Source organism: Fusobacterium massiliense, assembly GCF_900095705.1.
In the GTDB taxonomy this organism is placed as follows: domain Bacteria; phylum Fusobacteriota; class Fusobacteriia; order Fusobacteriales; family Fusobacteriaceae; genus Fusobacterium; species Fusobacterium massiliense.
Genome location: NZ_LT608326.1, coordinates 288,357 through 346,027, shown reverse-complemented (window position 1 = coordinate 346,027; position 57,671 = coordinate 288,357). Strand labels below are relative to the sequence as shown.

At 29.2% G+C, this 57,671-nt stretch carries 62 protein-coding genes (2 of these 62 cut by a window edge); 7 read left to right on the top strand and 55 right to left on the bottom strand.

Translation table 11 applies throughout. The features are described from left to right. The 25 genes from BQ2505_RS04200 to rpsJ form a co-directional block, all read right to left on the bottom strand. Positions 1 to 529, bottom strand: the start of a protein-coding gene (locus BQ2505_RS04200; RefSeq protein WP_074016523.1) for an ABC-F family ATP-binding cassette domain-containing protein. It extends 1,373 nt beyond the left edge of the window; 529 of the gene's 1,902 nt are visible here — the first part of the coding sequence; its start codon is at positions 527 to 529; the stop codon falls past the left edge of the window. A gap of 12 nt (positions 530 to 541) precedes the next feature. Then, a complete protein-coding gene (locus BQ2505_RS04195) occupies positions 542 to 1,456 on the bottom strand; it encodes a DMT family transporter (RefSeq protein WP_074016522.1) in 915 nt (304 codons plus the stop codon). A gap of 9 nt (positions 1,457 to 1,465) precedes the next feature. Continuing rightward, positions 1,466 to 2,956, bottom strand: coding sequence for a S8 family peptidase (locus BQ2505_RS04190; RefSeq protein ID WP_074016521.1), 1,491 nt, complete (start codon positions 2,954 to 2,956; stop codon positions 1,466 to 1,468). Positions 2,957 to 3,194: 238 nt separating this feature from the next. Further along, the gene (gene secY, locus BQ2505_RS04185) at positions 3,195 to 4,475 is read right to left on the bottom strand and encodes a preprotein translocase subunit SecY (protein ID WP_074016520.1); all 1,281 of its coding nucleotides are present in this window, start codon (positions 4,473 to 4,475) and stop codon (positions 3,195 to 3,197) included. Positions 4,476 to 4,499: 24 nt separating this feature from the next. Further along, positions 4,500 to 4,979, bottom strand: a complete 480-nt coding sequence (rplO, locus tag BQ2505_RS04180) for a 50S ribosomal protein L15 (RefSeq protein ID WP_074016519.1) — start codon at positions 4,977 to 4,979, stop codon at positions 4,500 to 4,502. Beyond that, positions 4,979 to 5,164 carry a 50S ribosomal protein L30 gene (gene rpmD / locus BQ2505_RS04175; RefSeq protein WP_005892817.1) on the bottom strand — a complete coding sequence of 62 codons (186 nt, stop codon included), beginning with the start codon at positions 5,162 to 5,164 and terminating at the stop codon, positions 4,979 to 4,981. The genes rplO and rpmD overlap by 1 nt, the downstream gene beginning before the upstream one ends. Positions 5,165 to 5,177: 13 nt before the next feature. Beyond that, the gene (rpsE, locus tag BQ2505_RS04170) at positions 5,178 to 5,672 is read right to left on the bottom strand and encodes a 30S ribosomal protein S5 (protein ID WP_074016518.1); all 495 of its coding nucleotides are present in this window, start codon (positions 5,670 to 5,672) and stop codon (positions 5,178 to 5,180) included. A 23-nt stretch (positions 5,673 to 5,695) separates the two neighbouring features. Next, entirely contained in the window at positions 5,696 to 6,064 is a 369-nt protein-coding gene (gene rplR, locus BQ2505_RS04165; protein ID WP_074016517.1) for a 50S ribosomal protein L18, read from the bottom strand. 26 nt (positions 6,065 to 6,090) lie between these two features. Next, the gene (gene rplF / locus BQ2505_RS04160; RefSeq protein WP_074016516.1) at positions 6,091 to 6,624 is read right to left on the bottom strand and encodes a 50S ribosomal protein L6; all 534 of its coding nucleotides are present in this window, start codon (positions 6,622 to 6,624) and stop codon (positions 6,091 to 6,093) included. A gap of 24 nt (positions 6,625 to 6,648) precedes the next feature. Beyond that, positions 6,649 to 7,047 carry a 30S ribosomal protein S8 gene (gene rpsH, locus BQ2505_RS04155; RefSeq protein ID WP_074016515.1) on the bottom strand — a complete coding sequence of 133 codons (399 nt, stop codon included), beginning with the start codon at positions 7,045 to 7,047 and terminating at the stop codon, positions 6,649 to 6,651. Between the two features lie 29 nt (positions 7,048 to 7,076). Then, on the bottom strand, positions 7,077 to 7,364 hold the full coding sequence (gene rpsN, locus BQ2505_RS04150; RefSeq protein WP_074016514.1) for a 30S ribosomal protein S14: 288 nt from the start codon (positions 7,362 to 7,364) through the stop codon (positions 7,077 to 7,079). A gap of 20 nt (positions 7,365 to 7,384) precedes the next feature. Next, positions 7,385 to 7,936: a 50S ribosomal protein L5 gene (rplE, locus tag BQ2505_RS04145; protein WP_074016513.1), complete on the bottom strand. Its 552-nt coding sequence runs from the start codon at positions 7,934 to 7,936 to the stop codon at positions 7,385 to 7,387. A gap of 18 nt (positions 7,937 to 7,954) precedes the next feature. Beyond that, positions 7,955 to 8,296, bottom strand: coding sequence for a 50S ribosomal protein L24 (rplX, locus tag BQ2505_RS04140; RefSeq protein WP_074016512.1), 342 nt, complete (start codon positions 8,294 to 8,296; stop codon positions 7,955 to 7,957). A gap of 24 nt (positions 8,297 to 8,320) precedes the next feature. Continuing rightward, on the bottom strand, positions 8,321 to 8,689 hold the full coding sequence (gene rplN / locus BQ2505_RS04135) for a 50S ribosomal protein L14 (protein ID WP_074016511.1): 369 nt from the start codon (positions 8,687 to 8,689) through the stop codon (positions 8,321 to 8,323). A gap of 28 nt (positions 8,690 to 8,717) precedes the next feature. After that, on the bottom strand, positions 8,718 to 8,969 hold the full coding sequence (gene rpsQ, locus BQ2505_RS04130; RefSeq protein WP_074016510.1) for a 30S ribosomal protein S17: 252 nt from the start codon (positions 8,967 to 8,969) through the stop codon (positions 8,718 to 8,720). 55 nt (positions 8,970 to 9,024) lie between these two features. Beyond that, positions 9,025 to 9,207: a 50S ribosomal protein L29 gene (rpmC, locus tag BQ2505_RS04125; protein WP_005892361.1), complete on the bottom strand. Its 183-nt coding sequence runs from the start codon at positions 9,205 to 9,207 to the stop codon at positions 9,025 to 9,027. Continuing rightward, positions 9,207 to 9,632, bottom strand: a complete 426-nt coding sequence (gene rplP, locus BQ2505_RS04120) for a 50S ribosomal protein L16 (RefSeq protein ID WP_074016509.1) — start codon at positions 9,630 to 9,632, stop codon at positions 9,207 to 9,209. The genes rpmC and rplP overlap by 1 nt, the downstream gene beginning before the upstream one ends. 2 nt (positions 9,633 to 9,634) lie before the next feature. Then, positions 9,635 to 10,294, bottom strand: a complete 660-nt coding sequence (gene rpsC, locus BQ2505_RS04115; protein WP_074016508.1) for a 30S ribosomal protein S3 — start codon at positions 10,292 to 10,294, stop codon at positions 9,635 to 9,637. 18 nt (positions 10,295 to 10,312) lie between these two features. Beyond that, positions 10,313 to 10,645 (bottom strand): 50S ribosomal protein L22, encoded by a 333-nt coding sequence (gene rplV, locus BQ2505_RS04110; RefSeq protein WP_074016507.1) that lies wholly within the window; start codon positions 10,643 to 10,645, stop codon positions 10,313 to 10,315. Between the two features lie 33 nt (positions 10,646 to 10,678). After that, positions 10,679 to 10,954 carry a 30S ribosomal protein S19 gene (rpsS, locus tag BQ2505_RS04105; protein ID WP_074016506.1) on the bottom strand — a complete coding sequence of 92 codons (276 nt, stop codon included), beginning with the start codon at positions 10,952 to 10,954 and terminating at the stop codon, positions 10,679 to 10,681. Between the two features lie 24 nt (positions 10,955 to 10,978). Next, positions 10,979 to 11,809, bottom strand: a complete 831-nt coding sequence (gene rplB, locus BQ2505_RS04100; RefSeq protein ID WP_074016505.1) for a 50S ribosomal protein L2 — start codon at positions 11,807 to 11,809, stop codon at positions 10,979 to 10,981. A 39-nt stretch (positions 11,810 to 11,848) separates the two neighbouring features. Then, on the bottom strand, positions 11,849 to 12,136 hold the full coding sequence (gene rplW, locus BQ2505_RS04095; protein ID WP_074016504.1) for a 50S ribosomal protein L23: 288 nt from the start codon (positions 12,134 to 12,136) through the stop codon (positions 11,849 to 11,851). Continuing rightward, the gene (gene rplD / locus BQ2505_RS04090) at positions 12,136 to 12,768 is read right to left on the bottom strand and encodes a 50S ribosomal protein L4 (protein WP_074016503.1); all 633 of its coding nucleotides are present in this window, start codon (positions 12,766 to 12,768) and stop codon (positions 12,136 to 12,138) included. The genes rplW and rplD overlap by 1 nt, the downstream gene beginning before the upstream one ends. A 19-nt stretch (positions 12,769 to 12,787) precedes the next feature. Next, complete coding sequence (gene rplC, locus BQ2505_RS04085; protein WP_074016502.1) at positions 12,788 to 13,423, bottom strand: 50S ribosomal protein L3; 636 nt, start codon at positions 13,421 to 13,423, stop codon at positions 12,788 to 12,790. A gap of 146 nt (positions 13,424 to 13,569) precedes the next feature. After that, complete coding sequence (gene rpsJ, locus BQ2505_RS04080; RefSeq protein WP_074016501.1) at positions 13,570 to 13,881, bottom strand: 30S ribosomal protein S10; 312 nt, start codon at positions 13,879 to 13,881, stop codon at positions 13,570 to 13,572. 218 nt (positions 13,882 to 14,099) lie between these two features. Between rpsJ and BQ2505_RS04075 the strand changes: the two genes are divergently transcribed. After that, the gene (locus BQ2505_RS04075; protein ID WP_074016500.1) at positions 14,100 to 14,549 is read left to right on the top strand and encodes a hypothetical protein; all 450 of its coding nucleotides are present in this window, start codon (positions 14,100 to 14,102) and stop codon (positions 14,547 to 14,549) included. Positions 14,550 to 14,683: 134 nt separating this feature from the next. Here the strand turns inward: BQ2505_RS04075 and BQ2505_RS04070 are convergent, their stop codons facing one another. The 9 genes from BQ2505_RS04070 to BQ2505_RS04030 all read right to left on the bottom strand — a co-directional run bounded on the left by BQ2505_RS04070 (position 14,684) and on the right by BQ2505_RS04030 (position 26,361). Then, the gene (locus tag BQ2505_RS04070; RefSeq protein ID WP_392389518.1) at positions 14,684 to 15,472 is read right to left on the bottom strand and encodes an esterase/lipase family protein; all 789 of its coding nucleotides are present in this window, start codon (positions 15,470 to 15,472) and stop codon (positions 14,684 to 14,686) included. Positions 15,473 to 15,485: 13 nt separating this feature from the next. Further along, positions 15,486 to 16,184, bottom strand: coding sequence for a 16S rRNA (guanine(527)-N(7))-methyltransferase RsmG (gene rsmG / locus BQ2505_RS04065; protein ID WP_074016498.1), 699 nt, complete (start codon positions 16,182 to 16,184; stop codon positions 15,486 to 15,488). Beyond that, complete coding sequence (gene mnmG / locus BQ2505_RS04060; RefSeq protein ID WP_074016497.1) at positions 16,181 to 18,082, bottom strand: tRNA uridine-5-carboxymethylaminomethyl(34) synthesis enzyme MnmG; 1,902 nt, start codon at positions 18,080 to 18,082, stop codon at positions 16,181 to 16,183. The genes rsmG and mnmG overlap by 4 nt, the downstream gene beginning before the upstream one ends. An 8-nt stretch (positions 18,083 to 18,090) precedes the next feature. Beyond that, positions 18,091 to 18,747 (bottom strand): potassium channel family protein, encoded by a 657-nt coding sequence (locus BQ2505_RS04055; protein ID WP_074016496.1) that lies wholly within the window; start codon positions 18,745 to 18,747, stop codon positions 18,091 to 18,093. Between the two features lie 9 nt (positions 18,748 to 18,756). Beyond that, positions 18,757 to 20,103, bottom strand: coding sequence for a TrkH family potassium uptake protein (locus BQ2505_RS04050; protein WP_074016495.1), 1,347 nt, complete (start codon positions 20,101 to 20,103; stop codon positions 18,757 to 18,759). Positions 20,104 to 20,126: 23 nt separating this feature from the next. After that, on the bottom strand, positions 20,127 to 21,701 hold the full coding sequence (locus tag BQ2505_RS04045) for a ClC family H(+)/Cl(-) exchange transporter (protein ID WP_074016494.1): 1,575 nt from the start codon (positions 21,699 to 21,701) through the stop codon (positions 20,127 to 20,129). Positions 21,702 to 22,106: 405 nt separating this feature from the next. Then, positions 22,107 to 24,161 (bottom strand): YadA C-terminal domain-containing protein, encoded by a 2,055-nt coding sequence (locus BQ2505_RS04040; protein ID WP_074016493.1) that lies wholly within the window; start codon positions 24,159 to 24,161, stop codon positions 22,107 to 22,109. Positions 24,162 to 24,710: 549 nt separating this feature from the next. Beyond that, the gene (locus BQ2505_RS04035; protein WP_074016492.1) at positions 24,711 to 25,214 is read right to left on the bottom strand and encodes a hypothetical protein; all 504 of its coding nucleotides are present in this window, start codon (positions 25,212 to 25,214) and stop codon (positions 24,711 to 24,713) included. A gap of 199 nt (positions 25,215 to 25,413) precedes the next feature. Beyond that, positions 25,414 to 26,361 (bottom strand): AEC family transporter, encoded by a 948-nt coding sequence (locus BQ2505_RS04030; protein ID WP_074016491.1) that lies wholly within the window; start codon positions 26,359 to 26,361, stop codon positions 25,414 to 25,416. A gap of 439 nt (positions 26,362 to 26,800) precedes the next feature. On the opposite strand from BQ2505_RS04030, the gene nagE reads away from it, so the two are divergent. Beyond that, a complete protein-coding gene (nagE, locus tag BQ2505_RS04025) occupies positions 26,801 to 28,264 on the top strand; it encodes an N-acetylglucosamine-specific PTS transporter subunit IIBC (protein ID WP_074016490.1) in 1,464 nt (487 codons plus the stop codon). A gap of 159 nt (positions 28,265 to 28,423) precedes the next feature. On the opposite strand, the gene BQ2505_RS04020 is transcribed toward nagE, so the two are convergent. The 4 genes from BQ2505_RS04020 to BQ2505_RS04005 form a co-directional block, all read right to left on the bottom strand. Beyond that, on the bottom strand, positions 28,424 to 29,077 hold the full coding sequence (locus BQ2505_RS04020) for an N-glycosylase/DNA lyase (RefSeq protein WP_074016489.1): 654 nt from the start codon (positions 29,075 to 29,077) through the stop codon (positions 28,424 to 28,426). A 3-nt stretch (positions 29,078 to 29,080) separates the two neighbouring features. After that, entirely contained in the window at positions 29,081 to 29,734 is a 654-nt protein-coding gene (locus BQ2505_RS04015; RefSeq protein WP_074016488.1) for a 3-oxoacid CoA-transferase subunit B, read from the bottom strand. Between the two features lie 14 nt (positions 29,735 to 29,748). After that, positions 29,749 to 30,402 carry a CoA transferase subunit A gene (locus tag BQ2505_RS04010; protein ID WP_074016487.1) on the bottom strand — a complete coding sequence of 218 codons (654 nt, stop codon included), beginning with the start codon at positions 30,400 to 30,402 and terminating at the stop codon, positions 29,749 to 29,751. A 146-nt stretch (positions 30,403 to 30,548) separates the two neighbouring features. Further along, a complete protein-coding gene (locus tag BQ2505_RS04005; protein ID WP_074016486.1) occupies positions 30,549 to 31,928 on the bottom strand; it encodes a short-chain fatty acid transporter in 1,380 nt (459 codons plus the stop codon). Between the two features lie 548 nt (positions 31,929 to 32,476). Here BQ2505_RS04005 and BQ2505_RS04000 point away from each other — a divergent pair. The 5 genes from BQ2505_RS04000 to BQ2505_RS03980 all read left to right on the top strand — a co-directional run bounded on the left by BQ2505_RS04000 (position 32,477) and on the right by BQ2505_RS03980 (position 38,470). Continuing rightward, positions 32,477 to 33,346 carry a hypothetical protein gene (locus BQ2505_RS04000; protein ID WP_074016485.1) on the top strand — a complete coding sequence of 290 codons (870 nt, stop codon included), beginning with the start codon at positions 32,477 to 32,479 and terminating at the stop codon, positions 33,344 to 33,346. A 212-nt stretch (positions 33,347 to 33,558) separates the two neighbouring features. Continuing rightward, positions 33,559 to 34,725 (top strand): galactokinase, encoded by a 1,167-nt coding sequence (locus BQ2505_RS03995; RefSeq protein WP_074016484.1) that lies wholly within the window; start codon positions 33,559 to 33,561, stop codon positions 34,723 to 34,725. 42 nt (positions 34,726 to 34,767) lie between these two features. Continuing rightward, positions 34,768 to 36,300, top strand: coding sequence for a UDP-glucose--hexose-1-phosphate uridylyltransferase (galT, locus tag BQ2505_RS03990; RefSeq protein ID WP_074016483.1), 1,533 nt, complete (start codon positions 34,768 to 34,770; stop codon positions 36,298 to 36,300). 1 nt (position 36,301) lies between these two features. Further along, complete coding sequence (gene galE, locus BQ2505_RS03985) at positions 36,302 to 37,291, top strand: UDP-glucose 4-epimerase GalE (RefSeq protein WP_074016482.1); 990 nt, start codon at positions 36,302 to 36,304, stop codon at positions 37,289 to 37,291. A gap of 12 nt (positions 37,292 to 37,303) precedes the next feature. Further along, on the top strand, positions 37,304 to 38,470 hold the full coding sequence (locus tag BQ2505_RS03980) for a YARHG domain-containing protein (RefSeq protein ID WP_074016481.1): 1,167 nt from the start codon (positions 37,304 to 37,306) through the stop codon (positions 38,468 to 38,470). A gap of 74 nt (positions 38,471 to 38,544) precedes the next feature. On the opposite strand, the gene BQ2505_RS03975 is transcribed toward BQ2505_RS03980, so the two are convergent. The 17 genes from BQ2505_RS03975 to BQ2505_RS03895 form a co-directional block, all read right to left on the bottom strand. Next, positions 38,545 to 39,054 (bottom strand): transcription repressor NadR, encoded by a 510-nt coding sequence (locus BQ2505_RS03975; protein WP_074016480.1) that lies wholly within the window; start codon positions 39,052 to 39,054, stop codon positions 38,545 to 38,547. Further along, positions 39,047 to 39,907, bottom strand: coding sequence for a carboxylating nicotinate-nucleotide diphosphorylase (gene nadC / locus BQ2505_RS03970; RefSeq protein WP_074016479.1), 861 nt, complete (start codon positions 39,905 to 39,907; stop codon positions 39,047 to 39,049). The genes BQ2505_RS03975 and nadC overlap by 8 nt, the downstream gene beginning before the upstream one ends. Continuing rightward, positions 39,885 to 41,177: an L-aspartate oxidase gene (locus BQ2505_RS03965; protein ID WP_074016478.1), complete on the bottom strand. Its 1,293-nt coding sequence runs from the start codon at positions 41,175 to 41,177 to the stop codon at positions 39,885 to 39,887. The genes nadC and BQ2505_RS03965 overlap by 23 nt, the downstream gene beginning before the upstream one ends. A 1-nt stretch (position 41,178) precedes the next feature. After that, a complete protein-coding gene (gene nadA / locus BQ2505_RS03960) occupies positions 41,179 to 42,075 on the bottom strand; it encodes a quinolinate synthase NadA (protein ID WP_074016477.1) in 897 nt (298 codons plus the stop codon). A gap of 442 nt (positions 42,076 to 42,517) precedes the next feature. Further along, positions 42,518 to 44,155 carry an FAD-dependent oxidoreductase gene (locus tag BQ2505_RS03955; protein ID WP_074016476.1) on the bottom strand — a complete coding sequence of 546 codons (1,638 nt, stop codon included), beginning with the start codon at positions 44,153 to 44,155 and terminating at the stop codon, positions 42,518 to 42,520. 233 nt (positions 44,156 to 44,388) lie between these two features. Then, positions 44,389 to 44,955: an alkyl hydroperoxide reductase subunit C gene (gene ahpC / locus BQ2505_RS03950; protein WP_074016475.1), complete on the bottom strand. Its 567-nt coding sequence runs from the start codon at positions 44,953 to 44,955 to the stop codon at positions 44,389 to 44,391. A gap of 342 nt (positions 44,956 to 45,297) precedes the next feature. Further along, positions 45,298 to 45,783: a PepSY domain-containing protein gene (locus BQ2505_RS03945; protein ID WP_074016474.1), complete on the bottom strand. Its 486-nt coding sequence runs from the start codon at positions 45,781 to 45,783 to the stop codon at positions 45,298 to 45,300. A gap of 105 nt (positions 45,784 to 45,888) precedes the next feature. Beyond that, the gene (gene pheT, locus BQ2505_RS03940; RefSeq protein ID WP_074016473.1) at positions 45,889 to 48,285 is read right to left on the bottom strand and encodes a phenylalanine--tRNA ligase subunit beta; all 2,397 of its coding nucleotides are present in this window, start codon (positions 48,283 to 48,285) and stop codon (positions 45,889 to 45,891) included. 127 nt (positions 48,286 to 48,412) lie between these two features. After that, complete coding sequence (pheS, locus tag BQ2505_RS03935) at positions 48,413 to 49,429, bottom strand: phenylalanine--tRNA ligase subunit alpha (RefSeq protein WP_074016472.1); 1,017 nt, start codon at positions 49,427 to 49,429, stop codon at positions 48,413 to 48,415. Positions 49,430 to 49,446: 17 nt separating this feature from the next. Beyond that, positions 49,447 to 49,908, bottom strand: coding sequence for a YfcE family phosphodiesterase (locus BQ2505_RS03930; RefSeq protein WP_074016471.1), 462 nt, complete (start codon positions 49,906 to 49,908; stop codon positions 49,447 to 49,449). A 13-nt stretch (positions 49,909 to 49,921) separates the two neighbouring features. After that, positions 49,922 to 52,360 (bottom strand): DNA gyrase subunit A, encoded by a 2,439-nt coding sequence (gyrA, locus tag BQ2505_RS03925; protein WP_074016470.1) that lies wholly within the window; start codon positions 52,358 to 52,360, stop codon positions 49,922 to 49,924. Positions 52,361 to 52,432: 72 nt separating this feature from the next. Continuing rightward, entirely contained in the window at positions 52,433 to 54,340 is a 1,908-nt protein-coding gene (gene gyrB, locus BQ2505_RS03920; protein WP_074016469.1) for a DNA topoisomerase (ATP-hydrolyzing) subunit B, read from the bottom strand. A gap of 26 nt (positions 54,341 to 54,366) precedes the next feature. Further along, a complete protein-coding gene (locus tag BQ2505_RS03915) occupies positions 54,367 to 54,648 on the bottom strand; it encodes a DciA family protein (RefSeq protein WP_074016468.1) in 282 nt (93 codons plus the stop codon). After that, positions 54,645 to 55,742, bottom strand: coding sequence for a DNA replication/repair protein RecF (recF, locus tag BQ2505_RS03910; protein WP_074016467.1), 1,098 nt, complete (start codon positions 55,740 to 55,742; stop codon positions 54,645 to 54,647). The genes BQ2505_RS03915 and recF overlap by 4 nt, the downstream gene beginning before the upstream one ends. Before the next feature lie 26 nt (positions 55,743 to 55,768). Then, complete coding sequence (locus tag BQ2505_RS03905) at positions 55,769 to 55,984, bottom strand: RNA-binding S4 domain-containing protein (protein ID WP_074016466.1); 216 nt, start codon at positions 55,982 to 55,984, stop codon at positions 55,769 to 55,771. Positions 55,985 to 56,327: 343 nt separating this feature from the next. Beyond that, a complete protein-coding gene (locus BQ2505_RS03900; RefSeq protein WP_074016465.1) occupies positions 56,328 to 56,705 on the bottom strand; it encodes a RidA family protein in 378 nt (125 codons plus the stop codon). Positions 56,706 to 56,811: 106 nt separating this feature from the next. Continuing rightward, positions 56,812 to 57,671 carry the 3' portion of a type I restriction endonuclease subunit R gene (locus BQ2505_RS03895; RefSeq protein ID WP_074016464.1) on the bottom strand. The gene runs 2,191 nt beyond the window's last position, so 860 of the gene's 3,051 nt are visible here — the last part of the coding sequence; its start codon lies off the right edge, out of view — the gene reads right to left on this strand; the stop codon is at positions 56,812 to 56,814.

Here is a 57,671-nt window from a genome sequence, read left to right as displayed (position 1 = left end):
CTCTTGAATTTTGTCCTCCAGATAATTTTTCAATTTTCATAGACCATAAATTTTCTGGAATATTCAAACCATTTAAAATTTGTTTTATTTTATACTCTATTGAATATCCATCATTTCTCTCATATCTTTCACTTATTTCTCCAAGCTCTTCCATAAGTTTATCAAAATTATCTTGGTCAACAGTAAGTAAAAAGTTTATTTCCTGCATTCTATTGTAATCATCTGATAAATTATTAAAAACTGTCATCAATTCTTCAAATATTGTATTCTCTTTATTTAAAACTGTGTTTTGAGCTAAGTATCCAATTTTTAAATTACTTTTTTTTGATATAGTCCCTCTTTCATTCGTTTCAGGATTAACTTCTGAATTTTCCTTACCTAATAAAAGTTTTATTAAAGTTGTTTTACCTGCTCCATTAACTCCAATTATCCCAATTTTATCTTTTTCATCAACTGAGAAATTTATTTCCTTAAATAAAGTTTCTCCAGAAAAAGCCATATAGATATCATTTGCTTGTATTATTGCCAAATCTACACCTCTTTATTTTACTTTCTTCTTTACTTCTTTTTTATCAAAAATTGCAACTATAAATATGGTAGAAATTACACATATAAAACCTATTATATCTAAAAATCCAAATGTTACTCCCATAAAAATTATTGAAAATATTGTTGCTGACACAGGTTCAACACAGGCTATTATACTTGCTTTAGTAGGTCCTATCATAGTAACCCCTGTCAAATATAATACAAAGGCTGCTATTGTCCCTGAAAATATTATAATTATAAAAAATATAAACGTTGTAAAGTCAAAAATTACATCTACTTTCCAAGGATTAAACATAAATATTGAAATTATACCACCTATAAACATTCCCCAAGCAACTACTGCTGTTGTACCATATTTTTTTAATATCTTTTCTGGCTGAATAGTATAAACAACTAAAGTCATAGCTGACAACATTCCCCAAAATAATGCTTTAAATGAGATTTGTAGTCCTGAAAAATTACCATGAGTTGCCAATAAAAATACTCCAAACATTGATAAAACTATAGAAAATATTTCATATTTTAATGGTCTTCTAGCCTCTCTCATACAGACATACACAAGTACTAAGGTTGGTCCAAAATAAGTTAGGACTGTTGCTATTGCTGCATTAGAGTATTCAATAGCTGTAAAATATGTATATTGAGTTCCCATCATTCCAAATATACCAAATATTACTATACTTAATAAATCTTTTCCATTTTTTAAAATGTCAAAAACCTTTTTCCCATTTTTATAATATAAATAGCTTAGCAATATCAACCCAGCTATTAATAATCTATACGGAACTAACCAATTTGTTGTAACAGCCTTATTTAAAAATAAATAGCTCCCCATAACACCATTTATTCCCCAAAGTGTTCCTCCAACAAAAGTATTTATTATTCCTATTCTTTCTGTTTTATTCATGAAATCACCTTATATTTTTTCAATTATCAATGTATATTTCTTTTCAACATTGCTATTAGAGTATAACTCCAATTTTTCTCCCCTTTCTATATCAGCCTCAAATTTTCTTATTAAATTTTTCCCCTTTTCTGAAAAACTTCTAATTTTTATATCTGATTTTATATATTCTTCATTTTGATAAAAATCTAGTTCTGTTTCATAGGCAAGTGTAACTTTTATTCTCATATTTCTTTTGTATCCACTAAATATTTTATCTATATCAATAACTTTTTTATCTTTCATAGTTCCACTAATAATTTTTATATTTTCATTATTAAAATATGAAAGTATTTCCTGAGAATCTGCTGGAACTCCAAAACCTATTTCTTCTACTTTTAAATTTTTATCGGTATTCTTAGATGAATGTATTATTAATGCTTTTATCAATGTAGCATCAAAATCTGAAAAATTATCAAAATCTTTACATATATTTTGATATATTATAGTTGCAAGTGAAGACATTCTTGCAGTAGCAAAACTTGTCCCAGATGAAGAAGCTATATTTCCATTCACAGAAAATGATTTAACTCCTGTCATTATCATTTCTCCATCTTCTCCCAAAGATAAATCCCCTCCATAACTTGCAATATCTGGTTTTATTGTATTTTGTGGGCCTAAACCTACTCTGCTATAATTTGAAGCATAGCCCTCATCTGTAACTGAGCCGACAACAATAGACATCAAAGAGTCTGAACCATGATACAGTTTACCTTTAGGCTTTTTCTTCATAAAGTTTCCACCATTTCCACCTGATTTAAAAATTAAAACTCCATATTTTTGTTGTATATAATCTAAGACAACTCCAAAATCTGAGAAAATATCTTCCTCTATTTCTAATTTTACACTCAAGGATAAATTCCAAATTTTAACTTTTTTATAGTTTTCTTCAATTGCTAACACAATATTCTTTAAAAGCTCATCTTCCTCTATACTGGTTGCTGATAAAACCGTTGCATCTAGCAAATAAAAACCTTCATTCTTTACTATATCTCTCCCAGCCAAAATATCCCCATAGAGAGCAAGTCCAGATACAAAAGTTCCATGAGTTGCACTTACATCTTCTTTTAAATATCTTGAATGTACTTTTTTAATCCAAGGTTTTAAATATTTTATATGACCTATACCATTGTCAACTACTCCCAATGTTATGTACTTCTTGTTTTCTTCTGGATATAGAACTTGCACTTCTCCATCTATATTATCTATTTTTATAGGTAATGAATACACTGACATAGGCTCTATGTATGCAATATAATTTGAAGCTTTTTCTTGAAGTAGCATTATAAACTTACTATTAATATTTTTTAAATTATAAATAAAAAAATCTTTGAAATATTCTGTTTTTTTATACTCTATATTGTAGTCATCTAATAATTTTACAAATTCTTTTTCTTTTTTTATATTTTTCAAACTAACTTTATAATTTGAATTTTTATCATCTCTTACTAATTTTACTCTCATTTTTTTCTCCATTATTTTATGTTTTTCTTAAATTATATCACAATTTCTTTGTTTTATTTATATAATAAATAAATTCTCTTGATAACCGTATGAGTTATACGAGCTCAATGAATATAGACTCTTCAAACTAATACGAACGTCAGAGACTAATTTTCACTATTTACTTTTATGCTTTCCTTATAAAAAATAAAAAGGAGTTCTCAATGAAAACTCCTTTTACTATTTTATTCAATAATTATTAAATAAATCCTTTGTATTCTCTCATAACTAAATGAGCATCAATTTGTTGCACAGTATCCAAAGCAACACCGACAACGATTATTATTCCTGTTCCTCCAAAATAAACTGGAAGTCCCATAGATGTAAATATAACATAAGGTAGTATTGAAATTAAAGCTAAAAATATTCCTCCACCCCAAGTTATTCTACTTACAACACCTTCAAGATATTCTACAGTTTCTTCCCCAGGTCTTATTCCAGGAATTGTTCCTCCACCTTGTTTTAAATTTTCAGCAACCTTTTCAGGATCGAAAACTAAAGCTGTGTAGAAGAAAGAGAAAAACATTATTACTAATGCATACAATATCATATATACTGGATGATTTTGTCCAAATATTATTGATAAAGTTGTTTTAATAGATAATGTAGAAGGTAATGCATTAACTACCACACCAGGAATCAACATAAATACTGAGGCAAATATTACAGGCATTACCCCTGCAGTATTTAATCTTAAAGGAATATATGAGTTTTGACCCATTCCACCTCTAGTATTAAATCCTTTTCCTACGTAATGAATAGGAATTTTTCTTTGCCCTAGTTGAAATAAAACTATTCCAGCTATTGTTACTGTTCCAAGGAAAGCAACTAATACCAATAAAGGTATTAAAAACTTATTCCCTTGCATAGTTTGAATAGTTTGAATAACACTTGATGGTGCTCTTGAAATTACATTCAAGAAAATAATAAGTGATACTCCATTTCCTATTCCTTTTATAGAAATTTGTTCTCCAACCCACATTAAAAATACTGTTCCAGCTGTTAATGTTGTTATAGTTCTCACAAAGAATCCTATTCCAGGATTATAAATAAGCCCTACAGATTGTAACCACAAACAAACTCCAGCTCCTTGAATTATTGCAAGTGCTATTGTCAAATATCTTGTCCATTGAGTGATTTTATTTCTTCCAGATTCTCCTTCTTTTTGAATTTCTTCAAGTTGAGGGACAATAGATGTAAGTAAACTTACTACTATTGATGAGTTGATATATGGAATTATTCCCAATGAAAATATAGATATTCTTGTGAAAGCTCCTCCAGAAAACATATTTATATAACTAAGTACATTATTATTTGAAGCCATTGCTGACAATCTATCCACATCAACACCAGGAGCAGGAATTAAAGTCCCTACTCTGGCTACTAAAAACATTAGTAATGTGAAAAGTATTCTCTCTCTAAGTTCAGGAATTTTTACTATACTACTTAATTTAGAATTAAACTTCTCTATTAAAGTCATGTATTCACCTACCTTAGATTAATACTATTTATTATTTTCTGCTCTTTCAAAACCTTTTTCTTCAACGATTTCTACTGATCCACCTTTTGCTTCAATAGCAGCTTTTGCTGATTTTGAAACTTTATGAGCAACAACAGTTAATTTTTTAGTTAATTCTCCATTTCCTAAAACTTTTATTCCATCATTGCATTTCTTTAATAAGAATTTGTTGCATAGAGTTTCTATACTTACAGTTTCTCCATCTTCAAAATGACTATTTAAGAAATCTAGTGATAATAGAGTGTATTCTTTTTTAAATATAGCATTTGAGAATCCTCTTTTTGGAACTCTTCTATATATTGGCATTTGTCCACCTTCAAAATAAGGTTTTACTCCTCCACCTGCTCTTGAATTTTGACCATTGCTACCTTTTCCAGCTGTTTTTCCCCAACCAGATGAGTTACCTCTACCTACTCTTTTTCTTTCCTTTCTAGGAACTGAAGGTGATAATTCATTTAATTTCACTATGCTTGCACCTCCTCAACTTTTAACAAATAAGAAACTTGAGCTAGTTTCCCTTTTAATTCAGGTGTTTCATTATGTTCTACTACATCATGCATCTTCTTAAGCCCTAGCGACTTTACAGTTGCTATGTGATTAGGCTTTCTTCCGATTATGCTTTTTACAAGCTCTATTCTAAGTCTTGCCATCTTCATCTTCCTCCTAGCTTAAGATATCCTTAACTTCTTTTCCTCTTAAAGCTGCTATTTCTTCAGCAGTTCTAAGATTTTTCAATGCTTCCACAGTAGCTCTTGCTACGTTATGTTTATTTCTTGACCCTTTAATTTTAGTTAAAATGTCATGAACTCCAACCAATTCTAAAATTTCTCTTGAAGCAGAACCAGCTATTACTCCAGTCCCTTCATATGCTGGTGCCATCCATAGAGTAGTTGCTCCCCATTTTCCAGTTATTTCATGAGGAACTGTATTATTTTTCAAAGAAACTTTTACTACATTTTTCTTTGCAGCTGCAATAGCTTTTCTTATAGCATCAGGAACACCATTTGCTTTTCCTAATCCTAATCCTATTTTACCTTCTCCATCTCCAACAGCAGCTAACACTGAGAAAGATATTGTTCTTCCTCCTTTAGTTGTTTTAGAAACTCTAGATATCTTCAATAATTTTTCTTGATATTGATTTTCTTCTCTGTTTAACAAGTGAAATCCTCCTCTCTTAAAAATTAGAAGCTTAATCCAGCTTCTCTAGCCGCTTCTGCAAGAGCCGCTACTCTTCCTGTATATTTGTATCCTGATCTATCAAATACGATAGCTCCTATTCCTTTTTCTTTAGCTCTTTCAGCTATTGCTTTTCCAACGGCTTTTGCTGCTTCTACATTTCCACCGTTAGCAATACTTCCTCTTAATGCTTTATCAATTGTTGATGCTGATACAAGAGTTACTCCATTTACATCATCTATTAATTGAGCAAAAATGTTAGTATTTGATCTAAAAACTGAAAGTCTTGGTCTTTCTGGAGTTCCAGAAATTTTATTTCTTATTGACATTTGCTTTTTTTGTCTTGATGCTTTTCTATCAACTTTTTTAAACAACTGTCTTACCTCCTTTTTAAGCTATTTTAAGACTTTTTACCTTCTTTTCTTCTGATATGTTCTTCAGCATATTTAACCCCTTTACCTTTATATGGTTCAGGTGGTCTCTTAGCTCTTATATTTGCTGCAACTTGACCAACTAATTCTTTTTCAATTCCATCTACATATATTGTTGTATTTTTTTCAACTGTAAAAGTAATTCCAGGAATTTCGTCGATTATAACTGGATGAGAATATCCTAAAGATATTTCTAATCCTTTTCCTTTAGCTGCTGCTCTATATCCAACCCCAACTAGAGTAAGAGTTTTTCTGTATCCTTCAGAAACTCCTTTAACCATATTATTGATTAAAGCTCTAGTAGTTCCATGTATTGCTCTAACAAATGGTTCATCATTTGGTCTTTCAACAACTACATGACCATCTTCTAATTTTATAGTTAAATCTTTGTTAAATTCTTTTGTTAATGTACCTTTAGGTCCTTTTACAGTAACTACATTTTCTTTTACTGTAAATTCAACTCCAGAAGGCACAACGATAGGTTTTTTACCTACTCTTGACATTAATGGACACCTCCTAAGTTTTTATTACCATACAAATGCAAGGATTTCTCCACCTACTTTTTCTGCTCTAGCAACTTTATCAGTTACAATTCCTTTAGAAGTTGAAACTATTGCTATTCCTAGACCAGATAAAACTCTAGGCATATCTTCTACAGAAGAATAAACTCTTCTTCCAGGTTTAGATATTCTTTTTAATCCTTTTATAACTCTTTCTTTACCAGCATATTTTAAATATACTCTTATATTCTTTTTATTTCCTTCTTCAGTAACAATTTTATAATTAGAAATGTAACCTTGTTCCTTTAAGATTTCAGCTATTCTTTCTTTCATCTTTGAGTGAGGTACATCTACTTTTTCATGCATAACTGCATTAGCATTTCTAACTCTTGTTAACATATCAGCAATTGGATCTGTTAAATACATCTATTTAAGTCCTCCTTCCTTTGATTTAATTACCAAGATGATTTTTTTACACCAGGGATTTCTCCAGCACCTGCAAGTTGTCTAAACTTAACTCTTGATATTCCGAATTCTCTCATATATCCTCTTGGTCTTCCATCTAATTGACATCTATTTCTTTTTCTAACAGCAGAAGAATCTTTTGGAAGTTTATTTAATTCATACATAGCTTCCATATCTCCAGCAGCTACTCTTTTCTTTAATTCAGCTCTTTTTTCAGCATATTTGTCAACAAGTTCTGCTCTTTTAACATCTCTTGCGATCATTGACTTTTTCGCCATCTACTCTAACCTCCCTACAATTACTTTTTGAAAGGCATTCCAAAAGCCTTAAGTAATGCTCTTCCTTCTTCATCTGTTTTTGCAGAAGAAACCATAGTGATAGACATTCCTAAAAGTTTTTCTACTTTATCGAAATCTATTTCAGGAAATACTAATTGGTCTCTTAATCCTAGTGAATAGTTTCCTCTTCCATCGAATGAGTTGCTAGGAACTCCTTCAAAGTCTCTTACTCTTGGAAGTACAACATTTACTAGTCTGTCTAAGAAATCATACATTCTTTCTTTTCTTAATGTTACTTTTGCTCCAATAGGCATTCCTTCTCTTAATTTGAAACCAGCTTCAGACTTTTTAGCTTTTCTTAATAATGGTTTTTGTCCAGTTATTATAGTTAAATCAGCCATAGCTGCATCCATTAACTTAGAGTTTTGAGTTGCTTCTCCAACTCCCATATTAACGATTATCTTCTCTAATTTAGGACAATCCATAATATTTTTTATTTCTAATTCTTTCATTAATTTAGGAACCACTACTTCATCATAAAATTTGTGGTATCTAGAAACATATTTAGTCACTTATGTTTTCCTCCTTTCTTATAATATTTCTCCAGATTTAACTGAAACTCTTACTTTTTTTCCATCTCTAACTTCGTGTCTAACTCTTGTTGGTTTTCCAGCTTTTGCATCAAACAACATCACTTTTGATGAGAAGATTGCAGCTTCTCTTTGCACAACTCCACCTTGTGGGTTTACTTGAGATGGCTTTAAATGTTTAGTTACTATATTTATTCCTTCTACTACTACTTTTCCTTTTTTAGGGAAAACTTTTATAACTTTACCTGTTTTACCTTTATCTTTTCCTGATATTACATAAACTGTATCTCCAGATTTTACATGTAATGAATCAGGTACAAACTTAATTTTAGGTTTAGCCATTGTTCTTATAAGCCTCCTCTCTCATTATATAACTTCTATTGCTAGAGATAAGATTTTCATGAAGTTTCTTGCTCTTAATTCTCTTGCAACAGGTCCAAATATTCTTGTTGCTTTTGGTTCGTTGTTATTGTTGATTACAACTCCTGCATTGTCATCAAATTTTATATATGAACCATCTTCTCTTCTAGTTTCTTTTTTTGTTCTTACTATAACAGCTTTTACTACATCTCCCTTTTTAACGTTACCACCAGGGATAGCTTCTTTAACTGATGCCACAACAATGTCACCAATTCTACCGAATCTCTTTTTTGATCCGCCTAAAACTCTTATTACCATAAGTTTTTTAGCCCCTGAGTTATCAGCAACATTAAGGATAGTTTGTTGTTGTACCATTAAAATATCCTCCTCTCACTATATGTGATTATTTCGCTTTTTCTATGATTTCTACTAGTCTCCAATTTTTATCCTTAGATAAAGGTCTAGTTTCCATAATTCTTACTTTATCTCCTATTTGAGCTACATTTTCTTCATCATGAGCTTTGAACTTAGTAGTTCTTTTTACTCTTTTTTTGTATATAGGATGAAGTATCATTGTTTCAATTGCAACAACTATAGTTTTTTGCATTTTATCAGAAACAACTATTCCTTCTCTTACTTTTCTTTCGTTTCTCAAGATATTAACCTCCTCTTTACTATTTTAAAGAATCAATTATCTAGGCATAACACAATTATCTTTCATTTAAGATTGTGTTAATTCTTGCGATCTCTCTTCTAACTTCTCTTATTTTTGCTGTATTTGTTAGTTGACCTAATGAAAGTTGGAACTTCAAGTTGAATAATTCTTCTTTTAGCTCTTTACACTTAACAACTAGGTCTTCACTAGTCATTTCTCTTATTTCTTTAGCTCTCATTAGTTTTCACCACCATTTTCTTCTTTTTTAACAATTTTACATCTAATTGGTAATTTCATAGCTGCCTTTCTTAAAGCTGCTGCTGCTTTTTCATCAGTTACACCAGAAACTTCGAATAAGATTCTTCCAGGTTTTACTACTGATACCCAACCTTCAACGTTACCTTTACCTTTACCCATTCTCACTCCAGCAGGTCTTGCTGTAATAGGTTTATCAGGGAATATTCTTATATATGTTTTCCCTTCTCTTTTGAATGTTCTGTTGATAGCAACCCGACAAGATTCTATTTGTCTATTTGTTATCCAAGATGGTTCTAAGGCTTGTAATCCCCAATCTCCAAAAGCAACATAATTACCTTTATGAGCTTCACCTTTCATTCTACCTCTGAACATTTTTCTGTGTTTTGTTCTTTTTGGCATTAACATAATTAAGCTTCCCCTCCTTCCTTCTTACTAGGAAGAACTTCCCCATGGAATATCCATACTTTAATTCCTAAAGCTCCATAAGTTGTATGAGCTGTTGCTACTGCATAATCTATATCTGCTCTTAATGTATGTAAAGGAACTTTTCCTTCAACTGCCCATTCAGATCTAGCAATTTCAGCACCATTTAATCTTCCTGAAATCATTACTTTTATTCCTTTAACATCTGCTGATTTCATTGTTCTTGAAATAGCTTGAGTCATTGCTTTTTTGTAAGCAATTCTTTTTTCTATTTGAGCTGCTATTGATTCAGCAACTAATACTGCATCACTGTTTAAGTCTTTTATTTCTTGAACTTTTACAGTTACTTTCTTAGCTGTTAATTTTTCTAATTTAACTCTTAATGCATCAATTTCAGCACCTTTTCTTCCAATTATTAATCCTGCTTTTCCAGTATGTATATAAACAACTACTTGTGAAGGAGATGTTCTTTCAATTCTTACCTTCGAAATTCCTGTATGGAAGTAGTTTTTCTTTATAAATTCTTTTATTTGCACATCTTCATGGAAGTATTTTACATACTCTTTTTTATCTGCATACCAATTAGAGTCCCAAGTTCTTGTTATTCCAACTCTAAGTCCTCTAGGGTCTACTTTTTGTCCCACAGTTTTACCTCCTTAATCTTATTCTTCAGTTACTGCCACTGTAATATGAGCTGTTGGCTTTCTTATGATATCCGCTCTACCCATTGCTCTTGGCATAACTCTTTTTAAAACTGGCCCTTGATTTATCATTATAGTTGACACTACTAATTTATCTTCATCCATTTTGAAATTGTTTGTCGCATTTGCTATTGCAGACGACAAAGTTTTCTTTATAACTCTAGCGGCTTTTTTATTTGTAAACTCTAGAATATCTAATGCTTCTAGTGCTGATTTACCTCTCACTAAGTCAGCTACTAATCTAGCTTTTCTAGGAGATAGTCTTACGAATCTAGTTATTGCTTTAGCTTCCACTAGTCCATCCTCCTTTTTCTCAATACTAAGTTATTATTTTTTCTTTTTATCTACACCATGTCCATGATATGTTCTAGTTGGTGCAAATTCTCCTAATTTATGTCCTACCATTTGTTCAGTAACATGAACTGGTATATGTTTTTTTCCGTTATATACTCCAAATGTTATTCCTATAAAATTTGGGAATATTGTAGATCTTCTTGACCAAGTTTTTATAACAGCTTTATTGTTTCCTGAAGCAACTGCTTCTTCAACTTTAGCCATTAAATGATGGTCACAAAAAGGTCCTTTTTTTAATGATCTTGCCATTATTAATTAGCCTCCTCTCGCAAATTATTTTTCGTTTCTTCTTCTTACGATAAATTTGTCAGAAGTCTTTCTTCCTCTAGTTTTAACACCAAGTGCTGGTTTTCCCCAAGGAGTTAAAGGTGATTTTCTTCCAACTGGGTTCTTTCCTTCCCCTCCACCATGTGGGTGATCTACTGGGTTCATTACAGATCCTCTTACATGAGGTCTTTTTCCCATATGTCTATTTCTTCCAGCTTTACCTATGTTTACTAAGTTATGCTCAGAATTTCCAACTTCACCAACAGTTGCCATACATTCACCATGTATTAATCTTAATTCTCCTGATGGTAATTCAACGTGGCAGTAAGTTCCTTCTTTAGCTACAAGTCTTGCAGCAGTTCCAGCAGATCTTACTAATTGTCCACCTTTTCCTCTTTGAAGTTCGATATTGTGGATTTGAACCCCAACTGGCATATCTTTTAATTTAAGAGCGTTTCCAGGTTTAATATCAGCTTTACTTCCAGCAGAAATTACATCTCCTTTTTTAAGCCCTTTAGGTGCTAGTATATATCTTTTTTCTCCATCAACATAGAATAATAAAGCAATGTTTGCTGATCTGTTTGGATCGTATTCTATTGTTGCAACTCTTGCAGGAACATCCAATTTGTTTCTTTTGAAATCTATAATTCTGTATAATCTTTTGTGTCCTTTTTGTCTGTCTCTACAAGTTCTATGACCATAATTATCTCTACCATACGCTGATTTTAGAGGTACAGTTAAAGATTTTTCAGGTCTTACTTTATCTAATTCATCATTTACTAATCTAGACATATGTCTAGTACCATTAGTAATTGGTTTCATTTTTCTAATAGCCATTTAATTTCCTCCATTGACCTATATATATCTTTAATCTTATTAAACTTCTTTAAAGTAAGTTATTGTGTTTTCTTTAGCTAATTTAACAATAGCTTTTTTCTTAGCTTGAGTTTTATAAAATCTCATACCATGTCTTTTTGTGATTGGTTTTTTGTTTATTGTAGCTACATCTTCAACTTTTACATTAAATATTGCTTCTACAGCTTTCTTTATTTCTATTTTATTAGCTTTCGGATGTACTTCAAAAGTATATTTGTTGTATTCTCTTCTTAAAAGTTCTGTTTTTTCTGTAACAACAGGTTTTTTAATTATTTCATAAACAGTCATTATCCTAGTACCTCCTCTACAGTAGCTAATGCTTCTTTAGTAAGAATTACTTTTTCTTGTTTTAATAGCCAGTAAACACCAATTTCATTTGGTTGTAATACTACTGCATTTTCTAAGTTTCTTACAGATAAGTATAAGTTAAAATCATTCATAGTTGCTAAATCGTTTACTACAAATAATTGTTTTTGTTTTGCATCAACTTTATTTACTAAATTTACTATCACTTTTGTTTTAGGTGTTTCGATTGTTCCATCTAAAACTAATACATTTCCAGCTGCTACCTTTGCAGATAAAGCTGATCTTAGTGCTAGATTTCTAACTTTCTTATTTACTTTCTTTTCATATGATCTTGGATGAGGACCGAATGTAACTCCTCCACCTACCATATGTGGTGCTCTTATTGAACCTTGTCTTGCTCTACCAGTACCTTTTTGTTTGAAAGGTTTTCTTCCTCCACCTCTAACCATTGCTCTAGTCTTAGTAGAAGCTGTACCTTGTCTAGCAGCTGCTAATTCAGCAGTAAGTACTTCATGAAGAACTACTTTATTAGGCTCAATCCCAAACACTGCATCATTAACTTCAACAGTACCAGTTTGATCTCCTGCTAAGTTATATACGTTTAAAACTGCCATTATTTTCCTCCTCCCTCTACTATCCTATTACTTTCTTTACAGCTGGTTTTATTACTAAATAGCTATTTTTTGCTCCAGGAACTGCTCCTTTTATTAAAAGTAAGTTGTGTTCTGCATCAACTTTTACTACTTTTAAGTTTTGAACTGTTACTGTTGCATTTCCATGTTGCCCAGCCATTCTTTTACCTTTTAGAACTTTACCAGGCCAGCTCGACATTCCTATTGAACCTCCTAGTCTGTGGTTTCTTGAAACCCCATGTGTAGCTCTATTTCCACCAAATCCGTGTCTTTTCATAACACCAGATGTTCCTTTACCTTTTGAAGTACCCGTAATATCTACATAAGCAACTTCAGCTAGAACATCAACTTTGATTTCTTGTCCTAATTCATAACCATCAACACACGCAACTTCTAATTCTTTAACAAATCTTTGAGGTTTAACTCCTGCTTTGTTAAATATTCCCATTAAAGGTTTTGTAGTGTTTTTTTCTTTTTTCTCATCAAATCCTAATTGTAAAGCTACATATCCATCTTTTTCTTCAGTTTTCTTTTGAAGAACGAAGTTAGGACCAGCTTCTACAACTGTTACTGGAACAAATTTCCCATCTTCGAAAATTTGTGTCATTCCAATTTTCTTTCCTAAAATTCCAGACATTTTTAACCTCCATCAAATAATATATCGGTTGATACAACTTACCCTTGTGGTTCTATTCAGCCTTCAAGGAATAAATATCAACTTGTACTATTCTGTAAGTATGATGTTTTCACATCATCTCCCATAAATAAATACCGAAAATAGAATTAAACTTGTTTAATTTCTATTCCCACACCAGCTGGTAAGTGAACTGATGTTAACGAACTAATTGCCTTTTCTGTAGAATTTACTAATTCTATCATTCTTCTGTGCACTCTCATTTCGAATTGCTCTCTTGAATCTTTGTTAACGTGAACTGATCTTAAAACAGTATATTTTCTAATTTTTGTAGGTAAAGGCATAGGCCCTACTACTTCTGCTCCACTTTTCTTTGCTGATTCAACAACTCTTTTTGCTGACTCATCTAATAAAGTGTGATCGTATGCTCTTAAATAGATTCTTAATTTGTTAGAAGCCATTATATTATTGCACCTCCTTTAAATTAACTACATAAGATAATTCTTATGCACTTTAACAAGTATATCACAACTTTTTAAAAAATCAAAGATTTTTTTTAAAATATTTATTCTTTTTTTATTTTATTTAAATTTAAGATTTAGATTGATTTTTTTGTTAATATATTGTATCATTATGATAGTAATTTATTATTTTTTCACATATTTTTGGAGGTATTTTTATGAAAAAGATTTTTTTATTTGTATTAATGTTATTTGCTTTCGTCGCTTGTTCTAATACACAATTTATTCATGATGCTAAGCCTATTACAAAGGATGAAAGAACTGTGCTTATTCAATATTTTCCAACTGACTTTGAAATTGACTTAGAAAAGACTTTAGAAAATAATTTTTGGAAAGTTTCTGTAGTTTCAAATAAAGACACTTCTTCACCATCTTTAAAATCAAATTTTGTAATTACTTGTGAATTACTATATCCTGATTACTTCGGAACTCATCAAGGAGTTATTAAATTCTCAGATTTAAGAACTGGTAAAAGAATAGCTGTTTACAAATTTAAAGTAGCTACTAAAAGTGGAATTATAGAAAATATAATCAAAACTATGGATTCTATCCCAGGTGCTGCTGCTTATACAAATTCTACAACTGTAACAAACCCAGCAGTAAAATAACAAAATAAATAAAGTCTCTTGACAGCCGTATGAGTTCTACGAGCTCAATGAACAAAGGTTCTTCGAACTAATACGGACGTCAGTGACTAATAAACATTTAATTTTATACTTTCCTATGATACTAAAATATCTTTTTACTTTTCTAAAATATTTGAAATTTCTTTTATTGTTTCTGAAGATTTTAAAATACTTGCGTGGGTTGTATTATTTATAATTTTAAAACTTGCTTTATCTAATTTTGCAGTTGACACTGGAACCATACCATCATCTTCTCCTTTTATCAAAAGAGAGTAAAGAAAATTATTAGTTTTATTTCCAATTAATACATGACAACTGTAACTAGGCTCTCCTAAATCATTTACAAAACTACTTTCATCAGTTTTCATATCAAGAACTGCTACCCCTAAAAAATTCTTCAATAAATTCGATATAAAAATATCTGACAAATCACTTCCATGACTAGGGGGAGAAATTAATATTACTTCTCCTAAATCTTCTATTTTATTATTTTTTAGATAATATCTAGTTATTACAGTTCCCATAGAATGAGCAACTATATTTATTTTTAGTTTTTCTAAACCTTTTTTTGCTCTTTCTTTGTTAATTACTTTTAGTTTTCCTATTTCTGTATCAATAACAGGCTTTATATATTCTTCAGTTATTCCAACTATATTTTCTTCGAGTGTAGGATACTGAATATTGATAACTGTGTATCCTTTATTAGTCAAATTTTCATTGACGTATCTAAGTTGCTTTTCTGTCCCATAAATACCATGAAATGTTATAACAATTCCTTTTTCAATTTTATCTTCATTATACTTTGTAATTTTATAATCATGATTCAAAAAAAATATTTTAACTAATTCTAAAATAAAAATAATTACTACAATAAGTGACAAAAAATAAAATACTACTTTTTTCAATTTTAACTTCATTTTACAAAGGTTTCTTCAAAGGAATACCCGTATTTCTAGGATATTTCTTATCCGTCTTTTTTTCTTTTAGTATTTCTATTATTAATCTATCTTCTTCTGAAAAAGGTAATTTAAAATTATATTCTTTCAATATTTTTGAACTTAGTATCTTCAAAGCGTTAGCTGAAGTTTTTATTTCTTCAGTTCCAACCATTTTTTGTGGTAAAAATCTTCCATTTACTCTTATAAATGGGATTTCATATTCCAGTATAACTGCTAAATTTGAAACTCCTCTGCATAGTCCAACATCATAAGTTTCTCTTCTATCTTTTATAACTTCTTCTGCTCTTCCATTAATAACTTCAACATTTGAAAGTTTTAAATCTTCTTTTACTATATTTAAAAAATCTGTTTTTTTCCTAACAGAATCTAGCAAAGTAAAATTCTTATCTTCATTAAATATAGCCAGTATCATTCCAGGAAATCCTGCTCCTGTTCCTATATCTATTAATTTTTTATCTTCTTCTTTCAAGAATTGTTGAAGTAGTAAAGAATCTAGAAAATGTTTTTCTATGATAGCTTTTTCTTCTCTAATAGCAGTGATATTTGTATGACTATTATAATCCACTATTAACTCTAAATATCTTAAAGCCTTATTTATTTTTTTATCTGTATAGCTAACATTTATCTTATTTAAACCTTCTATAAAATATTCTCTCATTCTTTTCCCTTCATCTTTAAATAGATTAAAATAGCCTGTATATCAGCTGGAGATACTCCAGAAATTCTACTTGCTTGTCCTATATTTATAGGTCTTATTCTTTTTAGCTTGTCTTTAGCTTCTTTAGGTATAGTCTTTAAATCATCGTAGTCTATGCCAACAGGAATTTTTCTGTTTTCCATAGCCTTATGTTTTTCTATCATCTTCAAAGCTCTACCTATGTATCCCTCATATTTTATAGAAATTTCTGCTTGATAACCTGTATCGTAGCTATATTTTTCCAAGTCAATTGGCATCTCTTCAGCAATATACTTTATATCTTCAAAAGTTACTTCCGGTCTTCTTAAAATTTCAAGCAGTGTACTTCCATCTTTTATAGGAGTTTCTCCTCTTTTTTCTAAGACTTCATTTACTCTTGGATTGCTAGGTCCTATATTTGTTCTTGTTAATATTTGAGTTATTTCTTCCACATCTTTTCTTTTTTGTTCAACTCTTTGGTATTCTTCTTCTGGAATTAAACCTAATTCATAGCCAATTTTACTAAGTCTTAAATCAGCATTATCCTCTCTCAAATAAAGTCTATATTCACTTCTTGCTGTAAACATTCTGTAAGGTTCATTCGTTCCTTTAGATACAAGGTCATCTATAAGTGTCCCTATATATGAATCTGATCTATCTAAAATAAGAGCTTCTTCACCCCTTATTTTTTTAACAGCATTTATCCCTGCCATCAGACCTTGAGCCCCTGCTTCCTCATAACCAGATGTTCCATTAATTTGTCCAGCTAAAAACAAATTTTCTATTGTTCTTGTTTCCAAACTATACTTTATTTCTTCTGGTGGAACATAATCATATTCAATAGCATAGGCATATCTCATAATTTTTGCATTTTCAAAACCTTCAACATTTTTTATCATTTCTTCTTGAACATCAACAGGAAGAGATGATGACATACCACCTAAATAAATTTCATTAGTTTCATATCCTTCTCTTTCTAGAAATAAATGATGTTGCATTTTATCTGGGTATCTATACACTTTATCTTCTATTGATGGACAATATCTAGGACCTAGACCTTGAATCTTTCCATTAAATAGTGGTGATCTATCTCTATTGCTTTTTATTATTTCATGCACTTTCTCATTTGTATGAGCTATATAACAAGAAATTTGTCTTCTGCTAAGTGCATCTTCATCTTTTGTTCTATTTGAAAATTTTAAAACTTGATCTTTTTGTCCAGGTTGTTCTTCTAAAACAGAAAAATCTATAGTTCTTGCATCAATTCTTGCCGGTGTCCCTGTCTTAAATCTTCCTAATTTTAATCCTAGTTTTTCCATAGAAACAGGTAAATCTTCCGAAGAAAGTTCTCCCATTCTTCCAGCTTTAAAATTTGTTTCCCCCATGTGAATAAGGCCTCTTAAAAAAGTTCCTGTTGCCACAACGACTGCTTTCGCTCTATATTCGAGACCTTCTCTTATCTTTATTCCTTTTATTATCTTTCTTCCATTTTCTTCTTCAACAACAAGCTCACTTACCATTCCTTGAATAACAGATAAGTTTTTTGTATGTTCAAGAGTTTTTTTCATTTCATTAGCATAAGAAACTTTATCTGCTTGAGCTCTTAAAGATCTTACTGCCGGACCTTTTTTTGTGTTCAAGACTCTTATTTGAATAAAAGTTTTATCTATATTTCTTCCCATCTCTCCACCAAGAGCATCTATTTCTCTTGCTAGATGTGATTTTGCTGGACCACCTAATGATGGGTTACAAGACATTACTCCAATATTGTCTAATGATATTGTAAATATTGCTGTTTTCATTCCCATTCTTGCTGAAGCTAATGCAGCTTCACAACCAGCATGTCCTGCTCCAACTACTATAACATCAAATTCTTGCATCTTTCCCCCTAAATCAATTTATTAAATGACTCAACTGTTTTTTTATCAGTTATAATCACTAATATATCTCCTTCTTCTATTACAACGTTTGCAGTTGGATTAGATAAAAATTCTCCTTTATCTTTTTTTATTCCAACTATATTTATGTTATATTTATTTCTAATATCTAATTTTATAAGGCTGTTATTCCAAAATATACTAGGTGCTTTTACTTCAACTAAAACAAAATTGTCTGAAAATTTTAAACGTTCTTTTATATCTGTATCTATTGTAAGTTCTGCTATTCTTTTTCCCATATGTTCTTCTGGATAAACTATCTCAGTAGCTCCAACTTTTGCAAGAATTTTTCCATGTTTTTTATTTATAGCTTTTGCTATAATTGTTTTTATTCCCAACTCTTTTAAGTTAAGTGCTATCATAACACTTGCTTCTATATCTCCCATGCAAATGAAGGCAACATCAAAATTTTCTGCTCCAATATCTTTAAGGACTTTTTCATCACTTGGATCACCAATTACAGCATTTTTTATTATATTTGTGTCAATTTTATCTTGAACATTATCCTCATCTACATCTATAGCTAAAACATTTTTTTCTGCCTCATATAAAGTTTTTGCAACACTTGTTCCAAATCTTCCTAAACCTATTACTAAATATTGTTTCATACTCTTCTCCTATCCTATTAATATATCTTCTTTTGGATATTTTATTGAACTTGTCTTATTACTTGTAAAAGCTAATGCAACTGTCATAGGTCCTAATCTCCCTATAAACATTGTTACTACAAGTATAAGTTTTGATATTATTCCTAAACCTGCTGTTATTCCCATACTTAAACCTGTTGTAGAAAATGCTGATAGCACTTCATATATTACCTTATCTGTTGGAAAACTTTCTATTGACAATATAATTGTTGTAATAACAATTATATAAAATAATGATATTATAACTATGGCTAATGCTTTATTAATCAATTCCCAGTCTATCCTTCTTTTAAAAACTTCAACATATTCTTTTCTTTTTAAAACTCCAAGTGCATAGAGTATTAAAACTCCAAAAGTTGTTGTTTTTATTCCACCTCCTGTTGAACCAGGTGAAGCTCCTATAAACATAAGTATATATGAAATAAAAACTGTTGCTGGTCTTATATTTGTCAAGGGTACAGTATTAAAGCCTGCTGTTCTTAATGTTACACTTTGAAAAAATGAATTTATAAGTTTATCTATAAAATTCATATTCTTCAAGGTAGTTAAATTATTGTATTCAAATACTAAAAATAATATTGTTCCAATGCTTAAAAGAAAAAATGTAATAAGTAAAGTAAATTTTGAAGTTATACTTAAATTCTGTAATTTTTTCTTTTTTATAATAACAAGTGAATTTATTGTTACAAAACCTATTCCACCTAAAATAATCAAAAATGAAATGGTCAAATTTATTAATCTATCATATTTAAAAATTTCTAAATTATTGGTAAATAGTGAAAATCCAGCATTACAAAATGCTGATACTGAATGGAATAAGCCATAAAACAATGCTCTTTTTAAAGAATAATATTTTGAAAAACCATAAGTTAGAATTAAAGCTCCTGACATTTCAATTACAAATACTGTCAATAATAGTTGTTTAATAAAGTTTGTAATTCCACCATTACTATTAGAATTTCTTTCCTCTTTTAGAAGTTCCCTTGTTTCAAAGCTCATCTTTTTTCCAACTAATAGAAATACTATTATTGAAACTGTCATAACTCCAAGTCCACCCAATTGTATAAAAAATAGAACTATTAATTGCCCTACCGGACTAAATACTTGACTTACATCAACAACAGATAAACCTGTTACACAAATAGCTGAAACTATTGTAAACAAAGAATCTAACATACTAATATTCTGATTTTCTTTTAATGAGAAAGGTAATTTTAAAAGTGTAGTTCCAATAAAGATTGCTATTAAAAAGCCTACTATCAATTTCCTATAAGGTGATAAAAGTTCCCATTTTTTTATTAAACCTAACTTTCTCATTTTCCCTCTCTTTCAAAATAAAATTAATCTACCAATGTCTGTTTCATTAATTTTTCTTTAACTTCCGACACTCTATTTTCAGGCAATAATAATATCAAAATATCTCCTGCCATCATAACTGTTCTACCCTTAGGTATTTTTTCTATACCATTTCTAACAATAGAAATCACCAAAACATCTTCAGGCCATATTACTTCCGATACCATTTTTCCATCTATTAAAGACTCCACCATTATTGGCACTTCAATAGTTATTTTCTTATGATTTTCTTCATCTTTAATATTATCATCTTTTTTCATTCTATCATATAAAATATCGTAAACTGGATCTTGTTCTAAAAATTCTGTTACAAAAAATGAAACTATTGCAACAGTTGCTATTGCTAACAACAGATGAAAACTACCTGTCATTTCCAGTATAAGTATAGCTCCTGTTATAGGCGCTCTTACAACAGCTACAAAGTATGCCGCCATTCCTAAGACTATACAATGAACTACAAAATCCGGTCCTGTTTGAGATATCATATCCACAACTTCTCCGAATATTTTACCTATTAAAGCTCCCAATACAAGCATTGGTAAAAATATTCCTCCGGCAAAACCTGTTGAATAACAAAATGTCGTAAAAAATAATTTTAATATAAAAATAATAATTAATGTATAAATTGCAGTCTTACTATGTATAAGACTTTCTACTAGACTATGTCCTCCACCTGTAACTTCTGGTAAAACAAAACAAAGTACAAATGACAATGTCATAATAAAAGATACTTTTATTTCCCTAGGAAGTTTTATTCCTACAAATAAATCTTGACTTTTTATCAAAGATACAGTAAATAGCTTTCCAAAAAATGCAATAATTACTCCAAATATAACATACAAGAAAAATTGAAAATATGGATTTATTCCTAAGGGATATTTTATTGCAATATCAAAAGATGTTTGTACACCAAAAAATCTTCTTCCAATAAAATCAGAAACTATACTTGCTGTGAAAACACAAATTAAAAGTTTTCCAGTTAAGTACTTGTGTATTTCTTCTATGCTAAACATAACTCCTGCAAGTGGTGCACCAAAGGCTCCTGCAAGTCCTGCACTTGACCCACTTGTTATCATGTAATTTCTTTCAGTTGTATCTTTTTTTAGAATTTTTGCAAGTCCGTAAGCAACATAAGAACCCAGTTGAACAGATGGCCCTTCTCTTCCTAGAGATAACCCTGCTCCTATTCCTAGTACCCCTGCTGTAAATTTTGAAAAAAGTTCTTTCCACCAATTTTGATAATCTATTCTACCTAAAATTAATCCTTTTACTTGAGGAATACCACTTCCAGATGTTTTAGGAAATTTTTTAAATAAATAATTTACTACTAATCCAACTACAATAAATACAAGCCATATTTTTAATAAAGATATAGGATGTTCTAATGTGATATCAGAAAAATATGCCTTTCTTATTACTCCTATTTTTTCTAAGCTCCATCTATACAATGAAACTATAACTCCTGTTAATATTCCAACCAACAAACAAGCAAAATAAAGACTGGCATTTCCACTCTGTAACTTTTCAACAGTATCCTTTGTATTACTCTGTTTTTCCATATATTTCTCCCCGAAAATTTATTTTATAACAAATAAAATCTCTTGACAGCCGTCAGAGATATCTTTTTCTATTTAAAATTATACTTTTCTACATAATAAAAATCAATTTCATTATAAGGCTTTTAATATTTATAGTCAAGAAATCATTTTTACATTCACACTGATAAATTTAAATAAAGTCTCTTGACAGCCGTATGAGTTTTACGAGCTCAATGAACACAGGCTCTTCAAACTAATACGGACGTCAGAGACTAATTTTCACTATTTATTTTTATACTTCCCTTATAAATAAAAAAGGATTTCATATTTGATATGAAATCCTTTTCATTTTTTTAGCTAAATACAACTGTAGACTAATCTCTTAGTCAAGTATTGCAGAAATTCTACAATACTTGCTAATTAATTTTATCTATCAAAGTAATAAGTTGCACTTACACCATAAGTTGCTCCTTTTGCTCTTGAAGTTGGTATTCCCATTTTAGCATTAACTTTGAAGCTTTCATTTATTCCATAAACTGCTCCGACTGCTACTGCTTGAGTTCCTCTGTATCCACCAATTGCTGCTCCAACTCCAACTCTTCCTACAGGGGCATCATTGAAGTCTAAAGTTGCCATAGCTGCTACTGCTGCTATACCTTCTTTTGCTTGTTTGTTAACTTCTTCAACTCTTTGAGAGTTTCTGTTTATTTGATCAATTGCAGTTTTTACATCGCCTTTAACATCTGCTATTCTTTGATCAACATATCCAGCTGTTGCTGCTGCTGTTGGATCTTTAGGTTTTCCTGTTGTTTCATCAATTTCAGGAGCTTTAAGTCCTGTTATAGTTCCATCTGTCCCTATTTTTACAGTAGGTTTATTATCTTTTGATAGTGAGATTCCATCTTTATCAATCTTAACTTTTCCAGCTGGATCATTTTTAGTTTCAAAGCTTGTCATTCCAGTTAATTTATCAGAAAGTTTTACAACTAATCCACCATTTTTTTCTTTCTCAACTTTAATATTATTTGCCGCTGTCTCTTTAACAGCTCCTTCACCTATTAAGCTTACAGTCCCATCTAACCTATTATTAAGTTTGCTTTCAATTGCATCATCTAGACTTACTGTATATGTCGTTGTATGCTCTTTAGTCTCTGCAGATACTACTATATTTTTCCCAGCTTGGACTTTTACCCCTTCTCCAGCTATATCCTTAACTTTATCTTTGTCTAATCCAACAGTGTATGTTGTTCCATCTTTAGTTAATTCACCTTCCTTAACAGTAATTCCACTATCGGCTGCAGTTTCTAGTTTTGACTTAGCTGCTTTTAGTTGTCTTACAGTTACTGCATCATCATCTTTAGCTCCATCTTCAAGTTGATTAATTCTTCTGTTTCCTACTGAAACTACTGATCCAGTATTAGCAAATTCTCTTTCAGTTAAATATGATTTTCCTTCAGATTTAGTTGTTGTTGTTCTTGCACCTAAAGCTACAGAATTTTCTAAATTTGCTTTTGCTGAATACCCTATTGCTATAGAATTTTTAGCTGTTGACTGTGTACCATAACCTACTGCAATAGAATTTTCGCTTGTTGCGTTTGAACCGGCTGCTATTGCCGTAGTATATTTAGCTGTCGCATTTGCTCTGTCACCAATTGCGACTGAAGTTCCTCCAGTAGATTTTGCGTTTGAACCGGCTGCTAAAGACCAGTTAACAGCTTCTGCTCCTCCACCTAATGCTATTGCATTTGTTCCATTTGCTATAGTAGCAGTGTCTGTTTCTCTTTCTAAGTTTTCTCTTTTAGAACCTATTGCTATAGAATTTACACCTGATGCTTCTGCACGACTTCCCATAGCGATACTACTTTCTGAATTTGCTTTTGTTTCATTACCTATAGAAATAGCATATTTTGAATTTACTTCTGAACTATATCCCATTGCTATAGAATTTTCAGGAGTGTAAGCTCCTGTTTTTATTGCTTTTGAATTTCTACCTATAACAATACTATTTAATGCACTTGCTTTTGATGCATTACCTATAGAAATAGCATATTGTGCTTTTGTTTCTGCCTCATTTCCTATTGCCATAGAAAATCCAGATTGTGCTGATGCTTTATTACCCATAACAACAGTATATTCTGCATTTGCTCTTGATTCATTACCTATAGAAACAGCATATCTTGAATTTACTTCTGAATCGTTCCCTATTGCTACGGAATTTACAGCATCTAAAGGCCCTTTTATCGCTCTTGCTTTATTTCCTATAACAACACTATTTGCTGAAGTTTTTTCAGTTTTTGATTCATTTCCAATTGCTATTGAATTAGTAGCTAATGCAGTTCCTTCTTGAACGGCTTTAGAATCCAGACTTAATCCAAAAAATCCAGCAATCATAAAAGCCACTAAAAAGCTCTCTGTTACTGCAATTTTTCTCTTTAAAACTCCTTTTAAACATTTTTCCATTTCTTTAATTTTTTTATTCATTTTCTCTCCTTTTTTAATCTTTCAACCAAGAGCATCTAATTACTTTTTTTAACTTAATTTATCAGCTCTTAATTGAGTTTGTTTGATTTAAAATTTAATTAAGAATTTTTTATTTTATGATAATTTAGTATACCATACCATGTATAATTTGTAAAGGTTTTTTATCAAAAAAGTCTTTAATTTCAAGACTATAATATATCTGATATATATTCTTTTCTATTTATTTTTTGTTCTGAACTCCCTTTTTTTCTATATTTTAACCCCCCCCCCCCTAATTTTTTAAAAAAATATTTCTTTGTGTTGTTTTTTTAACTGATATTCTTTATTTTTGTTTTTAAAATGAACAAAAATAAAAAAATGTTCGTTTTTTAGCCAGTGCTATTTTTTTATTTTTTTCTTAATTTTTAATCAAAAATTAATATTTTAAAAAAAACTATAAGTAATCATATAAAATTTATATACTTTACTTTTTTAATTCTCTTTAAAATAAAACCTTCTTTTTCACTACTCACTTTATTTACATCATTTATATTTAAACTTGCCAAAATACTAAATTTCTGTTGCCATTGCTTCTCTTAAGAATGGTAGTAAAGCTCTAGTTAATATTATTTTCCTAGTGCTTATTTTGAAATATATTATTTTTCCCTCTTCTAGAGCTTCATACCATATTGTCTTACTAACTTTAAAAAGCTCTACCAAATCCCTTATTGTTGTAAATTCTCCAAGTTCATCTAATAAATAATTTTGTAAAAACTTCTCTATATCATTTTGTGCTTCCCAATTATGATAGTTATTAATGTCAAAATCTTCTTTTGTAAAAGCTGGACTAATAATATTATTATTTTGTCCCAATTCCAAAGCTCTGACAAAATCTTCCATATTATATTCTGTTCTGCCATATTTTGTTCTACTTCTTATTTTATTATTTTTTGCTATTATGTAAGTGTAACTAAGACTTATGTTTAAAATTGTGTGTATTTTGCTTGCACTTGCATATTCTCCTGCCAATTTTAATATATAATCTTTTAGAAAAGTACTTCTTATTGTATTCATATTCTTACCTCCACTTTTTCATAATAATTATGCAAATAATTTTATGCTGCAAAAAAGAAGGCTCTCATAAAATAAAAAAAGTTTCTTGACAGCCGTATAAGTTCTACAAACTCAATGAGAACAAGTTCTTCGAGCTAATACGGATATAAGAAACTAATTTTTATTATTTAAACTTGTACTTTCCTTCATTTAGATTTTATTATATCCAAACTAAACTTTTCAAGATCAAAATCCAACAGAAAATAGTGGCAATAGAAACTAAACTAGTTGTTGCAACAATCTCTCCGGCTAAATCTCCATCAACATTCATTTCTTTTGCCATTGTAAACGATGAAACAGCTGTCGGACAAGCTGTCATAGCAAGTAGTGCCACAATTTCTGCCCCTTGAAAACCCAACATTTTCCCAATACTTATACTTATTAAAGGATTAATAACTAATTTTAAAAAATCTACAAAAATTAAATATTTCATATTTTTTAACATATTGCCAAACTTTAATTCTGCCCCCAAAACAATAAAAGCAAGAGGGGTTGCAATTTTGGCAATATCATTTAAGCTCTTGTAAATAGGCTTTGGCAATTTTATTCCACTTGCAAGAAATAAAATACCTATTACGGTTGCAATAACTAAAGGATTTTTTGAAACTTGTTTAATAAGTTTTTTTCTGCTTATTTCTTTTCCAGAATAGTATTCCAGAATTATAACTGCTAAAATATTGAATGTTGGAATAGTAACTACTGTCAGAATTGATACAATACCAAGTCCGGCATCTCCATATAAGCTACCAGCAATAGCTAGTCCAAACAATATGAAATTTCCTCTGTAAACTCCTTGAATCATAACAGCCAGTCTTTTTTTATCAGCTATAAGCCTTACAAAAATTAACCAAGCTAAAACTAACACTAATAGTATACTTACAAAAGCATAGAGCATAAGTTTTAAGTTTTTTGCTGAAAATGCACTTAAATCTGCAATATTATAGACACTTAAAAAAAGTAAGGTTGACATAAAAACTCTAAAAATCAAAGAGTTCATAACAGTCAAGCTTCTTTCATCTACCATTTTAATCCTTTTCAAAATCACTCCCAACATCATCAAAAAAAACATTGGAAAAACAACATTAAGAGCAAGTAAAAAATTTTCCATAAAAATCACTCCATAATACTTTATAGTTTACTATATTATAATATCACAAAATTATATTAATATTAAATAAAGTCTCTGACGTCCATATTAGTTTGAAGAGACTTTATTTATAAGGAAAGTATAAATTTAATATGAAAACTAGTCTCCGACGTCCGTATTACTCTGGAGAGTATTTTGGTGAGCTCGGAAGAGTCATACGGCTGTCAGGAGACTTTATTTATTGAACTAGTAGAATTCATACGGCTGTCAAGAGACTAATTTTAGTTGTTTATTTTTATACTTTTTAAAAAATAAAAATAGAAATTTATTTGGAAATTTTGGATAAATAAGTAAAAGTAAATTATATTTAAATTTTTATATATTATTCATACAATATATGGTATAATTGGATAAAATATTTAAGGAAATTGACAGAATTTTAATTTAGGAGGTTCTTTTTATGTTCAATTATTTACAAAAAATTGGTAAAGCATTAATGGTTCCAGTTGCTGTATTGCCTGCTGCGGCTATTATGCTTGGTATTGGTTATTGGATAGATCCAACTGGTTGGGGGGCTAACAGCCAACTTGCAGCTTTCTTAATTAAAGCTGGAGCAGCTATTATAGACAATATGCCTATTCTATTTGCAGTTGGTGTTGCTTTTGGTCTTTCTAAAGACAAACATGGAGCAGCTGCTCTTACTGGACTTGTTGCTTTTGAAGTGGTAACTACTCTTTTATCAACTGGTGCTATTGCTCAAATCACAGGTACTCCAATAGAAGAAGTTCCAGCAGCTTTTGGAAAGATAAATAACCAATTTATCGGTATTCTTTGTGGTGTTGTTTCTGGAGAAATTTATAACAGATTCTATCAAATACAACTACCTAATTTCTTAGCTTTCTTTAGTGGAAAAAGAGCTGTACCTATCATTACATCAGTTGTTATGATAGTTGTATCTTTCATACTAACTTATATTTGGCCAGTAGTTTTCTCTGCTCTAGTAAGTTTTGGAACAGCAGTTGCAAAATTAGGTCCTGTTGGAGCTGGAATTTATGGTTTCTTCAATAGACTTTTAATTCCTGTAGGTCTACACCATGCTTTGAACTCTGTATTCTGGTTCAATGTTGCAGGTATAAATGATATTGGTAGATTCTGGGGAGATCCTAACATGGCTTACACTGATTTACCTGAACTTTTACAAGGAACTTACCACGTAGGAATGTATCAAGCTGGTTTCTTCCCTGTTATGATGTTTGGTTTACTTGGAGCTTGTGTTGCTTTTGTTCAAACTTCTAAACCTAAAAATAGAGCAAAAATTTTATCTATCATGCTTGCAGCTGGTTTCACAAGTTTCTTTACTGGTGTAACAGAACCTATCGAATTTGCTTTCATGTTCGTTGCTCCTATATTATACTTATTACATGCTGTTTTAACAGGAGTTTCTCTATTCTTAGCAGCTTCTTTCAACTGGATTGCAGGATTTAGTTTCTCTGGAGGATTTATTGACTTCTTCTTGTCATTAAAGAATCCAAATGCAAATAGTCCTTTCATGTTGATAATACTAGGAATTGTGCTTTTCGTAGTGTACTATTTCGTATTCTTATTCACAATTCGTATCTTCAACCTAAAAACTCCTGGTAGAGAAGATAGTGATGAAGAAGTTAAAGAAGCTGAAACTATTAAAGGTACTAATGTTGAATTAGCTGCTGCTCTTTTACCTCTTTTAGGTGGAAAAGAAAATATCGTTGAAGTGGATAACTGTACAACTAGACTTAGATTAAAAGTTAAAGACAGTGCTATTATTAATGAAAAAGAAATTAAAAAACTTGTTCCTGGAGTTTTAAAACCTTCTAAGGAAGCTGTTCAAGTAATTGTTGGACCACAAGTTGAGTTTGTTGCAACTGAATTAAAAAATTTAGTGTAAAAGAAAATCTATAAATAAAATCCCTGATGTAGATATCAGGGATTTTTTAATTTATAAGAAAAGTATAAAATTAGTCTCTGACGTCCGTATTAGTTCGAAGAGCCTGTGTTTATTGAGCTCGTAGAACTCATACGGCTGTCAAGAGACTTTATTTATATACTATTTAAAAATAACTCCAGCTTCTTTATACCAAAGTAATAAGTCCATCTCGTCCATTGGAATTTTAACAAAATCACAATATTCTTTCATCTTCTTTTCAATTTCAAGATAAATTTTAGGACTTAAAGTTTTTGGAATTTCATCAATAACTTCAAGTTTCACAAGATTTCTTAGAATATGTCTATCTAAAATAGCTACTTCACTTCCAAAACCAACATTTCTTAAGAAGTGTCCAGCTTCTTTATATGACATGCCTTTGATATTTTTAACTATCCATTCCCTTTTTTCAAATGTTGTTGGAATAGATGAAAAGAAATCTTTTGTTACAATCTCTCCATTTTTAGTCATTTGCTCTCTTAAAGCAACTAAAAATTTTGATTTATTATTTTTAAATCTGACTATATTCAAATACTCAACCATTTCTTCAGCTGAACCAGTGAAAATCAAGTTATTTTCTTTCAAATTAGTTATGGCTTGCCAAGCATTTAGAGCCTTAGATTGAGGGGTAAGTATACAGAAAGATAGTTCTAAATGTATATCTTTATTTGTTCCCTTATTCCAAGTATCTCTAAATTCTTGAAGTCTTTTTTTAAAATCAGATTTTTTTTCTTTATAAATTTTTTCTATTTCTTTAAAGTATTCATTTTTTTTCATAGCTTATTTTTTTAAATTTTCTGCAACAATAAAGTCAGCTTCAGTAGAAGCTTTGATATCTTCTAAAGATGAATATTCTGAAATTTCAGTTAAAACTAAACCTTTGTCAGTTACTTCAAACACAGCTTTTTCAGTAATTATCATATTTACAACACCAACAGCTGTTAGAGGTAATTTACATTCTTTTAATATTTTTACAGCACCATTTGATGTATGTTCCATAGCAACTATAACATGTTTAGCTCCTACAACTAGATCCATTGCTCCACCCATTCCTGGAACTTTTTTACCAGGTATCATCCAGTTAGCAATGTTTCCTTTTTCATCAACTTCTAATGCTCCAAGTACAGTAGCATCAACATGCCCTCCTCTTATTATTCCAAATGAATAAGCAGAATCAAAGAACATAGCTCCTTTAGCAGCTGTAATAAATCCACCTCCAGCATTTGTTAGATATTTGTCTTCCTTACCTTTTTCTGGAGCAGGCCCAGCACCTATACAACCATTTTCACTTTGAAAAATAACATCCATATCACCAACATAGTTAGCAACTAATGTAGGTAGTCCTATTCCTAAGTTTACAACATATCCATCATGAAATTCTTGAGCAACTCTTTTTGCAATAACTTCTCTAACTAAATTTTTATCCATTTCCATGTTTACAACCTCCATTAATTACTTTTTACTATATAGTCTACGAATATTCTTGATATATCTAAATGATCAGGATCTAATGAACCACCAGGAACTAATTCAGCAGCTTCAACTATAACTACATCAGCAGCAGTTGCCATTAATGGATTAAAGTTTTTAGTTGTCTTAGCACAGATAACATTTCCTAGTTCATCAACTGTTGTTCCGAATATAATAGCAACATCAGCCTTTATAGGTTTTTCTAATAAGAATTTTCTTCCATCAACTTCAATAATTTCTTTTCCTTCTTGAACAACAGTTCCAAGACCTGTTGGAGTTAAAACTCCACCTAGTCCACAACCTGCAGCTCTAACTCTTTCTGCAAGAGTTCCTTGAGGCACAAGTTCAACTTCCATTGTTCCATCATGCATTTTTTCCCCTGTTTCAGGGTTAGTACCTATATGACTAGCTATAACTTTTTTAACTTGGTTATTTACAACAAGTCTTCCAATTCCTCTATCAACAAAAGCTGTATCGTTACAAACTATTGTTAAATCTTTAACACCTTTTTCAATAAGAGCTGTTATAATTGATTCAGGAGTTCCACAAGCTAAGAAACCACCAACATGAATAGTCATTCCATCTTTAATATGAGATATTGCTTCTTCCATTGAAACTAATTTTTGCTTCATAAATTTATCCTCCTTGATAATAATTATTGTTTCTATTATATCATATTTCTTTAAAAATCAAGCATATTTTTTAAAAAAAAGCAAGTTATGAGAGCATTTACGTATAACAATGACAGACAAACTTGCTTTTTATATTTTTTCAAATTTTAAAATAATAAGAAACCAGTACAAATAAAGATACCAGAAACTACTGTTACAATTAAGCAATATCCCATAATATCTTTAGCACCTAGTCCAGCAATACCTAAAGCAGGTAAAGCCCAGAACGGTTGTATCATATTTGTCCAAGCATCTCCCCAAGCAATAGCCATTGCAGATTTAGCTGCAGAAACTCCGATTGCTTGACCAGCAGGCATAACGATAGGAGCTTGAACTGCCCATTGTCCTCCACCAGATGGAACAAAGAAATTAACTACACCAGCACTAATAAATGAGAATACTGGGAAAGTTCTTTCAGTTGAAATGTTTACGAAGAAATCTGACATTAGTCTTGCAAGAGAAATTCCGTTTGCATCTGCTCCAACCATTATTCCCATAATACCTGCATAAAATGGGAATTGAAGTAATATTCCAGCAGCACCCTTAACAGCTTCAGCTAGTGCATTCAAGTATCTTTTTGGAGTACCATGTAAAAGTATTCCTAAAAATAAGAATATAAAGTTTACTAGATTTAAGTTTAAAGCAAAACCTTTAGTTATTAAATATTGAATAATATAAGTGAATCCCATAATAGCTAAAAGTATAGAAACTATTCTACTATTTTCTAATTTTTCAGCAGGAGTCATTTTAGATTTGTCTAAAACTTCTTCAACAGGTTCTGCTAAAAGTCTTTGGTCAACTTCAACAACTTCATCTTTAGAAGGAAACATTGCAACATTTAATAGAGGAACTATAATTAAAAGTCCAACAACTATATATATATTCATTGGTGAAAACATTGTTTCACTTGTAGGAATAGCTGCAGTAACTGCACCAGCAGTTTGTTGTGCTAAACTTTCTCCGTTTCCACTTGCAAGTTGTAATGGAATTGAACCAGAAAGTCCTCCGTGCCATACTAAGAATCCTGTATAAGCTGATGCTATAAGAAGTCTGTAATCTACTCCTTTAACTTTCTTAGCAATTTCTTTTGCAAATAAAGCTCCGATAACAAGTCCAAATCCCCAGTTTAAAATACAAGCTATAGCAGACACTATTGATATTACCCAAATAGCTTGTTTAGGTCCTTTAATTCCAGATGCAAATGTTGATAACATTTTTTTGAATAAATTTGAACTAGCAAGAGCATGTCCAGTTACCAAAACTAACGCCATTTGCATTGAAAAACTTAATAATGACCAAAATCCATCTACCCAATATTTTATAACATCAAGGAATGATGAACTTGTTAAAAACCAAGCTCCTAAAAACACTACGAATGTTAATAATGCACAAAATATAAATGGATCAGGTAAATACTTTTCCATTATACCCACACACATAGATGTGAATTTCTTAAAAATTCCTTTTTTTTCTTTAATATTTTCCATTTTAACCCCTTTTCTAAATAAAGCCTCTTGACATCCGTATGAGTTCTACGAGCTCAATAAACACAGGCTCTTCAAACTAATACGGATGTCAGAGACTTATTTTGATATTTAAATTTATACTTTCTTATAGAATAAAAAAATATATAATTGCCCGAATATTTTACCTTTTAAATCAAATAAAGTCAATTATTTTAATAATATAAGTAATATATATTTTTATTGTTTATTATTTCAGTAATGAATAAAAAATATAAAATAAAGTCTCCTGACAGCTGTATGACTCTTCCGAGCTCACCAAAATGCTCTCCAGAGTAATACGGACGTCGGAGACTAATTTTCGTTATTTAATTTTATACTTTCCTATAGATTTAACAAGAGACTTTAATTAAAAATATGCTATAATAAATAAAGTCTCTTGACAACCGTATGAGTTCTACGAGCTCAATGAACACAGGCTCTTCGAACTAATACGGACCTCAGAGACCAATTTTGCTATTTATTTTTATACTTTTCTATAGAATAAAAAATTATGAAAGGATTAAATCAAAATGAAAAAAATATTTATACTATTTTTTATGCTTTTTTTAGTAGCTTGTAAAAATGTAGAACAAACAAAGAACAATACATTTAAGAAAGTTGATAACATGCTATATGTGAATGATGTCCCAGCAAATGGGGAATATGAATACACAGAGAATGATGTTCAAATAAGAGGAAACTATCAAAATGGATTACCCGATGGAAAACAAGAAAGATTAGTTAAAAACGTTCTTTTAAGAGAATATTCTATAAAGAGCAACAAGCTAGATGGAAAAGATATACTATATTATAATAATCGAAAAATTTTATCTCAAACTATCTATGCAGATGGGAAAATACTATCTGGAAAAAGATTCTATAAAGATGGAATTCTTCAAGCCGAATCAAAAGGAAAAGATATAAGCATATTCTATAAAAATGGTAACAAAATGCTTATTTTAGAAAAAACTTTTATTGGAGTTTATAATGAGAATGGAGAGGAAGTAGTTTCTGTTTCTCCAAAAGGAATAAAATATAAGGGACAGCCTGAAAGAACATCATTTTTACAATTGTTTGGCTCTAAAGATAAAATTTCTAAAGCAGTTCTTTTATCTTTAGGTATGGAGGGAGTTCAATCTTATTATAAAAATGGGAATAAAGCAATTGATATACAAGGTTTAAATATTGTTGTTTATTATGAGAACGGAAAAGAGATGTTGCATACAAGCATAAGCCTAGATGCCAGTGTTGATATGAAAGTTTACTATGAAAATGGTAATCTATCTGAAGTTTCAGAAATAAAAAATGGACTTATTACAGTAAAATTTTATGATGAAAATTCAAATTTAATAAGTGAAACAATACGAGATAAAAATCACACTATAAAAGAGAAGTTTTGATTTTTATCCATTTAGAAAATAAATAAAAAAAGTCTCTTGACAGCCGTATGAGTTCTACGAGCTCAATAAACACAGGCTCTTCGAACTAATACGGACGTCAGAGACTAATAAGCATTTAAATTTATACTTTCCTATAGAATAAAAAATGATTTATTTATATTTAAAAATATTATATAATTAAGGAAATAAAAACTTATGGGAGGTTTTTCCGAATGATAATAAAATTAACAGAACACTTTAAAGAGATTTTTAAACAAGATGACAATATTGAAAGTTTTTTCTCTCCAGGTAGAGTAAACCTAATTGGAGAACATACAGATTACAATGGTGGTTTTGTTTTCCCTTGTGCCTTAGATTTTGGTACTTATGCCATCGTTAGACAAAGAGAAGATAAAAATTTTAGAATGTACTCTGAAAATTTTGAAGATTTAGGAATTATCGAATTTAATTTAGATAATTTAGTTTATGATAAAAAAGACGATTGGGCTAACTATCCAAAAGGTGTTATAAAAACTTTCTTAGATAAAGGATTTAAAGTTCCAAATGGTTTTGATGTACTATTCTTTGGAAATATACCTAATGGAGCAGGACTTTCATCTTCAGCTTCAATCGAAGTTTTAACTGCTGTTATCTTAAAATCTCTATTTAATTTAGATATAGATATGGTAGAAATGGTTAAATATTGCCAAATTGCAGAAAATAAATTCATTGGAGTTAACTCTGGAATTATGGATCAATTTGCCGTTGGAATGGGGAAAAAAGATAATGCTATCTTGCTTGATTGCAACACATTGAACTTTACTTATGTACCTGTAAAATTAAAAGATATGTCTATTGTTATTGCAAACACTAACAAAAAAAGAGGTTTAGCTGATTCTAAATATAATGAGAGAAGAAGCTCTTGTGAAGAAGCTGTTGCTGTTTTAAATAAAAATGGAGTTAATATTAAATACTTAGGTGAATTAACTGTTGAAGAATTTAATAAAGTTAAACATTTCATTAAAGATGAAGAACAATTGAAAAGAGCAACTCATGCTGTAACAGAAAATGAAAGGGCTAAAGTTGCTGTTGAGTTCTTAAAAAAAGATGATATAAAAACATTTGGAGAACTTATGAATAAATCTCATATTTCTTTAAGAGATGACTATGAAGTTACAGGTTTAGAACTAGATTCTCTTGTTGAAGCAGCATGGGAAGAAGTTGGAACTGTTGGTGCTCGTATGACTGGAGCTGGTTTTGGAGGTTGTACAGTAAGTATAGTAAAAAATTCTGAAGTTGATAATTTTATAAAAAATGTTGGTAAAAAGTATAAAGAAAAAACTGGATTAGAAGCAAGTTTCTACATTGCAAATATTGGTGATGGAGCTAGAAAACTTTAATTTACACAAGTTATACAAAAATAAAATTTGAAAGGACTGACTATGAGTATCTACACTTTAATTGAACAATTAATAGAATATGGTAAAAAAAATTCATTGATTACTGAAGAAGACACTATGTTTGTTAGAAATGAGTTGATGAACTTACTACAATTAAAAGATTGGATAGAGCCTGAAAATAGTAACTACGATATACCAGACTATCCTCAAGAAATTTTAGATAAAATTTGTGATTATGCTATTGAAAAAAATATCATAGAAAATGGTACAACTGACAGAGATATATTTGATACTGATATTATGGGAAAATTAACTCCTTTTCCTAGAGAAGTTATAAAAGAATTTAAAGAAAATTATGCAAAAGATAAAAAAAAGGCAACTGATGTTTTCTACAACTTCTCTCAAAAAACTAACTACATAAGAACAGAAAGAATTGCAAAAAATCTATATTGGAAAAGTCCAACAGAATATGGAGATTTAGAAATTACTGTAAACTTATCTAAACCTGAAAAAGATCCAAAAGAGATTGAAAGACAAAAAAATATGCCTCAAACAAACTACCCAAAATGTTTGTTATGCTATGAAAATGTTGGATTTGCTGGTACTTTAAGTCACCCAGCTAGACAAAATCATAGAGTTTTACCTTTAGAACTTCAAGGAGAAAGATGGTACTTTCAATATTCTCCTTATGTTTACTACAATGAACATACAATAGTTTTTTGTTCTGAACACAGAGAAATGAAAATTAATAGAGATACTTTTTCAAGAACACTTGACTTTGTAAATCAGTTCCCTCATTATTTTATAGGTTCAAATGCAGATTTACCTATAGTTGGAGGTTCTATACTAAGTCATGACCATTATCAAGGTGGAAATCATGAATTTCCTATGGCGAAAGCACCTATTGAAAACAAGGTAGTTTTTGAAAAATATCCAAATATTGAAGCAGGAATTGTAAAATGGCCTATGTCAGTTTTAAGATTGACAAGCCTTAATAAAGATGAATTGATTGAATTAGCAGATAGTATTTTAAAATCTTGGAGAGCTTATTCAGATGAAGAAGTAGGAATTTTTGCATTCACAGATAAAGTTCCACATAATACAATAACTCCTATTGCTAGAAGAAGAGGAGAAAAATTTGAGCTTGACCTTGTTTTTAGAAATAATAGAACTGATGAAGCTAATCCTTTAGGAATATTCCACCCACACAGTGAACACCATAGTATTAAAAAGGAAAATATTGGTCTTATTGAAGTTATGGGACTAGCTGTATTGCCTGGAAGATTAAAAGAAGAGATGAAAAAAATTGCTGAATATCTAAAAGATAGTGATTATCATAATAAAATTGTAAATGATAAAGATACTAGCAAACATATTAGCTGGGTTGAAAATTTCTATAACAAGTATGTAAAAGATTTTACAAATTTAAGTGCTGAAAAAATTGTAGAAAATATTCTAAATATTGAGATAGGACTTACATTTTCAAAGGTTCTTGAAGATGCAGGGGTATTTAAAAGAGATGAAAAAGGAAAAAATGCTTTTCTTAAATTTATAAAAAGTATCGGAGGAAGATAAGATGTCTATATTAGTTTGTGGTGGAGCAGGTTATATTGGTAGCCATGTAGTAAAATTATTATTAGAAAAAAATGAAGATGTTGTCATTGTTGACAGTTTAATTACTGGTCATGTTGATGCTGTTGATGAAAGAGCTCATTTAGAACTTGGAGATTTAAAAGATGGAGAATTTCTAAATAGAGTTTTTGAAAAATATAAAATTGATGGAGTAATAGATTTTGCTGCTTTTTCTTTGGTTGGAGAAAGTGTTGGGGAACCTTTAAAATATTTTGAAAATAATTTTTATGGAACTCTTTGTCTTTTAAAAGTTATGAAAGCTCATAATGTTGATAAAATCGTTTTCTCTTCAACTGCTGCAACTTATGGAGAAGCTGAAAATATGCCAATACTTGAAACAGATAGAACAGAACCTACTAACCCTTATGGAGAAAGTAAATTGGCTGTTGAAAAAATGTTTAAGTGGTGTGCTAATGCTTACGGATTAAAATATACTGTGTTGAGATACTTTAATGTTGCAGGTGCATATCCTACTGGAGAAATTGGAGAAGCTCATACTTGTGAAACTCATTTAATACCATTAATTTTACAAGTTGCTTTAGGAAAAAGAGAAAAAATAAGTATCTACGGAGATGACTACCCTACTCCTGATGGAACTTGTATTAGAGATTACATACATGTTATGGATCTAGCTGATGCTCATTATCTTGCTTTAAATAGACTAAGAAACGGTGGAGATAGCCAAATATTTAATTTGGGTAATGGAGAAGGTTTCTCAGTAAAAGAAGTTATAGAAGTTACAAGAAAAGTAACTGGACATCCTATTCCAGCAGAAATTAGCCCAAGAAGAGCCGGAGATCCTGCAAGACTTATAGCTTCATCTAAAAAAGCTATAGACACATTAAAATGGGCTCCAAAATACGATAAACTTGAACAAATAATTGAAACTGCTTGGAATTGGCATAAAAATCATCCTGATGGATATGAAGATTAATTGGAGGTTAGTATGAGAAAATTTTTACTCACTATCTTATTCACCATTTTTAGTTGCTTTTCATTTGCAAACGATTGGGAATTTGGTTCTAACGGTGAACATATAATTCCTTTAAAAGGTTCTAGTGTTGCTATAAAAAAAGAAAAAATTACATTAAAATTAGATAGAAATGGTATGTTTGTCAATGTAAAATTTACTTTCGATAGTCCTATTGATGAAAAAAAGATAATTGGTTTTGTTGCTCCTGAAAGTGGAAAAGAAGGTATGATTGAAGACATTCCAAAAAACAAAAGAAGACCAGAGCCCTTATTAATAAAAAACTTTAAAACTACCGTCAACGGTATTGAAGTTAAGTCTAATATAGATTTATTATCAAGATTGCTTTCAAAAGGAGTTCTAGAAAAGAATGCCGTAACTGAATACTTAGAAGATGAAAAATTTGTGTATAACTATGTTTACTACTTCAATGCAGATTTCAAAAAAGGAGAAAACACTGTTGAACATAGCTATTTCTATTCCGGTTCAAGGGGAGTTTTGGCTAATGATTTCTATTATGTTGTTACTACTATTTCAAAATGGCAAAATAAAAGAGTTGAGGATTTTGAAATTGAAGTGCACCCTGGAAATTATTTTGTTGACTTACCGTATTCATTTTGGAAAGACAATAAAAAAATTAACTGGGAAGTTGTTGGAGGTGGAAAAATACTTATTACAGACCCTGTTCAACCTAGTAAAAACAGCCCTTACCCCGAGCTATATGAAAATGAGGGCGCTATTTTCCTAAGATTGAAAAATGGTTTTGTTAGATATAGAACAAAAAATTTCTCTCCTGATAAAGATTTTTCACTAACTAGTATAGACAATATAAAATCATTTATTAGTACTCTTCCTAGTTGGAAATACAAAAATTATATTTTAAAAGATGGGTATTTTGATATTATTAACTTGGGAGATTCTATTGAAGAAAATGATTTGAAAAATTTAAGTGATTTTGAATTAGATATACTTCGTAACTACCCTTTTGCTTTTGCCGGTTATGATTTTGATAGAGCAGATTTAAAAAACTATTTCTCTAAATTTGTTTGGTATATACCTTTAACTAAAAATGTAAAGCTTACAACTTCTGACAAAGAGATAGTTAATATAATTAAAAATTTTCAAACTAAAAAGAAGAAATGATTTATATTTTAAAGTCTCCTGATAGCCGGAGTTTTAACTGTGCTGTCAGGGACTTTTTATATTCTCTATAATACCTAATTATCTATCAAAATACCAAGACTTTTTAATTTATCTTCGACTTCTTTGAAAATATTTTCATTCTCCACTATTATAGTGTGATAATGATAATTATTCGTTAAATTCTTTAGAGGTTTACTTAATTTAGAATTAATATTTTCCACTAATAAATCAACATCTCTTCTTGATTTTATATCTAATTTTACTCTTATTTCTCCATAAGTTTTATGAATAACAAAAACATCTTCTACACTTGCTCCAAGATCTACAATAGCATTTAATTCATTCCTAATTTCTGAATCATCGTGTTTTACTTTGATTATTTTTTTTATTCCTTTTGAAAGTAATCTATAACCCCTATTAGTTGAAATAATATCTATATTTCTAGCTTTTAATATTGCTATATCTTGTACTATAACTTGTCTTGAAACATCAAAAAGCTCTGCAAGATATGTACCACTTACAAGAGTTTCACTACTTTCTAAAATTTCAATTATTCTTTTTTCTCTTTCTTCCCTTTCAATCATCTATATACCTCAATTTTTTTAAGCTTAAATCTAAAATCTTAGCCGAATGTGTTATAGAGCCACTTGAAATATAGTCAATTTCTAAGCCTTTAAAACGATTTATATTGGTTATATCCACATTTCCAGAGCATTCTATTATAGCTTGTTTATTTATAATTTTTATAGCCTTTTTTGTTGTTTCTATATCCATATTATCTAACATAATTATATCTGCACCAGCTTTTATAGCTTCTTCCACTCCTTTTAAATCTTCAACTTCTATTTCTATTTTTTTTATAAAAGGAGAGTATTCTCTTGCAAGTTTTATTGCCTCTGTTATAGACCCAGCAGCATCAATATGATTATCTTTTAACATTATAGCATCAGAAAGATTGTACCTATGGTTATATCCACCTCCAACTCTAACTGCATACTTTTCAAATATTCTCATATTTGGAGTAGTTTTTCTAGTATCCAATAATAATATATTTTTATCATCAAGAGCTTCTATCATTTTTTTAGTATAAGTTGCTATACCACTCATTCTTTGCAAATAATTTAAAGCTACTCTTTCAGAAGATAGTATTGTTTTTATATTAGCTTTTATTTTCAATATTAAATCCTTATCTGCAACCTTATCCCCATCTTTTTTATATTCTGTAAATTCAACAGAAGTATCAAGTAATTCAAAAACTCTTTTAAATACATCAAGCCCTGCTAAAATTCCATTTTCTTTTGAATAAAGTGAAATTTCTGCTAATCTATCATTCTTATAAACTGCATTTGTACTTATATCTTCCGAAGTAATGTCTTCTTTTAATGCCAATTTAATTGAATCATCCATTTGAAATTTATCTATTTTTCTGAAATTCATCTTCTTTTATCCTTTTTTCTATGATATTTTTATTTTCTTCTTCATTAAAAACTAAATTTTTATCTACTATATTTCTAAAAATATCATCTGTTATATCATTATAAACAGAAATATTATTTTCGTCAATAATTGAATACGATGCTCTTTTCCCAAATACAACACTTTCTAATAATGAGTTACTAGCAAGTCTATTTTGTCCATGAACTCCTGTACAAGCAACTTCACCAATAGCATACAAATTTTTCATTGATGTTTTAGAATTTATATCAACCTTTATTCCACCCATTGTATAATGCTGAGCTGGAACTATTGGAACCTTATCTTTATATGGATTTATCCCATTTTTTATTAAATGATCATATATATTAGGAAATCTCTCTTTAATATCTAATTTTATCGTACTGAAATCTAGCCACTCATATTCAGATTTTTCTTTCTTCATTTCCTCTAATATTGCACTTGTAACCTTATCTCTAGGTTTTAACTCATCTGTAAATCTTTCTAATTTTTGATTTAAAAGTATTGCTCCTTCTCCTCTCACTGATTCAGAAATTAGAAATTTTCTTTCTTTTTCTTTTTTATAAAATGTAGTTGGATGTATTTGAATATATGAGATATCTTTTATTTCTATATTATGCCTGATAGCTGCTGCAACCCCATCTCCTTTTATATGAGAAAAATTTGTAGTATTCTCATATATTCCTCCTATTCCACCTGTTGCTAAAACTGTAAATTTTGATTTTATAGAAAATACTTCTTCTTTTTTTGCTAATACTCCTAAACAATGATTTTCTTTTTCAATAATATCTAAGAACTCACAATCTTCAATTATCTTAATATTATCTCTTTCTAAAACTTTTTCTATAAGGCTTTCCATTATATATTTACCAGTTTGATCTTCACAATATAGAATTCTAAATTTTCTATGTCCTCCTTCTCTTGTATAGAATAAACCTTTTTCATCTCCTGTAAACTTAACTCCATTTTCGATTAGAGTTTTTATTGCCTCCTCTGACTCATCAACCAGTATCTCTACAGCTTTTCTATTATTTTTATAGTGCCCTGCTATTAAGGTATCCTCAATATACTCTTCTCTATCGTTTTTCCCTCTACAAACAGATATGCCTCCTTGTGCAAGATAAGAATTACTATCTTTAAGTTTTTTCTTTGTTAATAGTATTATTTTTAACTTTCTATCTAGACTTAATGCACAAGTTAACCCTGCAACTCCTGAACCAATTATAACCACATCACAACTTTCAATTTTCATTTTAATCTCCTGCCAATTCTAACATTCTTTCCAAAGGAATTAGAGCTTTTTTAGCTACTTCATCATTAACTTCTAATTCATCTCCACCTTCTAATAATATTTTTTCTATTTTTTCTAAAGTATTCTTTTTCATACTTTTACATATTAAAGTATCTGCAAAATATAATTTTTTATTAGGAGCTTTATCATAAATTTTATATTGTATCCCTCTCTCAGTTACAACTATAAACTCATCTCCACCTTTTAATACCTCTTCGATTATTCCACTTGTACTTCCTATATAATCAGCTAGATTTAAAATTTCCTCTTTACACTCTGGATGAGCTAATACCTTAGCATTAGGATATTCATTTTTTAATTTTATTACATTTTCTAAATGTACTAAATTATGTACACAACAATAACCTTCATTCACAATAATATTCTTATCTTTAATTTGTTTTGCAATATATGATGCTAAATTTCCATCAGGAACTATAAAGATATTTTTTTCTTTTAATTTACTCACAATTTTAACAGCATTAGATGAAGTTATGCATACATCACAATATGATTTTATTTCTGCTGTCGAATTTATATAACAAACCACAGCTAGATCATCATATTTTTCTCTCATCTCTTTTATCTTTTTTATAGTTATCATATGTGCCATAGGACAATCAGCATAAATATCAACCATATGAACTGTTTTATCGGGATTTAAAATTTTTATACTTTCTCCCATGAAATACACACCAGCCATTATTATTGTTTTATTTTTTAACTTTGTTGCTGTTTTTGCTAAATAGAAAGAATCTCCAACATAATCAGCTATTTTTTGTACTTCGCCATCTACATAGTAATGAGCTAAAATTGCAACATCCTTTTCTTTTTGTAATTCTTTTATTCTTTCTTTCATTAGTCCTCCTAAAATAATTTTATAGTAAAATTTCTTTAAGAAATTATAGCACTATTTTATTTTATTGACAAGACAATAGAATATACATTGTATATTCATATAATGATATCTATAAATAAAATAAAGTCTCTTGATAGCCGTATAAGTTCTACGAGCTCAATAAACACAGGTTCTTCAAACTAATACGGACATCAGAGACTAATTTTTATATTAATTTTATACTTTCAAATTTATACTTTCATTACAAATAAAAAAGTCTCTTGATAGCCGTATGAGTTCTACGAGCTCAATAAACACAGGCTCTTCGAACTAATACGGACATCAGAGACTATTTTTACTATTTATTTTTATACTTTACTATATAATAAAAAATCCCTAAATATTTGTATCAGTTCTATGAACCTATACAAATATTAGGGATTTTTTTACATTATTTAATTTTTTATTTATTTATAATTTCTAACATGTCTTCAACATTCTTTTCTCCGAAATAAACATGTTGATCATCAATTATAATAGCCGGAACACTCATAATATCATATCTGTTTTTGAAATCTTGGAAAGTGAAAATATTTATCATTTCCATTTCAACATTTTTATTAAGAGTCGCTATTCTTTGAGTTGCTTGAACTGTCTTTGGACATTTAGTACAAGCTAATGAAATTCCTATTTTTATATTAACTGGTTTATTAATATTTTTAATCTTTTCTAATGCTTCTTCAGAAGAAACTTTTTGTCCTGGACCAGCAACATTGTATAAACCTAATATAAATGAGTTTAATTCATGTCCACTTGGTAAACTTGAATATTTTAATCCTGAGAAGTTTCCATCTTTATCAAGAACAGCTATTGTAGGTGTTCTTGTAATTTTTACTTTTGCTTCTAATTCTTTATTTTCTCCTGCATTATAAGATGAAAATTCTAATTTATCAGAAATAGATGCTATTTCTTTTACTGCATTTTCTATATTTACAGATTCTTCATTGTTAGGGTCTTTAAATACTACAACTTTTACTTTATTTTCAAATCTTTCTACAACTGCTGCTAATTGTTCTCTTAAAGCATCATCTAAGAAACCTTCTTTTTCAGTTGCAATTGTTGTTGTTTTTTCTTCTTCTTTTTCTTCTTTCTTAAGTCCTAATTCTTCTCTTAAATCATGAACATATTTTTCTATACTTGTAGCTGCTATAGCTCCATCAGCAACAGCTGTTACAACTTGTCTTAATCTCTTTGGTCTTATATCCCCAACAGCAAATACTCCATCTACATTTGTCATTAAATCTTCATTTGTTGGTATAAATCCAAATTTATCAATTTCTATATGTTCTTTAAATATTTGACTTGATGGTGCATATCCAACAAATACAAATACTCCAAATGTTTCTCCATCTTTTGCCTTATATTCAGTAACTTCTCCTGTTACATTATTTTTAAATTTAGCTGCTCTTGGTTTCATATCTCCTGTTAATTCTGTTAATTCTGTATTAAATTTAACAGTAATTTTTGGATGTGCTTTTACTTTATCACCTATTGATTTAGCACAAGTAAAATCTGGTTCTCTTGCTATAATTGTAACTGATTTTCCATATTTTGTTAGGAACATAGCTTCTTCAGCTGCAGCAAATCCTGCACCGATTACAAATATATCCATTCCTGTGAAAAATTCTCCATCACAAGTTGCACAATATGCAACTCCTCTTCCTGTATATTCTAATTCTCCTGGGAATCCTAATTTTCTTGGTGCTGCTCCAGTTGCTATAACAACACTTAAAGTTTTATATTCTGCATTTTTTGTCTTTATTGTTTTTATTTTTTGAGAGAAGTCCATACCAACAACTTCTTCTTCAACAAAATTTACCCCAAATCCTTGAGCTTGTTTCTTAGTTTGTACCATAAGTTCACTACCAGAAATTTCTAATATTCCAGGATAGTTTACTACTTCACTAGTAAGACTTATTTGTCCTGCTTTACTTTCTTTTTCTATTACTAATACATCTAATTTAGCTCTTCCACCATATATACCAGCTGATAATCCAGCAGGACCTCCACCGATAATAATCATATCATATATTCTTTCCATTTTAATCCTCCTATTATTTTTTTATTATTTTTCAATATTCTCAAGACTTATAAATATTCTAATCATATAATATTGTTTTAAATAACAGTTAACTATATTTTAATAAAAATATTAAAATGAAATTATTTTAAGCAACTACAATAATTTCCTTTTTATATTTTTATATAGAAAAGGGGAAAAGTATAACTAATCCCCTTTTTTATATAATTAACAAAGTTTATCTAAAATTAATCTTATAGTTCTCCGATTAAATCTAAACTAGGTTTTAAAGTTTCACTTCCTGGTTTCCATTTAGCTGGACAAACTTCTCCGTGTTCAGCAACAAATTTAGCTCCTTGAAGTTTTCTTAATAATTCGCTAGCTTCTCTTCCGATTCCGTTGTCATGTACTTCATAAGCAACGATTTTTCCTTCTGGGTTTACTACGAAACTTCCTCTTAATGCTAATCCTTCTTCTTCTATCATAACTTCAAAAGCTCTTGCTAAGAATCCAGTAGGATCTGCTATCATTGGATATTCAACTTTTGAAATTCTTTCTGAATGATCTGCCCATGCTTTGTGAACAAATGCTGTATCACAAGAAACTGAGTATACTTCAGCTCCTTCTTTTTTGAAGTTAGCATAGTTGTCTTGTAAATCTTCTAATTCAGTAGGACATACAAATGTGAAGTCAGCTGGATAGAATACGAATACTGACCATTTTCCTAATAAATCTTTATCTGTTACTGCTATAAAATCTTTTTCTCCTTTTTTATAAGCTGTTGCTTTAAATTCTGGAACTTTTTTTCCTATTAATGACATAATAAGACCTCCTCTAAAATATTTATTTATATAATTTATACTAATAATTAATTTGTAATTATTACAATTACATAATACTATACTTGATATATAATGTCAAGTTTTATTTTTTATTTTTTTAGTAAATTTTTGCTATTTAAATTTATACTTTCCTGTATAAATAAAGTCTCTGACGTCCGTATTAGTTTGAAGAGCCTGTATTTATTGAGCTCATAGAACTCATACGGCTGTCAAGAGACTAATTTTGGTTATTTAATTTTTACTTTCCTATATAAAATAAAAAACTACCATAAATAATTACTACTTATGATAGTTTTTTTTATCTCTTATTTTTTATAAATCTTAGAAATCTCTTTTATTTCTTAAAATTGTTCCAGTATTTGCATCTATTAAAAATTCTCTATCAGCAAATCCTTCTTTTATTTCAACATCATATACTTGAACACCATTTTTATGTTTTAGTTCTATGCTTTCAAAAACTCCATTTTTTGAATTTTTTAGAGCTATTTGTTTAGCTTGTTCGTAAGATAATTTTGGCTCTGTATGTTTCATATGGTGTTTCTTATGATGATGCTTATGTTCGCAACAAGCTTTTAATATAGTTCCTGTTTCTGCATCTATATCGAAATCTCTTTCTATATTACCATCCATAACTTCTATCTCATAAACTGCTCTTCCATGATCATATTCTTTTTCAAATTTTGTTATTTCTCCGTTTGGGACTTCTTTTAAAACTATATCTCTAGCTTGTTGATCTGTTATAGCTGCATTTGCTGTTAAACTTCCTACTAATAATGCTCCTACTAATAATACTTTTTTAAAATTCATTTTTATCATTCTCCTTTTTTAATCTTTTTTTCCTTTTCACACACAAAGTATATAATAGAAATATGAATGAAAAATGAATTTTAAAAATTTTTTTATTTTACTTTTTTATTTTCTTATTTCTCCGTTATATTTATCTTTAATAAGTGAAAGTATGTTTTTCATTGCAGTATCAATATCTTGATCTGTTAAAGTTCTAGTTTTATCTCTAAGAACTATACTCATAGCAACTGATTTCTTACCTTCTTCCACTTTATCTCCAGAATACACATCAAATATATCTATTTTTTCAACAAGATTTACTTTCTTCTTAATATCTTTTGTCATATTACCAACTAAGATATCTTTATCTAAAGTTATAGCTAAATCTCTTAAAACTTCTGGATATTTACTAATACTTTCATAATTTACTTTTATTTTCATATATTTCATTAACTTAGTTAAATTTATTTCAGCAAAAAATACTTTTTCTCTCTTTATTCCAACATTATTTATTAAAGTAGGATGTAATTCTCCAAAAATTCCTATTACATCTTCTCCAATTTTTATTTCAGCACTAACACCTGGATGGAAATTTACATCTTTTGCTCTTTCTAAATTAAATTTATTAATATTTAATCTTTCAAATAAATATTCTATATACCCTTTTAAATCATAAAAATCATAGTCTGTTTTTATTTGATTCCATAAATTTTTATCTTCTCTACCAGAAAGAGCTATAGCAACTTTTAATTCTTCTGTTGCTAAACTATCTTTTGCAGAACCTAGATTCTTAAAAGTTTTACTTACTTCAAATATTTTTAAATCTGTTTGATTTCTATTTAAATTTTCTTTTATATTGTTAACTAGACTATAAATCAAACTTGGTCTCATAATAGCCATATCTTCACTTAATGGATTTTTTATTTCTATAATTCCATCTTCAAAACTAAATAATTCTTTAGCAGATTTAGGTATAAAACTATAATTTATAACTTCATTTAAACCTTGTTCTCTTAAAATTTCTCTAATTATTCTTGAAACCTTAAAATTAGTATTTTCTTCTCCAGACTCAATACTCATAACAGGCATTCTAGCTTCTATATTATCAAATCCATACATTCTAATTACTTCTTCGTATATATCAGCTGGTCTTATTAAATCACCCCTGTAAGTAGGTGGAGTAAGTAACATCTTGTCTTCTCCTATTGTTTTTATTTCAATATTTAAATTTGTTAGTATTTTTGCTACCTCATCACTTGATAAATTTTTACCTATAAATTTATTTAATTTTTCTAAATTTAAAGAAATTTCATATTTTTCAGGTTTTTCAAGATATCTATCAATAGTATCTGATAATATTTCTCCCCCTGCAACTTCTGCTATTAATGAAACAGCTCTTTCTACAACAGTTTCAAGGTTTTGAATATCCATTCCTCTTTCATTTCTGTATGAAGAATCTGTAAAAATTCCTAACTCTCTTGATGTTCTTCTTATATTATCTGGTGTAAAGTATGCAACTTCTACAAAAATATTTTTTGTTTCATTGTCTATTTTTGTAGCATCTCCTCCAATTATACCTGCAATAGCTATTGCTCTTTCCTCATCAGCTATAACTAACTCATTATTTTTTAATACTCTATCAACACCGTCTAATGTTGTTATCTCTTCATTTTCTTTTGCAGCTCTTACATTGATATTTCCTTTTAATTTATCAAAATCAAAAGCATGCATAGGTTGATTGTATTCAAACATTACAAAGTTTGTTATATCGACAATGTTATTTATAGGGTTTAATCCCATTGCTTGTATTCTTCTTTTTAGCCATTCTGGTGATTCTTGAACTTTAACATTTTTAACTATTTTTCCTACATATCTTTTACATCTTTCTTTATCATCAATATTTACTTTTATAAGTGTGTTTATTGATTCTATTGTTTCATTTATTTCAATACTAGGATATTTTACCTTTCTATCATAATAGGCAGCTACTTCTCTAGCTATTCCTATGTGTGATAAACAATCAGGTCTATTTGGAGTTATTTCAAGTTCAAATATAACATCATTCAAATTTAAATATTCTCTATATTCCTTACCTATTGGTGCATCTTCTGGAAGAATTATTATTCCATCACTTTCTTTAGCAAAACTTAGTTCTTCCTCAGAACATAGCATTCCATAAGATTCTACATCTCTTATTTTACTTTTTTTAATTTTAAAATCACCAGGTAAAGTAGCTCCAATTTTTGCAACTACAACTTTATCATTTAATTTATGATTAGTTGCTCCACAAATAATTTGTAATGGTTCTCCCTCTCCAACATTAACTTTTAGTAATGTTAATCTGTCAGAATTTGGGTGTCTGTCAAATTCTACTATTTGCCCAATTACAACATTTTCTAAATTTTCACCTTGAATTTCAATAGCTTCTACTTCCTGACCTATCATAGTAAGTGCATTTGCTACTTCCTCGATACTTTCTTTTATTTCAACATATTGTTTTAACCAATTTAATGAAATTAACATTTATTTCCCCTCCAATTTTTAAAATGATATAGATTATAAATAAAGTCTCTGACGTCCGTATTAGTTCGAAGAGCCTATGTTTATTGAGCTCGTAGAACTCATGCGGCTGTCAAGAGACTAATTTTTTTTATTTAAATTGTTTTAAAAATCTCATATCATTTTCAAAAAATGCTCTTAAATCTCCTATTCCATGTCTAAGCATAGTTACTCTTTCTATTCCAACTCCAAATGCAAATCCATTTACTTCATCAGGATTTAATCCAACATATTTTAAAACTTCAGGGTCTACCATTCCACAACCCATAATTTCTATCCAACCACTTTCCTTACAAAGTCTACATCCATCTCCATGACATATCATACATTCTACGTCCATTTCAGCACTTGGTTCTGTGAAAGGGAAGAAATGTGGTCTGAATCTTACTTTTCTATCTCCAAAAACTTCTTTTACAAAATGAGTTAAAATTCCTTTTAAATCAGCAAATGATACATCTTTTCCTATAACTAACCCTTCCATTTGATGAAACATAGGAGTATGAGAAATATCATAATCCGGTCTATAAACTTTTCCAGGACATATCATTCTCAATGGTGCTCCATGTTCAAGCATATATCTTATTTGAACAGGAGATGTTTGAGTTCTTAAAATGATAGAATCATTTATATAAAATGTATCTGTCAAATCTCTTGATGGGTGTGTTTTTGGTATATTTAAAGCATCAAAATTATACTCAACTGTTTCTATTTCTGGTCCGTCAACTATATCAAATCCCATCTTAGAAAAAATATTTTTCATAAGTTCTGTTGTTTCATTTATAGGGTGTTGAGTTCCATAATTATATTTTTTACCAGGTAAACTGATGTCTACAACTTCTGAAGCTAATTTTTCATCTAGTGCTTTTTTGTTTAAATTATTATTTTTTTCTTCTAATAATTCTACAATTTTAGTCTTAACTTCATTAATTATTTGACCTATAACTGGTCTTTCTTCACTTGATAAATCTTTCATTTTTTTAGAAATTTCTGTGAATATTCCTTTTTTTCCCATATAGTTTACTCTAATTTCTTCTAATCTTTGAAGAGTTGTAGATTCTTCTATATGTTTTTGTACCTCTTCTTTAATTTTAAGAATTTCTTCTTTCATTTTTCCTCCAAGTTACTTTAGATCTGTTTATGAAATAATTTTACATTACTACCATCTATAATAAGAATACCATATTTGCCATCTTCCGCTGCTCCAGGATTAAACATAATTAATCCCTCTTTTTCAGAAATATATTCTCTATGTGTATGACCATAAATTACTATATCAGCTTTTAATCTTCTCCCAACAATTTCAAGACTTTCTAATTCTCTTTTTACATTATATAAATGCCCATGAGTTAGAAAAATTTTTACTCCATCTATATCAAAAAGATTTTCTTCTTCATGATTTCTATCGAAAAAATCACAATTCCCCTTTACTGTATAATATTTTACGGTGTTGTACACATAAGATAATTCATCTATATCTCTTATTCCATCTCCAGCTGCAATTACTATGTCTGGTTTTTCAATTTCAAATATATTTAATACTTTATTAAAATTTGAATGTGTGTCTGATAAAATAAGAATTTTTTTCATATTCTTCTCCATTTTAATCTTCTAAAAATTCTTCTTCCTTTTTAATTTTTGTTATTGCAGCAACTTTTTCGTCCTCTCCAACTTTCATTATTCTAACTCCTTGAGTTGCTCTTCCAATACGAGATATTTCAGACATTGAAGTTCTTATTACCACTCCATTTGAAGTTATGCACATCAATTCTTCATCTTCAGCAGCTTCTACAACTGACACAACTTTTCCTGTTTTTTCAGTTGTTTTCATATTAATAACACCTTTTCCACCACGGTTGTATTGAGGATATTCATCAAGTCTTGTTCTCTTTCCATAACCATTTTCTGTTATAGTTAAAATATCTGTATCAGGGTTTTTAATAAGCATTGCAGAGATTACTCCATCATCTTCTCTTAAAGTTATAGCTTTAACTCCTTGTGTGCTTCTTCCTGTTGGTCTTATAGTATCTGTTAAAAATCTTGTAGAATATCCGTTGCAAGTTGCTATTAAGATTTCTTCTTTCGATACATCTTCTATAAGCCCTGCAAAAATAATATCATCATCATCTTTTAATTTTATTGATATTAATCCTGAACTATTTATATTTTTAAACTCTCCTAAAGAAGTTTTCTTAATTAAACCATTTTTAGTTATAAACACAACTTCTTTTTCACTTGAAAATTCTTTTATGACTATTGTATCTCTAACTTTTTCTCCCTCAGATAAGTTTATAATATTTCCTATTAATCTTCCACGAGATTGTTTTGATAAATCTGGAATTTCATAAGCTCTTATATTATATACCTTACCTCTGTCAGTAAATATCATAATAGTATCAAGTGTTGAGGCTGAAATGATTTTTTCTGCAAAATCATCTTCTATTGTATTTAGGGCAGAAACTCCTCTTCCCCCTCTTTTTTGAGCCTTATACTTACTAGCTTCTATTCTCTTAATATATCCTTTATTTGTGTAAGTTATAATTATTTCTTCATCTTTGATTAAGTCTTCTGGAAGAATTTCCATTCTTTCATCTTCTATTTTCGTTCTTCTTTTATCATTGTATTTTTCTTTGATATCTAATAATTCTTTTTTCATTATTTCATATACTTTATTTTCATCTTCAAGAACTTCTCTTAATTCTTTTATCAATTTTTCAATTTCTTGAAATTCTATATCAATTTTTTCTCTTTCAAGACCTGTTAATCTTTGTAATTTCATATCAAGTATTGATCTAGCTTGAATATCTGTGAATTGATATTTTTCAATCAATTGTTCTCTTGCAACTGTACCGTCTGATGATGCTCTAATTAATTCTATTATTGTATCAATATTTTCTAAAGCTATTTGATATCCTCTTAATATATGTGCTCTCTTTTCAGCTTTATCTAAATCGAATATTGTTCTTCTTGTTATAACATTAAATCTATGTTTAACATATTCATTTAACATTTCTTTTAGATTTAAAATTTTAGGAACATTATTTACAAGAGATAACATTATAACTCCAAATGTTGTTTGAAGTTCTGTATATTTATATAGTTTATTCAGTACAAGTTCAGGTTCTTCTCCTTTCTTTACTTCTATAACTATTCTTATACCCTCTCTATTTGATTCATCTCTTAAGTCAGAAATTTCAGTTAATTTTTTTTCTTTTGTTAAATTTGCTATTTTTTCAATTAGACTAGCTTTATTTAATTGGTAAGGTATTTCACTAATTATTATGTTAGCTTTTCCGTTCTTTTGTTCTTCTATATCAACTTTACCTCTAACTTTTATTTTACCTCTACCCGTTTTGTAAGCTTCTATTATTCCAGCTCTACCATCTATAATAGCACCTGTTGGAAAATCTGGTCCCTTTATGTATTGAACTAAATCTAAAACATCAATATCTCTGTTATCTATTAATGCTAAAGTACCGTCAACTAACTCTCCCAAATTATGAGGAGGAATATTTGTTGCCATTCCAACTGCTATTCCTGTTGTACCATTTAATAGTAAGTTTGGAAGTTTTGCTGGTAATACTGTAGGTTCATCTAACGAATCATCAAAGTTTTTTCTCCAATCAATTGTATCTTTATCTATATCTTCTAATAGCTCATTTGTTATTTTAGCCATTCTAGCTTCAGTATATCTCATCGCTGCTGCCGAATCTCCGTCAATAGAACCAAAGTTTCCATGCCCTTCAACAAGCAAATATCTATAGTTGAAATCTTGAGCCATTCTTACCATAGTTCCATAAACTGCCGAATCTCCATGAGGATGATACTTACCTAAAACTTCTCCAACGATTCTTGCAGATTTTTTAAATGGTTTATCGTTAGTCATTCCCATTTCATTCATAGCGAATAAAATTCTTCTATGAACTGGCTTTAATCCGTCTCTTACATCTGGTAAAGCTCTACTTACTATAACACTCATCGAGTAGTCTAAGTAAGATTCTTTTAATTCTTCTTCAATATATCTGTTATCAACATTTGACATTTATATTTTCCTCCATTAATAAAATATTATATTTTTTATTTTTTCTTCTACATAATCAAGTATAATATTTTATTATATATCAATATTTTTTACATATTCTGCATGTTCTTCAATAAATTCTCTTCTTGGCTCTACTTTATCTCCCATTAATTTATCAAAAAGTATGTCTGCTTCTCTTGCGTTGTCAATAGAAACTTTTAGAAGTAATCTTGCATCAGGATCCATTGTTGTTTCCCACAATTGTTCTGGATTCATTTCTCCTAATCCTTTATATCTTTGTATTGTATATTTTTTATTTTCTGCATTCATTTGAGCTAATACATCTTTTAACTCTAAATCATTGTATGCATAAACTATTTGTCTTCCTGCTGTTACTTTATATAATGGAGGACAAGCTATATACACATTTCCAGCATATATTAAATCTATCATATATCTATATAGGAATGTCAAAATTAATGTTCTTATATGTGCTCCGTCAACATCGGCATCGGTCATAAGAATTATTTTTCCATATCTCAATTTTGATATATCAAAAGTTTCTCCTATACTTGTTCCAAAAGCTGTTACCATAGCTCTTATTTCAGAACTTTCTAAAGATTTGTGTAAACCTGCTTTTTCAACATTTATTATTTTTCCTCTTAAAGGTAAAATAGCTTGATTATATCTATCTCTTCCTTGTTTTGCAGAACCTCCTGCTGAATCTCCCTCAACTATAAAAATTTCACATTCATCTGCTTTTTTAGAAGTACAATCTGCTAACTTTCCTGGAAGTGAACCAACTTCTAATACTGATTTTCTTAATACTAATTCTCTTGCTTTTTGAGCTGCTTCTCTTGCTTTTTTAGAATTTAATATCTTTTCTATAATTATTTTTGAAATATTTGGATTATCTTCCAAAAATATCTTTAAAGCACTCGAAACTATAGAGTTTACTATACCAGAAACTTCTGAATTCCCTAATTTACTTTTTGTTTGACCTTCAAATTGAGGTTGAGGTATCTTAGTAGAAACTATTCCAACAACTCCTTCTCTTATATCGTTCCCTTGTAATTTCCCATCTTTCTCTTTTAAAAGACCTTGTGCCTTTCCTACATCATTTATAACCTTAGTTAAAGCTGTTCTAAAACCTTGAACGTGAGTACCACCTTCATGTGTATTAATGTTATTAACAAAAGAATAAATAACTTCGTTTTGAGATGTAGTATAAGAAAATGTTACATCAACTCCAACATTATCTTGCTCACCACTTATATAGAAAGGTTTATCTATAATTGTTGTATCTTCTTTTAATATTTCATTTAAGAAATCTAAAATTCCACCTTCAAATTTATATTCTTCTTGTTTCTTTTCTTCTTTTCTAAGATCTGTTAGTATTATTGTTAAATTTTTATTTAAATATGCTAACTCTTTTAATCTATTTGATAAAGTAAAATAATTATAAATTAAAGTTTCAAATATTAAATGATCTGCTTTAAATCTTACTGTTGTTCCATGTAAACTTTTATCACAAGTAGAAATAATTTTTACATCTTCTTCAGGTTTTCCTCTATTGTATTTTTGATAGTATACATTTCCACCTTTTCTAACTTCTACTTCTGTCCATTCAGATAAGGCATTAACTACCGATACTCCAACTCCGTGTAATCCTCCTGAAACTTTATAGTTATCGTTTTCAAACTTACCTCCAGCATGCAAAACTGTCAAAACAATTTCAAGTGCTGATTTACCATATTTAGGGTGTATATCTGTTGGAATTCCTCTTCCATTATCTATAACTTCTATTATATTGTCTGGGAGAATATTTACTTCAATTTTATCACAATAACCAGCTAAAGCTTCATCGACTGAATTATCAACTATTTCCCAAACTAAATGGTGTAACCCTCTTTCAGATGTTGTTCCAATATACATTCCTGGTCTTTTTCTAACAGCTTCTAATCCCTCCAGAACTGTTATATTCTGTGCTTCATAACTCATTTTTTCCTCCCATAACTATTCTTTTTTTACTTTGTATAAAATTTTATGTCTTCTATTTCAAATTTTATTTCAAGACTTTCTAAAATTTTCTCTATTATTACTTTCTTATTAATAAAAATATAATGCTTCAATGTCGAGTCATAAGTTTTTAAATAAATAATATTTTCTCTAAAATTTACTATTTCACTCAGTTCTGATAAATCTTTAAAAAACTCTTTCCATTTAGTTGCTAAAATAACTCTTTTTATATTATCATCTGTTAGTATATTAAATTTTACTATCTCTGCAATTGAATGGATTTTTTTCATTCTTCTATAACTTTTCCTTTTTCTATATAAAAGTTTTTAGCAACTATATCTAATTTATCAGTTGAACTTATCAAAACTTGAATTTCATTTTTTAGAAAAAATTCTAATATAGAATTTCTTCTATCCTTATCAAAATATGAGGTAATATCATCTATAATGATAACCGGGTTCTCTTTTTTATTTTTTTTAATTATCTCAATTTCAGATAATTTTAAAGAAAATATTATGGACTTTTTTTCTCCTTGTGAAGCTGATATTTTAGCTTCATACCCATTTAATAAAAACTTATAATCATCTTTATGAGGTCCTATAAGTGAAAACCTATATTTTTCCTCTTGAAATCTTTTTCTTTCTATCTCTTTTTCAAATATTTTTTTTATACTCTCTATATCCATTTTTAATAATTTTTCATCGGTAAAAGTTTCATATTTTAAAGTTAACTCTTGCTCTAAATTGAATAATTTTCTATATTGTAGATTTAATACCCTAGATAAGTTTTTTACATATTCCATTCTAGTATGAATTATTCTAGCAGCAAAATTTATAAATTCACTTTCATATATTTTGTATTCTTCTTTCTTAGTATTTCCCTCTTTTAAATATTTATTTCTAATCTTTAAAAGTTTGTCATATTTTTTTAGATTACTTAAGTATTCTCTGTCTATTTGAGATATTTCAATATCGAAAAAATCTCTTCTATTTTTAGGAGAACCATTTACTAAAATTATATCTTCAGGTATATAAGCAATAATATTAACTCTACCATAGAAATCTGTTTGACTTATTTTTTTCTTGTTAAAAAAAAATTCTTTTTTAGCTCCAACTATATTTTTAAATCTTACAGCTATTTTATTAGTTGAGATATAGTCTTCATATGTTATAGAATTTATAAACTCAGATTTTTCATACTGGATTAGCTCTAAAGTTTTTTTTGTTTTAAAACTAATTCCAGTTGCTGAATAATATAGTGCTTCTAATAAACTTGTTTTACCTTGAGCATTTTTTCCATAGAAAACATTTATTTTTTCAGACAAAGCTACAAAAGTATTCTCTAGATTTCTAAAATTAAAAATACTAATATCCTTTATTTTCAAACTTCCACCTCAATACAAAATTATATTTATTCTATTTCGAAAACTCTATCAAAAACTTCAATTTTATATCCCGGATAAATTTTTCTTCCTCTTCTTACTTCAATTTCTCCATTAACTTTTACTTCTTCATTAATTATTATTTCTTTTGCCTCTGATCCACTTCCAACAATTGCTAACCATTTTAAACATTGGTCTAATTTTATAAATTCAGTTGTGATTTTAACTTTTTCAATTTCTTGCATAATACACTTCCTAATTTATTTTTTTTTACTGTATATTTTAACATATTTTTTAATATTTGTCATTTTTCTAAAAATCCATTTATTAATCTAAACTAAAATTTTAAATACATTTTTTTTATTTTTAAACTTGTATTTTTATCATAAATAAATAAAGTCTCCTGACAGCCGTATGACTCTTCCGAGCTCACCAAAATGCTCTCCAGAGTAATACGGACGTCGGAGACTAGTTTTCATATTAAATTTATACTTTCCTTATAAATAAAAAAGTCTCTTGATATCCGTTTGAGTTCTTCAAACTAATAAGGATGTCAGAGACTGATTTTTTTTATTTTTTATAAAAATTTTATTTTGTTGCTATAACTCCAATTTCGACTTTAACATCTTTTGGTAATCTTGCAACCTCAACACAAGCTCTTGCTGGTTTTACTTCTCCTAAGTATTTATCATATACTCCATTTATTTTTACAAAATCATTCATATCTTTTATATAAACTGTTGCACTTACAACATCTTTAAAATCATATCCTGCTTCTTTTAAGATAGCTCCTATATTTTCTAAAGATTGTTTTGTTTGTTCTTCAACATCTTCAGATACCAATGTCATTGTTGCTGGAACAAAAGGAATTTGTCCTGAAACATATAAAACTCCATTTGCTTCTATAGCTTGTGAATAAGGTCCTAGTGCAGCTGGTGCATTTGTTGTGTTAATAACTCTTTTCATTTTAAACATCTCCCTTTAAATTTATTTTAATTTTTAAAATATAGTTCTCTTTCACATATTATAGATTTCATTCAATATATTTGTCAAATTCTTTTTAGTTTAATATTTACATAATATCATTTCCATAAAAACCTAAATATTTATCAAAAAATCCTTTTAATTTCTCAATAACTCCCGTCTTTTTTTCAACTCTATTTCCCCCACCAAAACGAGATACAGCAGGTAATAATTTATCTATATCAGTTCCTGTTGCTTTTAAAACACCGTCTCTTAATGAGTTGTCTATAAATTTTTTAGTTTCTTCTGGTTTTAATTTTTCTTCTTCTATCACTTTCTCTAAATCTTTTTCCTTTTCTTCTATCACAAATTTTTTAAAATCCTCTGTAACATTTTTAGAAGAATTAACTCTATCTATAAACCCTTCTATTAACTCTTTTTTGCTACGAAGTTCTATACTTGAATCAATAGCTTTTTTAATATCAACAAGTATTTCTTTATCTTCTTTATTTGATTTATAGTATTCAGAAACTTTCATCAAAATATAGTCAATATTAATTTCAACCTGCTTAATTAATTCTATTTCAAAAATAATATCATCGTTTATACTTTCTTTATCAGTATCCTTTGGCTTTCTTTTTTGGTACAAATCTATATAGATACTTTGATAATCTTGGTATTCCCTTTCTGATAAAATTTCATTTCCTACAAATTTATCAAAAACTGATAATATATTCTTTATTTTTAAGATATTTCCAAATAAAATTATAAATTCTTTCTCATTTTGTTCTCCTATTATTTGTTCTCCTATCGGAAATTTATCTTGAAGCTCTTCTATTAGTTGGCTATATCCTTCTTTTTCTCTACCTTTATCATCTTCATAGCCATTGTAGTATTCTTCATAAGTTTTTAAAAGTACTATTCCTCCAGCCTCTTTATTTCCAAAAAGTGCTATTGCTTCATCTGTTT

What these genes read in the sequence shown, in the direction of transcription:
- galE (WP_074016482.1), top strand. Translation starts at nt 36,302, where the DNA reads ATGTCTATATTAGTTTGTGGTGGAGCAGGTTATATTGGTAGCCATGTA.
- BQ2505_RS04000 (WP_074016485.1), top strand. Translation starts at nt 32,477, where the DNA reads ATGAAAAAAATATTTATACTATTTTTTATGCTTTTTTTAGTAGCTTGT.
- BQ2505_RS04045 (WP_074016494.1), bottom strand. Translation starts at nt 21,701, where the DNA reads ATGGAAAAACAGAGTAATACAAAGGATACTGTTGAAAAGTTACAGAGT.
- gyrB (WP_074016469.1), bottom strand. Translation starts at nt 54,340, where the DNA reads ATGAGTTATGAAGCACAGAATATAACAGTTCTGGAGGGATTAGAAGCT.
- pheT (WP_074016473.1), bottom strand. Translation starts at nt 48,285, where the DNA reads ATGTTAATTTCATTAAATTGGTTAAAACAATATGTTGAAATAAAAGAA.
- BQ2505_RS03905 (WP_074016466.1), bottom strand. Translation starts at nt 55,984, where the DNA reads ATGCAAGAAATTGAAAAAGTTAAAATCACAACTGAATTTATAAAATTA.
- rpsH (WP_074016515.1), bottom strand. Translation starts at nt 7,047, where the DNA reads ATGTATTTAACAGATCCAATTGCTGATATGTTAACAAGAGTTAGAAAT.
- BQ2505_RS04190 (WP_074016521.1), bottom strand. Translation starts at nt 2,956, where the DNA reads ATGAGAGTAAAATTAGTAAGAGATGATAAAAATTCAAATTATAAAGTT.
- BQ2505_RS04050 (WP_074016495.1), bottom strand. Translation starts at nt 20,103, where the DNA reads ATGAGAAAGTTAGGTTTAATAAAAAAATGGGAACTTTTATCACCTTAT.
- rplW (WP_074016504.1), bottom strand. Translation starts at nt 12,136, where the DNA reads ATGACTGTTTATGAAATAATTAAAAAACCTGTTGTTACAGAAAAAACA.
- rplC (WP_074016502.1), bottom strand. Translation starts at nt 13,423, where the DNA reads ATGTCTGGAATTTTAGGAAAGAAAATTGGAATGACACAAATTTTCGAA.
- nadA (WP_074016477.1), bottom strand. Translation starts at nt 42,075, where the DNA reads ATGAAAGAAAGAATAAAAGAATTACAAAAAGAAAAGGATGTTGCAATT.
- rpsS (WP_074016506.1), bottom strand. Translation starts at nt 10,954, where the DNA reads ATGGCAAGATCATTAAAAAAAGGACCTTTTTGTGACCATCATTTAATG.
- rpmC (WP_005892361.1), bottom strand. Translation starts at nt 9,207, where the DNA reads ATGAGAGCTAAAGAAATAAGAGAAATGACTAGTGAAGACCTAGTTGTT.
- BQ2505_RS04055 (WP_074016496.1), bottom strand. Translation starts at nt 18,747, where the DNA reads ATGAAACAATATTTAGTAATAGGTTTAGGAAGATTTGGAACAAGTGTT.
- BQ2505_RS04030 (WP_074016491.1), bottom strand. Translation starts at nt 26,361, where the DNA reads ATGGAAAATTTTTTACTTGCTCTTAATGTTGTTTTTCCAATGTTTTTT.
- secY (WP_074016520.1), bottom strand. Translation starts at nt 4,475, where the DNA reads ATGACTTTAATAGAGAAGTTTAATTCTAAATTAAGTAGTATAGTAAAA.
- rpmD (WP_005892817.1), bottom strand. Translation starts at nt 5,164, where the DNA reads ATGGCAAGACTTAGAATAGAGCTTGTAAAAAGCATAATCGGAAGAAAG.
- BQ2505_RS03955 (WP_074016476.1), bottom strand. Translation starts at nt 44,155, where the DNA reads ATGGAAAGAATATATGATATGATTATTATCGGTGGAGGTCCTGCTGGA.
- nadC (WP_074016479.1), bottom strand. Translation starts at nt 39,907, where the DNA reads ATGAATTTCAGAAAAATAGATAAATTTCAAATGGATGATTCAATTAAA.
- rpsJ (WP_074016501.1), bottom strand. Translation starts at nt 13,881, where the DNA reads ATGGCTTCTAACAAATTAAGAATCTATTTAAGAGCATACGATCACACT.
- BQ2505_RS03975 (WP_074016480.1), bottom strand. Translation starts at nt 39,054, where the DNA reads ATGATTGAAAGGGAAGAAAGAGAAAAAAGAATAATTGAAATTTTAGAA.
- galT (WP_074016483.1), top strand. Translation starts at nt 34,768, where the DNA reads ATGAGTATCTACACTTTAATTGAACAATTAATAGAATATGGTAAAAAA.
- BQ2505_RS03980 (WP_074016481.1), top strand. Translation starts at nt 37,304, where the DNA reads ATGAGAAAATTTTTACTCACTATCTTATTCACCATTTTTAGTTGCTTT.
- BQ2505_RS03965 (WP_074016478.1), bottom strand. Translation starts at nt 41,177, where the DNA reads ATGAAAATTGAAAGTTGTGATGTGGTTATAATTGGTTCAGGAGTTGCA.
- rplP (WP_074016509.1), bottom strand. Translation starts at nt 9,632, where the DNA reads ATGTTAATGCCAAAAAGAACAAAACACAGAAAAATGTTCAGAGGTAGA.
- rplX (WP_074016512.1), bottom strand. Translation starts at nt 8,296, where the DNA reads ATGGCTAAACCTAAAATTAAGTTTGTACCTGATTCATTACATGTAAAA.
- BQ2505_RS04010 (WP_074016487.1), bottom strand. Translation starts at nt 30,402, where the DNA reads ATGAAGCAAAAATTAGTTTCAATGGAAGAAGCAATATCTCATATTAAA.
- BQ2505_RS03930 (WP_074016471.1), bottom strand. Translation starts at nt 49,908, where the DNA reads ATGAAAAAAATTCTTATTTTATCAGACACACATTCAAATTTTAATAAA.
- BQ2505_RS04075 (WP_074016500.1), top strand. Translation starts at nt 14,100, where the DNA reads ATGAAAAAGATTTTTTTATTTGTATTAATGTTATTTGCTTTCGTCGCT.
- BQ2505_RS03945 (WP_074016474.1), bottom strand. Translation starts at nt 45,783, where the DNA reads ATGAATTTTAAAAAAGTATTATTAGTAGGAGCATTATTAGTAGGAAGT.
- gyrA (WP_074016470.1), bottom strand. Translation starts at nt 52,360, where the DNA reads ATGTCAAATGTTGATAACAGATATATTGAAGAAGAATTAAAAGAATCT.
- BQ2505_RS04015 (WP_074016488.1), bottom strand. Translation starts at nt 29,734, where the DNA reads ATGGAAATGGATAAAAATTTAGTTAGAGAAGTTATTGCAAAAAGAGTT.
- BQ2505_RS04195 (WP_074016522.1), bottom strand. Translation starts at nt 1,456, where the DNA reads ATGAATAAAACAGAAAGAATAGGAATAATAAATACTTTTGTTGGAGGA.
- rplD (WP_074016503.1), bottom strand. Translation starts at nt 12,768, where the DNA reads ATGGCAGTTTTAAACGTATATAACTTAGCAGGAGATCAAACTGGTACT.
- BQ2505_RS04005 (WP_074016486.1), bottom strand. Translation starts at nt 31,928, where the DNA reads ATGGAAAATATTAAAGAAAAAAAAGGAATTTTTAAGAAATTCACATCT.
- BQ2505_RS04035 (WP_074016492.1), bottom strand. Translation starts at nt 25,214, where the DNA reads ATGAATACAATAAGAAGTACTTTTCTAAAAGATTATATATTAAAATTG.
- ahpC (WP_074016475.1), bottom strand. Translation starts at nt 44,955, where the DNA reads ATGTCATTAATAGGAAAAAAAGTTCCAGAATTTAAAGCAACAGCTTAT.
- mnmG (WP_074016497.1), bottom strand. Translation starts at nt 18,082, where the DNA reads ATGCAAGAATTTGATGTTATAGTAGTTGGAGCAGGACATGCTGGTTGT.
- BQ2505_RS03915 (WP_074016468.1), bottom strand. Translation starts at nt 54,648, where the DNA reads ATGAAAAAAATCCATTCAATTGCAGAGATAGTAAAATTTAATATACTA.
- rpsN (WP_074016514.1), bottom strand. Translation starts at nt 7,364, where the DNA reads ATGGCGAAAAAGTCAATGATCGCAAGAGATGTTAAAAGAGCAGAACTT.
- BQ2505_RS03995 (WP_074016484.1), top strand. Translation starts at nt 33,559, where the DNA reads ATGATAATAAAATTAACAGAACACTTTAAAGAGATTTTTAAACAAGAT.
- BQ2505_RS04020 (WP_074016489.1), bottom strand. Translation starts at nt 29,077, where the DNA reads ATGAAAAAAAATGAATACTTTAAAGAAATAGAAAAAATTTATAAAGAA.
- BQ2505_RS04040 (WP_074016493.1), bottom strand. Translation starts at nt 24,161, where the DNA reads ATGAATAAAAAAATTAAAGAAATGGAAAAATGTTTAAAAGGAGTTTTA.
- rsmG (WP_074016498.1), bottom strand. Translation starts at nt 16,184, where the DNA reads ATGAGAGAATATTTTATAGAAGGTTTAAATAAGATAAATGTTAGCTAT.
- rplB (WP_074016505.1), bottom strand. Translation starts at nt 11,809, where the DNA reads ATGGCTATTAGAAAAATGAAACCAATTACTAATGGTACTAGACATATG.
- BQ2505_RS03900 (WP_074016465.1), bottom strand. Translation starts at nt 56,705, where the DNA reads ATGAAAAGAGTTATTAACACAACAAATGCACCAGCTGCACTAGGACCT.
- pheS (WP_074016472.1), bottom strand. Translation starts at nt 49,429, where the DNA reads ATGAAAGAAGAAATTCTTAAAATTAAAGAAGAGGTACAAAAACATATA.
- rplN (WP_074016511.1), bottom strand. Translation starts at nt 8,689, where the DNA reads ATGGTACAACAACAAACTATCCTTAATGTTGCTGATAACTCAGGGGCT.
- nagE (WP_074016490.1), top strand. Translation starts at nt 26,801, where the DNA reads ATGTTCAATTATTTACAAAAAATTGGTAAAGCATTAATGGTTCCAGTT.
- rplF (WP_074016516.1), bottom strand. Translation starts at nt 6,624, where the DNA reads ATGTCAAGAGTAGGTAAAAAACCTATCGTTGTGCCTTCTGGAGTTGAA.